This window comes from Clostridium sp. D53t1_180928_C8, from assembly GCF_015667795.1.
GTDB lineage: Bacteria > Bacillota > Clostridia > Clostridiales > Clostridiaceae > Clostridium.
Map to the genome: position 1 here is coordinate 70,638 of NZ_JADPEL010000010.1, position 55,276 is coordinate 125,913.

Below are 55,276 nucleotides of genomic sequence, written 5' to 3' on the forward strand. Positions count from 1 at the left end.
CAATGTTTTCATGACCAAGATTAATAAAATGTTCTAATCCTTGCTTTACACCTAATTTATAATTAATTTTAACACTATCATATAGTTCATCATTTGGCGCCGAATCTATAAATACTATATTTCCTGTTCTATCTGATAGCTTTTCTACTTCTTCCGAAGTAAATTTCCCTATGGCAATAATTCCCTGCAATTCAACATTTTCAAGTAACTCATAATCATTTTCTTTTTTAAAAAGTCTTACTAACTTTATATCATTTTCAAAAGCTTTCTTTTCTACTATATTTCTTAAAAGTAAATAATATGGATCCTGTAATTGTTTAACTACATCATACATTTCTACAATTCCAATAGTTACTATCTTTTTTGATAGATTTTTACTTTTTCTTTGTTTTGCTGTTTTATAATTTAACTCATCTGCTACCTTGAATATTTGCTCCTTTGTTTCATCAGCCACTAAAATTCCACTATCATTATTTAGAACTCTAGATACTGTGGCTAAAGATACCCCTACTTTATCTGCTATTTCCTTTAACGTAGCCATTATTCTCCTTCACCTCAATGTCCTTTTAACTTTACGCATTTTATTACTATTATAATATAAATTACTTTAACTTTATAGTATTATGTTAATTAAAAATGGAATACATCAAAATTCTATTTTCACAATTGAATAAATCTACTAACCACTGTTAGAATGAAATATAAAATATTACTTTTCGATATCATAGCATCTAAGCTGTAGTTAGCAATTTATTAATTATTTAAATTTATAGTTTTGATACATCCCATTTTTATAATTTATTCATTTATAATTTCCATATATACCCTTGCATTATCTGAATTAACTCTTATCTTAAACCAACTTTGAATATTATTTATATTTTTATTTAAATCAATATTATCACTATATATTATAAGTACATCTATATTATTGTCATTTTCTCCATCAACATACCCAAAATACATTTCCTTTATATCTGGATATATTGCTCTTAGCTCATTAAATATCTCATTTTTATCAATTTCACTTACTACCGTACTATTACTTTCATTATTCTGTTTATTTACAATACTATTTTGTTTATTTTTTAAACTTTCCATATATTGTTCTAGATTTGTTAAATCAATACCTTCTTGCTTTATTATTAACTTTTTATTCTTTAAGCCGTAATTGCCTATATCATTATTCAACACTTTTAATTTTTCACTTGTAATAACATCCCCAACAGTAACTAGTGTTATAGTATTATCTTTATAATCTATATTTTTACTAAGTATATATTGATTTTTTAGTTCATTAACTATAAAATCATTTAACTCCTTTTCATATATACTCTTTCTAATCATCCAAACAGCAGAAATTACACTTGGTATCATAATTATTATTGAAGCAATAATTATGATTTTTTTTATATTTTTTTGCTTTTCAAAATCTACAAAGTTTTTTGAAGGAATTTTCAATGCCTTTGTAACAATAAATGTAGATATCGCTATAAAAAAACCATTAATAAAAAACAAATAAAATGCTCCTAAGAACATATTAACTTGTCTTGTTGCAATGCCATATCCAGCAGTACATAAAGGTGGCATAAGTGCAGTAGCTATAGCAACACCTGGTATTACGTTACTTGACTTATTACGTGTTAATCCTATCATTCCTGCAATTCCACCAACAAAGGCAATTATTACATCCCATATAGTTGGACTCGTTCTTGCTAGAATTTCACTACCCGCTGTAGTTATTGGTGTTATACTAAAATATATGGTAGAAGTTACTACACTTATAAGAATAGAGATAACTAAAACTTTAAAAGATTTTTCTAAAAGCTTTAAATTATAAGTTCCAACACCATATCCAATTCCAATTATAGATCCCATTAATGGTGATATTAGCATAGCTCCTATAATAACTGCCACTGAATTCATATTTAGTCCTATTGATGCAATAATTATTGCACACATCAATATTATAAAGTTAGAACCATACATGTTCATTCCATCCACTATATTGTCATATATCTCTTCATTAGTAGCTTGATTCCTTGTAAATTGATATCTAAATGTATCCATATTAAATTTCATAATATATTTCTCCCATATTATAAATATCTTTTAATATTAATATTTACAATATAGGTTAATTATATTTAAATAAGATTTTTATATGAATTATCAAAACTCAAAACAATTACTATATTATTATTTTATCTGGAATTCCTATCGTAAACCTACTACCTTTATTTGGTTCACTTTCAAGTTTAACATACCCATCATGTAACTTTGCAATATACTTAACAAGTGTGAGACCGATTCCACTACTACTTACCTTTGTAGCACCACTACCTTCAACTTGTGAAAATCTATCAAATATAAATTCTTGATCTTCTTTTGATATTCCTATACCTGTATCTTCTATGCTAACTTCAATATAACTATCAACTTCCTTAATATATACTCTAATCTCTCCACCTTCTGGAGTAAACTTAACTGCATTACCTAATAGATTAATTATACATCTCTCTATTTCATTTTCATCGCAATAAATTATCTTTTCTTCCATATCAGGATCTACTATAAGGGATAACCCCTTTTCCTCAATAAATTTGCTCATATTAAGGGCTGCTTCCTCAACTATATATACTATATCATTATCTTTTCTAGTAATTTTATAATGTCCTGTTTCTATTTTAGAACTATCTATTATATCATTTATTATTTTTAGCAGATTATTACAACTCTTAGTTATAATATTCATATATTTAACTGCTTTATCCTTAGTCATAGAATCCTCCTTATTAAGAGAATTTATTAACTGTACTGTTGATGATATAACATTTATAGGTGTTCTAAGCTCATGAGATAAGTTTACAAAATAATTATTTTTAAATTTTTCTTTATTTATTATTTCTTCACTTAGTTTTTTATTTTCCTCTAACTGTTTATTAAGTTTCACAGTTTTTTGATTCACTAATTTTCGTAATATCTTAACATAATTTGCTATATAAATAATTAATATTAACGCGGTAGTCATATATATAATATAAGCAATTGGAGTTCGCCAAATAGGATTCTTAACTTTCAAATTCAAGGTTGTTTCTTTTGTTAAATCACCATGTCCATCTCTAGCCCTTAATTTCAATATATACTTTCCAGGTTCTAACAATTTAATATCTAGGTGGCTCATAGAGTCTAGATATATCCATTCAGTATCAATTCCTTCAATCATATATTCATAAGTTGTATTATTTAAATTTTCATAATTAGGCAAGAAAAATTCTATATATAAATCTTTATTGTTATAATCTAAAATAAGTTCTTCCCCATCATAAACTACCTTATTTTTACCTACAGAAATATCACCAATTACAACTTTATCTATATTCATTTTAGCATCAATTATATTGTCTGGATTAAAATAAGTAATTCCATTTGTACTACCAAATATCATATTTCCATCATCAAACTTTATACTTGAATTTAAACAAAATTGATACCCAATTATTCCATCCATATTTGTAAAATTAATTATATCTTGATCTTTTATATTAAACTTATTTAACCCTCTGTTTGTACTTATCCACAAATTATCATTTTCATCAATTAAGATCGAGTTTATAAAATTATTTGTTAATCCATCTTCCTTAGTATAAAAAGTAAAACTATCATTTTTTATATTCAACTTACCTAATCCTACATTAGTTCCTATCCATAAATCACCAAATGAATCAAAAACCATACAATTTATATAACTGATCATTACTGAATTTTTATAAGAATCACAATTAAAATATTTCTCAATAACACCATTTTCTTTATGATACTTTATTACTCCAGTATTTACCCCTCCTAACCAAATAACATTCGAATCATTATTATCAGCTAATATATACGTTATGGTAGTAGGATTAATATTATACTTTATTAATTTTTCATTATTAATGGTTAATTTATTTTCAGCTATATTGTATGTATAAAATCCTTCATTTGATGCTAGCCAAAGATTTTCTCCATCATTATATGAATATTTAAGTTCACAGGGATATTCATTCGCCATAAAATATTCTGCTAATTCGTGTTCCCTTATATTTATAAAAATTATGTCTCTATTAGTAATCAACCCCATATATTTATCATTTATCTTAAATAAATTTTTTATATACCTATTTTTCAAACTTAAATTATCATTTTCATATATTTTACTTATTAATTTACCACTTTTTATATCATATACATATATACCATTAAACTTAGTTGCTATCCATACTTCTTTATCATTTTGTAATATACTTATTACAGTACTATCATTTAATTCTCCATCCTCATCAATCATTCCACTAATAGAACTAAACTGTTTATTTAAATTTAAAATACTTATACCTTTTTCAGTTCCAATCCAAATAGTGCCATTAGAATCTTCATAAAAACATGTTACATAATTACTTATTAGTGAATTACTATTATTACTATCTTTCTTTATAAGTTCAACTTTATTACTATTCACAGAATATTTTACAATACCTTGATCATTAGATATCCACATATCACCATTACTATCCCCTAAAATACATTGAGCATTATTAACCTTTATACTTTCTAAATTATCAACAACGCTATATAATTCTCCGGTATATAAATTATATTTTTTTATTTTATCATCATTTATTACCTTTAAAGTTTCTTTCTCATCTTCTCTTGAGTTAAACAATACAATTTCTTCCTTAGTTAGCACCCATATATTACCATTTATATCTTTTTCAATATCATAAATATATAGCTTTTCATCCAAAAGATTAGCTGAATTATAAATTACATTTGAGTTAGAATCAATTATGTTTATTCCATCTGCTGTCCCTACACATAAAACTCCCTCACTTTCTCCCTCCTCTAAATGTGTTATATATGAGTTAGTTAATAAATTATTCTCATCTTCTGAATTATATATACTTTCAATTCTTGAATCCTTAATATTTAATTTCATTAATCCATTTTCAGTACCAACCCACATAATATTATTATCAGTACTGCTACTTAATAATGCTGTAATTCTTACCTCACCTAAATTTGTTCCATCTTTATCTATATCCTTAACTCTTATTATATTATCAGTATCTCTAATTAAAACATCTAACCCATTATCAGTCCCTATCCATATATTCCCATTAATATCCTCTTCTATTGCATTTATATATGTTGAACTTAATGACTTTTTCTCATCTCTATTACAATTATATATTTTTATTCTTTCTCCATCGAATCTATTAAGTCCATCCTTTGTTCCTATCCATATATATCCCTTACTATCTTGAAATATTGATGTAACATGTTCATTTGAAAGTCCATCATCAATAGATAACTTATCAAACATATCTCTTTCTAACATCTCTCCTGAAACTTCAATAGGCATTAAAATACTTCTTATAATGCATACTATCAATAAACCTATTACTACTCTAACTTTCATCTATTTAGTCCCCCATTCCTTAAAACCACCACTTAAAACTTTATTGTTATTGTAATATTTTCTATATTTAATGATATAAAAACATACCAGTAAAACTTTTATTATTTTTTACTATATATATATTACTAAATTTATACTAAATTTCAATATTTTTTACCAATTTTGTTTATTATTTAATATTATTTTTAAATAATAAACAAAAATACGTTGAACTAATATTAAGTTGTACAACCTATAATTCAACGTATTTTTTTATAATTATTTAATTTTTAAAATTTTATTTTTAATATTAAACTAATTCATAACCTTTTTGATTTCTAATGAATTATTATTTTTTTCACCATCTAAAATCTTTACTCTTCTTTTCATTTTATTAAATACACTTATATATCCAGGTATTAAAAAGGCATCTGCTGCTATCCAGGCAATCGGACTTGCTAAACATACTGCAGTAAATCCAAACATAGGAACTAAAACAAAACCACATATTGCTCTAGCTATCATTTCACATACACCTGCACATATTGCAAAAGTTGAATATCCCATTCCTTGAATAGTAAAACGTACAACATTTACAAAACATAGTGGAATATAAAATGCCGCTGTTATTATTAACTGTTTATTTACCATTGAAAGCAACTCTACCTGACTTCCATCTACAAAAAGTAGTGCTATAGTTTTTCCAAACAAGATAGATATTAAAAACGCAAATATAGAATATATAGATCCTATTATTATACTTTTTTTAATCCCCTCATTTACACGATCCAATTTATTTGCACCAACATTTTGTCCTGCATAAGTAGCCATTGTAGATCCTAATGCGTCAAATGGGCAACATAAGAACATAGAAATCTTTCCCCCTGCAGTAACTGCCGCAACTACAAATGATCCTAATCCATTTACAGCCGTTTGAAGTATTACGCTTCCTATTGCAGTAATAGAATATTGTAACCCCATAGGAATTCCCATATAGCATAATCTTCTTATACAATGTTTATTAATTTTTAGTTCATCTTTTTCAAACTTAAGTATACTATATCTTTTTTTCATAAAAATCAAGCAACTTATTCCTGAAATCCCTTGTGATATAACAGTTGCCCAAGCCGCACCTGATACTCCCATATGAAAAACTATTATAAATACTAAATCTAAAATAATATTAAGTATTGAAGATATAAGTAAAAATATAAGTGGCGTTTTACTATCACCAAGTGATCGTATTATACCTGCTAATAAATTATATAGATAAGTAACTGGTATACCCAAAAATATAACAAATATATAACTATATGCTCCATCAATTATATCATTCGGTGTATTCATAAAAACTAAAATATTTCTACAAAATAAACAAACTATAAGTGTCATAACTAACGAAAACACTATTGACATTACTCCACTATTAAATACATACTTACGTAAAAGTTTATAATTTCGTGCTCCAAACTTTTGTGCTACAGGTATTGCAAATCCATTGCAAACCCCCATACAAAACCCAATTATCATAAAGTTAATAGACCCTGTAGAACCAACCTCCGCTAAAGCACTAACCCCTAAATACCTTCCAACGATAATTGTATCAACCATGCTATAAAATTGTTGAAATAGCATTCCAAAAAGTAGGGGAATTGAAAATCCTAAAATAAGTTTAAATACATTTCCTTGTGTTAAATCTTTTACTTCATTTTTTCTCATAACTATTTCCTCTTTGCATATTATTTTTCTAAAATATTACATTTTTCAAACTATATATTATTATAAATTAGAAGTAAACTCCATGTATTTTCTTATATTATTACCTGCTTTTTTTATAGTAAAATAACTCTGATAAAATTAAAATTTTATCAGAGTTATTTTAATTCTTTATATAATTTATTATGCACCCATTCCTATAATCATACCTATTACATAAGGAATAAGCCATATGGCCCATACAAGTATACTAAATTTATGGAATTTAGCCTTTTGTACATCATCACCTTTAACTAATACCCAAGTTGCCCAACCTGCATGAAATAACATTAAAACTATAGCTAAAAGTCCTGTAGCACCATGAAGCATCTGACTTGTTTTACTTATTGTTTCTACCCCTGCCTTTGCAATTTGTGACATTGTTAAAGTACCAGTTGTATCACAAATTAATCCTAGCCAAAATATAATTACATGTTTTTTTCCTAGTGTTTTTGCTTTTCTTTCTCCAAATACACCAATTGTATAAAATACTAATGCTAATGTTATAGCTATTATTGCAAATATCAAAATCCCACTCATTTTATTTTCCTCCATTATTTTTATAAATTGATTAGACTCTTTTTATCTTATTTCTTAAATCAATTAAATTTTTCTTTACTTCTTCAACTTCTTCTTCAGTAAAGTTTTCAAATATCTTATCAAAACTATCATTTATAGTTTTTCTAAACTCTTTGGCAAATTCTTTTCCCTTATAAGAAAATGTAATATACGTATTTCTTTTGTCCTCATCATTCTTAATCTTCTCTATATATCCCATGCTTTCCATTCTTGAAACTATACCCGAAACAGTTCCCTTTGCTAAATGCATTTCATCGCACAATTTAGATATAGTAACTTGTCCACTATGAGCAATTAATTTAATTATCATTATCTGTTGATGAGTTAAGCCACTATCCTTTAAGCTTTCACTTACTATTCCCATAGTACTTGAATAAATTTCTTTTATTAACATAGCAATTTCAAAGGAATCATATTGCTTCATAACCTTTTCCTCCAAACTTTAAACTGTATATTTTATTTTAGTATCTTCAAACTTTATAAAATTTATTATAAATAGAATACCTGCTAAAAATAATGCGGCTCCTAAACCAACATAAAATATACCAATATAAAAAGGATTAAAAATTCCACTACTTCTAACAAGAATTCCAAAAGTCATCATACACCCCATTATTATATATCCTTTTACATCAAAGAAAGAAAATACACATTGCTTTCTTAACTTGCTATTTACTATTCTTTTTGTATGCTTAACAGACATTTTTTTAAATATAAAATTGAAAAATATATAAAATATTATAAAAGAAATAGCTGTACTTATAATTACACTTCCATTATATGATGATATATCTCCTTCTCCTAATGTAAAAACTCTAAATCCTGCCATTCCCCATACTAATCCTGCTATAAGTAGTAACGTTCTTTTACTAACTGCTAAAATTCCACTTTTAGATTCTTTCATAATTACGCCTCCTTTATAGTTCCTATGCAAACTTTTTAGTTCCTATGCGAACTATTATACTACTATTAAATAGCTTGTCAATACTATTATAACTTATATTTACAATATATTTTTTTCCTTTAATACCTCTTTAAATAAAAACAACAAAATAAGTTATATCATAACCATCTCAAAACTTTTATTTTTAATCAAGATTTTATATGAGCGTGCAAAGAACTTTAATTCAAATAGTTTCAATTACACAAAATAATACTGAATTACTTGATATTGAAAAAGGATTGAATTTATATAAATCAATAAATAAAGGCTTAGGCTATGGTAAGGTTACTATCAATGTTGATTTTCCTATAAAAATTTTATGTATGAAACTACAAGATGCAGAAAAACATTTTAACAAATGTACTTATGGGGAAGACTTCTCTATAGACAAAAAAATACCTGCAAATTTTGCAGGTATTTTAATAACTATATTAAACAGGTAATAATAATCCAGACTTCTTTAAAATTGGTCTTATAGCATTATATATAATTGCTACTAATATAACTGACACAACTGCATTTATAAATGTAGTTGCTGCACTTAGCTTAGCTAAAATCATAGCTGCATCCTGTGGTTGTCCTAAAATGTATTGTTTATAAAAAAATCCTACAATAGGATCTGCAATTACATTAAAAGCAAGTCCTCCTATTGATGCAATTAAACTCCATTTAAAAATATATTTTTTATCATTACTTTCACTTATTTTAGCAATTTTATGTGCTATTAACCCTGTTATTAAACCAATACATAATTTTAACACGAATGTTTTAGGTGCTACCAATATATATACCGGATCAAGTAAATCTGCAATTGTCATACCTATGGCACCTGCTAATCCCCCATACCATCCTCCAAGTAATAAAGCTGCTAAAACACAAAATGCATTCCCAATATGAAGTGAAGTAGCATCTCCACCTGGTACTGGAATTTTTATTTGTAAATAAGTAAAAGATACAAAGCATAATGCTGCAAGTAAAGCAGTTTGTATTAATTTTTTAAATCTTATTTGGTTATCCATTAATAATTGCCCCCTTAATTATAAAATATTAAATCCATTTTATACCACACCCTCTATTTATGGCAATTGTATCCATACAAACTCGCTAATATATTCTTAATAAATTAAATATGCTTTCTTAAATAATAAAAGGAACAGTATAAAACCTTGTATAAAATCAAAGTTATCTACTGTTCCATTTAATAAATTATATATAAATTTATTATTAACTAGAATGCTGTAAATCCACCATCTACAGGCATAAATATTCCTGTTACATTACTAGCTTCTTTTGATGCTAAGAATAAACATACATCTGCCACTTCTTCTGCCTTTGCAACTCTATTTTGTGGAGATACAGTTTTTCCTGATACTATTCCGCTCTCTTGTTTAATTCCAGCCTTAGCAGCTGCTTCTCTTTTAGATTTTAAGAATTCTAATGCTTCATGATACATTGGTGTATCTGTAGTTCCTGGATTAACTGCATTAACTCTTATTCCATTCTTAGCATAATCTAATGCCATATTCCTTGTTAATCCATTTAAAGCATGTTTAGATGTAACATATGCTGAATGTCCTGGGAATCCTGTTAATCCAGCTACTGATGAAACATTAACTACTGCTCCACCCTTATTATCTTTTAACATTTGTCCAATAAAGTTTTGAGACATATGGAATACTGTCATAACATTACAGTCAAATACTCTTCTAAACATTTCTTCTGGCATTTGATGTACTGGTGCTGGAATTCCTGTTATCCCTGCATTATTTATTAATATATCAACTCCACCAAACTTTTCTACTGCAGTATCTACAACCTTTTTACAGTTTTCAGCTACTGATAAATCTAATATTAAAAACTCTACATTTGGAGTTATTTCTCTAATTTCTGATAAAGTTTCCTTGCTCATTTCTTCTTTCATATCTGCTAAAACTAATTTAGCGCCTTCTTTGGCTGCTCTTAATGCAATAGCCTTTCCTATTCCACCAGCTGCACCTGTTACTATCATAACTAAATCTTTAAATCTGTTTTCTATAATACTCATCATTTCCTCTTAAATCCTCCTCTTTCTAGCTAAAAAAAGCTATAAGAGGCATTTTACTCCTTCTAGGAAATATATTCAATTATATATTAGTTAATATTTTCTTAACAAACTGTAAACCATTAAATATTTTATACTAAATAAACATTAACATTTATTAATTCTTATCAAACTTTACAACAAATTCAATGTAATCTTTCTCTAAATTATAATATATATTAAAATTATTTTTTTCACATAATCTCTTACAAATGTATAATCCTAGTCCTGAACTAGATATTTGTCTATCTTTATTATCACCTTTTATAAATGGTTCAAGTAAAATATCCTTTATTTCATCTTTTATCTTATCAACACCATTATAAATTTTAAAATGACCCTTTCCTTCATCTATTCCTATTTCAATATTAATATCTTTAGTTGTTGAATACTTTAAACTATTTTCTATTAGATTAGTTAATATACTTTCAACCTCTTCCTTAATTACAATAATCTTAACTTCAGCCTTTTCACTTAAAGAGATATTATAACCTCTATCTCTAATTTGATTATGGAAAGCCTCTATAATCCTTTTAGTCATTTTATTAATATTTACTTCTTCAAAATATACTTGAACTAATGCTTCTTCTCTTGAAATCATTAGTAATTTTTCTACTAACTTATTCATCTTAATACTTTCTTCTTCAATTCTCTCTACAGCTCTAAGTACAAATTCATCTTCAAAATTCTCATCCTGTAACATTTGAGAATATCCCCTTATAGCTGTTAGAGGTGTTTTTAGTTCATGAGTTGCATTATTAAAAAACTCTTTAGTATTATTTTGCATTTCTACTATATTATTTTTCATATCATTAAAACCTTCAGTAATAATGCTAATATCATCTTTTGTTTCTACAGAAAGATTACTTACAACTTCTCCCCTTCCTAAAGAATCCATGGCTATTACTAATTTCTTTAATGGCTTAGTAGACTTATTTGTTATTAAGTATATTACTATAAATAGAATAGACAGTAATATAGCTTCTGTCCCTATAACCATTTTTAAAACACTTCTGTTTGTCATAAAGATTTCAGAATAATCTTTCTGTATAATTAAATTATCTTCATGTTCACCATTAACATATAAGGGATAATATAAAGTTGCAAAAAACATATCATCATCACCACTTAATCTTAATAATGATTTATTATCACCTTCTAACCCCTTATACATTTCAATATCATCTTCATAAATAACTTGCCCAACATTCTCATCATTCCAACTAATATATATATCAAATAATGAACTTATTTTATTCAACGTAAGCCATGCATTATTAGTATTTTCTAATTGTACTAATGAAGAACAACTTTCTTTAGCATAAGTAATTATTCCTCTCATATCGTTATTTATATAATCTTCTAAATTATTATTTAAAACTATATTAATAACTATATATGAAATAGTTATTATTGATATTAATCCAGCAAATAATGCAGCTGAAATTTTTCCTTTTAAAGTTATCTTCATAATTACCTCATCACATATCCAATCCCAAATACTGTTTCTATTATAGATTGTCCTTTTTCCTCACCAAGCTTTTCTCTAAGCCTTCTTATATGAACATCTATAGTTCTATCATCTCCATAATAATCTACTCCCCAAATATTATTTAATAATTGCTCCCTAGAAAATACCATTTCTTTATTGCTATAAAGCAACCAAATAATATCAAATTCTTTTTTACTTAACTTAATCACTTCTCCATCTTTTCTTACTTCTCTTTTTTGAATATCTATAAACAATCCTTTTTCAAGGTTTTTATTATTTTCTATAACTCCAGTATCTTCTAATCTTCTAAGAGCCACTTTAACTCTCATTTTTACTTCTCTAATATCAAAGGGTTTTGTTATATAATCGTCAGCTCCAATTTCCATACCATTAAGCTTGTCTAATATATTACTTTTTGCTGTAATCATAATTACACATGCTTTCTTATAAATCGCCTTACAAATTTCCTCACCTTTGCCATCTGGTAGCATTAAATCTAATAAGACCAAATCGGGCTTAAAACCATCAAATAATATTAATGCTTCTCTAGCTGTAAATGCTGATACTACATCATATCCTTCTCTTTTTAAAGATGTTGTCAAAATATCATTTATTGATACTTCATCTTCTACTATAAGTATTTTTCTCATATTCCCCTTAATTTTTACCTTTCAATATTTAATTTAACAACATAATCTTTGTAACCATTAGGATAATAATATTCACTAAAATATTCTTCTGATCCATTTAGGCTCTCTGTAGCCTTAAACTGAATTATTAATTCTGTATCATCATCATTCATAAGCATATTATATATCCATATACAATCATCTTCTTTTACATCTAATTCAATTTTATGGTATATATCTATTCTATCATCTTTTAACTCTCCAATGTAGTATTCTTGCCCTTCTCCTTCCTGTTTACCTTTTTGGAGTAAGCATAGATTGGGTTCTCTCCAGAATTTAATAACTTCAAAATTCTTATTATCACCTTGCATTATTCTTTCAATTGTTTTTACAGATGGTTTATATATAACTAATAATTCACTACTATCTTTTGCATTTTTCATAATCTTCTCATCATATAAGGGCTTAAATGTAGTACTTCCATCTGAAATAAATGAATTCGATTTAAATTGATACATTAAAATAATTTCGCCATCCTTATTTATAGCAACTTGATCTTCATATAAAAGTGCTATTCCTGATAGATCTATTGTATCAAACTCTTTAAAATTGATTGCATTATCCTTAAAGGTTAACTCATAAATAACTCCTATCTCATTAATGGCATAAAAGCTTTCTGTTACATTATCATATAATATATCAATTATAAAGTTACATTCAGTACCTTTATCTTCATACTCATATACTTCTTTTGTAGTTAAATCTACAATTCGGATACTAACCAACTTCTCATCACCAAATGCATAATTATATAATGAATATCCAAAGTTATTATTTCCTTCAATTAATTTTTCAGTAGTTGTTTCCTTACCATCAGGTGTATAGTACATTCTCCCTAAATTTGATTCATATTTTTTTCTAAATAATGACTCAAACTCATTAGTTTCATAATTAAAGTAATTTACAGAATGTCTGTCTTCCCCAATCCATTCTGAATTTAACCCTTTAACACCTTCATCTTCGTTGTAAACAAGAATGCTTTGCTCTGTTTCTTCTACCTTAAATTCATCATTAGCTACATATAACTTTTGATCTTCTCCTCTAATTGCTAAAGGTAAATTTACCATTGCCCCTATTCTATAAGGATTAACTCTTTCATCTGATAAACTTCCATAAAGCTTTCCACCATTATAGAAACTAAAATCAAATTTATATCCTTCTGGTACGCTAAAATTAATTTCCTCTTGAGTTATTTTTATACTACTATTTGAACTATCTATAACATTTTCCTCAAATACTACTTCTTTACTCTTTAAACTTTCCTTTTGATCTGAATTTATATTATTTGTACATCCAATATTAAATATCATAGATGCCATTAATATCATTCCTATGATTTTATTTTTATTCATTATAACTCCCCCAATCTGTTAATTTATTTTTATTATAAAAGGAAGTTATTACAAAATTATTAAGAAATAATAAAAATATAATTTTATTAATATATAACAAAAGGAACATTTTAATTCATACAAATTAAAATGTTCCTTTTCATTATGCTATCTCTATCTCTTCAATTAAATCATTATTTCTATTATTAGAATATCTTCTTAATTCCCTAACTAAAACTATTCCAGTTAAAACTGATGATATAATATCAGCAGTTGGTTGTGCAAACCAAATACCATTTAAGCCAAAGAATTTTGGTAATATTAATATCATAGGTATTAATACAATAACTTGTCTTAATAAACTTAATAACATTGCCATCTTTGCCTTTCCTGTTGATTGTATATAGTTTGTCCCGACTATTGATATTCCTATTATAGGCATTGCAAGTGCATACTTTCTTAATCCATTTATAGTTATACTCATAAGTTCTGGATCTTTATTAAATGCTCCAACTAAAACTTGTGGTGCAATTTGTATAAATAAAGCTCCTGCTACAAATACAACTGATGCTGCTATTAAACTAATTTTTAAAGTCTTTTTAGCCCTATCATATTTCTTAGCTCCATAGTTAAATCCTACTATAGGCTGCATACCTTGTACAAAACCATAAGCTGGCATAACAAATAACATATTTATTGAACTTATTGTTGCCATAGCCCCTATAGATAAATCTCCACCATAATTCTTTAATGAAGAATTGAACATTAACTGAACCATACTATTAGCTAACTGCATTGCAAATGGAGCCATTCCAATAGCAAATATTGTTTTAAGAATTTTACTATCTAACTTTAAATTTTTCTTTTTGAACTTAACATTTGATTTTCCTCTTAAATAATAAGCTAATCCCCATAATGATGAAATTCCTTGTGCTATTATAGTTGCAAATGCTGCCCCTTGTATTCCCATATTAAATACAAATATAAATACTGCATCTAATATTATATTAGTACCACATCCTACAGCCATTATTGTTGCTGAAAGTTTAGGATTTCCATCTCCTCTTATTAAATTGCTAAACATCATTGACATTAAGTTAAATACTGTACCCAATAATATTACACTCATATAATCTTTAGCATAAACTATTGTATCGCTACTTGCTCCAAAGGCTGTAAGTATTTTATTTAAAAATATAGTGCCTAACACAGTTATTGTAAGACCAATTATTACTGATAAACTTATTGCATTTCCCACAATATGCTCTGCCTTCTTTCTTTTGCCTTCTCCTAGTTTTATTGATATATTTGTTGTTGCACCAACTCCAATTAAAGTACCAAAAGCAATTATAATTGACATTATAGGCATTGTTATTCCAAGTCCTGTTATTGCCAATGGCCCAACTCCTGGAATATTTCCTATAAACATTCTATCTACAACATTATAAAGTGCATTTACCATCATTCCAATAATTGCTGGAACTGAGTATTTTAATAATAATTTACCTATGGATTCTGTTCCTAATATATTCTGCGATTTATCCATATAGTTATCCTCCTATTTCTCTTTTCTTCTTTTGTTTAATTTATTTATATATCTATATTTTTGCATACTTTTTCTAAAAGTCTTTTTAACTCCTCTTCTTCTTCTTCAGTTAAGCTTTCACTTATTTTTTTATTCCATTCATAAAAAACATTAGCTACATCTGGTCTTACTTCTTTTGATTTTTCTGTTAAATAAATTCTATTAACTCTCTTATCCTCTTTATCCTTTACTCTAGTTATAAAATTTTGCTCTTCTAATTTTTTTAAAGCTCTTGTAGTTGTAGCTTTATCTATCTTTAACTCTTCTGATATTTCCTCTTGATTACTTCCATCACGTTTATATAAAGATGTTAAAAACATAAGTTGCCCTGTTCTTATATCATATTTAGCTACTTCCCTATTTATAAAAATTGTTGATTTTCTATATAATTGAGAAATATATCTTGCTACATTATCATTATTAATCTTTTCTTTACTCATAATTACCTCCATTGAATAGTTGCGCAGACAACTATATTATAATATCGCTAATTAGTTGCGCGAACAACTAATTACTTCTGGATTATTTTCAATAAATTAGTCAAATAATTTAATAATTACTTTTTACTTTTAATAAAAAAGACTTCCTCAAAAGAAGTCTTTCATACTGTAAAGTTTTACTTTATAAATTAACAAAATAACTTTGTATACCTTTCTAAACCTCTAATAGAATTAAGTTCCTCATCTTCCTTCATATACTCTTCAAAGAAGTCATTTAATTCTATAGACTTAAGAATATCATCTAAAGCTAATTCTAACTCATTAATTCCTACATAAAAACAAGCTCTATTATAATATAAAAAGCCTTCATCTTCATTATCTACTATTCCTTCATTAATTATTTCAATAGCTCTTTTATAATCATTCTTTTCTCTATACATTACAGCATAGTTTAAATGACTATATGGATAATAAGGATTTTGTTCTATAGATTTCTTATAATATTCTTCTGCTAATTCTAAATTTCCTAACTTTTTATTAAATACTCCCATATTAAAAAGTATTCTAAAATGATTTTTATCTATTTCAAGGGCTTTTTCCATATATTCTAAAGCAAGATTTATATCTCCTAATTCATCATAAATACATCCTAAATTAGCATTTGCCCATAAATCTTTTGGATTTAGCTTTAATACAGTTTTATAATTTTTTATAGCCTCATCTTTATTTCCTAATTCATCATAAGCATTAGCTAAAAAGAAATAAGCTTTTTCATATTTACTATCATTTTCAATAGCTTTTTTATAATACTCTATAGCTTCTTCATATAACCCATCATCGTCTAAAATAATTCCTAATCCATAATATGCTATTGCATTAGTATCATCTAATTCTAATACTCTTCTGTACATCTTTTCAGCTAAATCAAAATTTGCTATTTTATCATAAAGAAATGCTAAATCTAAAATTAAATCTATATCTTCTTTTCCTTCTGGACAATTATATGCCTTTTTAAAGAATTTCAAAGCTTTTAAATAATTTTTTTCCGTCATAAAATTACGCCCTATTGATATGTAATTATCAAACATATATGTTTTTCCCAAAATATCTTCTCCTTTTTAATATTATATATACTTAACTAAATAAAAACTTCATTTTATTGATATAGTATCTTTTTATTACTATTTAAACATTTCAATTATAGCATAATGTGTTGTTTTCATAATATATCTTTATTAACAAAATAATACTCTTCATATATAATAATAAAAAAAATGAGGAGTCCTAAACATCTTAGTTTACAACCCCATAATTATGCTTCCTAAATATATATTATATCCTTTATATTACAGTTGCTCCATCAACTGATAAAATAGCTCCACTTATATAACTTGCCATATCTGAAGCTAAGAATAAAAATGCATTTGCTATATCTTCAGCTTCTCCAAGTCTTCCTACAGGAACATTAGCAGCCATTGCTTTTATCATATTTTGATCAAGAGCTGCTACCATATCAGTTGCAATTATTCCTGGTGCAACTGCATTAACTCTTATTCCATCTGTGCCTAACTCTCTTGCTAATGATTTAGTTAATCCATTTACTGCAAATTTAGATGTTGGATATCCAATTCCTGATTTTTGACCATTTATACTTACTATTGAACTTGTATTTAAAATAACACCATAATTATTTTTCTTCATTTTTTCAGCTGCTATCTTACTACAATTAAATACAGCTTGCACATTTATATCAATAACATTTTCAAAGTGCTTATCATCTTGCTCATATATACTTACATTATCGCTTATACCAGCATTATTTATTAATACATCAATTGTTCCCCACTTGTTTTCTACTTCATCCATCATTTTTTTTATATCTTCTATATTTAATAAATCTGTTGAAAATCCTAAAACTTCAAAATCAGAATTTATTTCTTTTAATTCTTCTAAAGCCTTATTTACTGTTGCTTCTCTAGAACCACATAATGCAACTTTTGCTCCATTTTCAAGAAAAGACTTTACTGTTGAAAACCCAATCCCTCTAGTACCACCAGTTACTATAACTACTTTATTTTTTATACTTTTCTCTAATATCCCCATAATTTCTCTCCTTTTATTCGTTTTTTATTATCTAATAATAATTATTATATAATACTCCTAAAGAACTGTCATGCATATTTAATTAAATATAATTTATGCAATTATTTATCTACTTATCCTTGTGTTTTTATCTTACTTATAATTTTATCATATTATCTATTAATTATTAAAAATTACTTACTTAAAAAATAGGTTCTTGGTTATTCATTGAATATCCATCATTTCTAACATCTTTCATATCAACAACTGTATCTTTAACTTCTACCTTACTAAGCTTTTTAACAGCACCATAAGGTTCTTTTAAGGAAATTATATCTCCTCTTCCTGAAATAACCCATAATGTCCTATAACCTCTAGGTATAACCCCTAGTTTTTCTTCACCTTTACCATCAGTGAAATATATTAATAAATTTATATTTTTATTATTTGCATATTCAATTACTGGGGTAAATTTAGTACCTCCACCTGCTGAACATCTTTCTTTTATATCTCTTATAGATTTTACCTTATATGCACGTTTAACTTCATTATCACACTCTATAATAGTAATTTCATGATTATAGTTTTTTACAATAGCAAGAACCTCTTTAACAGCTTGTTTAAACTCTTCATCACTAATACTACCACTTATATCAATAGCTACAGCTATTTCTGCCTTATGATTTCTAAGTTCACCTCGTAAATCTAATCTATTAGGCTGTCTTCTATTTCTTCTAGTTATAGTTTTCTTTTTATTACTTTCTACAGTTCCCATTAACTTCTTAAGATATAAATTCCAAGGCAATTCACCCTTACTATTTTTTAAGGCTGAAATCATACCTTCTAAGTAAATAGGAAGTTTGCCTTTTTCAGCATTACTTACAAATTTCTCTGTAAACTCCTTAAGCATTTTTTCATCTAACTCTTCATATTCATCCCATATATCATGAGTTTTTTCTGGATTATATCCACTATCATCTTCCCAGCTATCATCCAGCTCACCTTCATCACTTTCTTCTAATACATTTAACACATTTTGTATATTCTCTGCATAGTATTCAAAAGTATTATAAGGCTCTAAATTTAGTTCATATTTTAAATTTATACCTTTTAAAGTAATAGCATATGGGGGTAAATTATTTAAATACTGATTTACAACTATATCCATTGCTAAATTAATTGCAAGTGTACTAAACTTTCCCTTTAATTCCTTTGCTCTTATTAAATGTAAGGATAATATATGATGAATTTCATGTTTAATAGTACTTTCCATTTGTTTTATATTAAGCTGTAAAAATATTATTGGATTAAAATAAATAACATACTTAGCCCCTTTAAAATTCACAGCAGTTGGACTGCTTATATCAAATCGTATTTCTCGTCCCATTTGAAATAAAAAGTATCCATAAAAGTTATCCTTTTCTTCCATAAGACTTAAGTTTACTTTATCTATTAGTTTAAAAAACTCTTCTTCAAATTCTTTTGATATATCTATATCAAACTTCTCACCATCTCTAATGGCCTTAAACATATAAGATACATTAATAAATTCTTCTGCCTTTTTATAAAGTTCTTTTTTTACTATTTCAAAATAACTCTCCATACACTATCCCCTTATTGAACTATAAGATTTAAAATATGCTTCTACAAACTCCTCATTTTCTAAAGCTTCTTTATAAATCTTAGGATAATTATTCTTCATATCCTTCATAACTCCAACCATTAAATCTATAGGATAATCCTTTAAAAATTCTATTAATCTATTTATATAATAAGTTGATTCATATGGATTATTTTCTATACTTTCTTCTAAAAATTTTAAAATATTAATAGCACTTAAATATAGCCTTGTATGACTTTCATTTTTAACTTTTTCCATAACTTCTTCACTTAAAGTATCTCCTGAAAAAACTTCATCAAAGCCTATTAATGCATTATGTTCTGACTCTACAAATGTTACAAATTCTTCTGCTATAACTTTTCCTACATTTCCCTTTATAACATTTAAAAATACTGCTCTTGGAATAGAATCCTTTTTATCCTTATAAAGCTTATAAGATTTTGAAACTCTTTCATAACTTCTTGGCGTTGCTCTTACATCATCTTCATTTACCTTGTTTAAATATTCCGGGAACGTTGAAATAAACTCTATTACCTTTTGTTCAATTCCAGCTTCTATTGCCCATTTTAACCATGCTGAATGATCACTTTCCATATTAAGCCATACAAATCTATTTTCTTGAGCTGCATCCATATCTACTACTTGATAATCAAAGTCTGATCCATATTTACTTGATGGATTCATTGCTGCTAATATTTTCACATTTTCATGTAATTTATAACCATTAATTTCTCTATTTAATATTAAGTTCATTAACTCTTGCTGTACTGTATGTTCACAACGATTTATTTCATCAATAAATAAAAGAACCTTTCTTCCCTTTGCAATTTCTTCATCAATTTCTCTAAGCTTTGTATGTACAGCATATATAGTTGTTTTCTTTTCAATATTATTTCCATTAGAATCTATTGAAAAATATGATTCTACTGTTGGCAATCCACCTATTTCTCCTTCTTTTAAAAGATTACCATCTATAACAATTAAACTTAAATTATTTTCCTTTGCTAATCTATTTGCTAAAGCAGTTTTTCCTATTCCACTTTCTCCAACTACTAAAGGTACTTCTCCTGTAGCTAATACTAATTCAGCACTTCTTAAAGTATCTATAAAATTCATTTTATCTCCCCCTATATCATCTTTAGTTTTTCATCTACAGCTATTTTTTTAGCCTTTTTACTTCCATATTTATAGATAAACATAACTTTATCCATAGAGAAAATATCACATTCTCTATCAATAACACTACAATTTAAAAAATCTCTTATATACTTTTCATCTATATCTTCTTTAGATAATGCTTCTTTTAATATCTCTTCAAATTCCATTTGTGGTATTTGAGATAATAAATTTCTAGATACATATCTAATAACTAAAATATTTTCTTTTAAAAAGCTTAATATTTTTTCTTTGTCTAAGTTTATTATAAACTTTACTGCTGCTTCATTATTTTTAATAGCAATAACCTCTGCTTTATAGCTAGGTTCATTTATATACCTTAATGCATCATAACTTATACTTACAGCTTCTATTTGAACACTTTCATAAGGTTCCTTTATATATTTTATTGAATCATAGTCTTTTTTTACTGCTAGTAATTGTAATTCTTCACTAGGATTCTTAGCATATCTAATAGCCCATCCTCTTTGCTCTATAGCTAATTTAAGAACAGATTGAGTTGGATTTTTTATATAATTTAAATTACTCCATCCATTTTCTACAGCTTTTATCATCATTTCTTCTGTTGGATCTTCTATAAACTCAATAGCTCTAGGGTTATTTTCCATAGCTATCTCTTTCATTTCTAGTGTTGGATTTTTTATATATCTCAATAAAAGCCCATTTTGCTTTATTGCTAATAACTTCATTTCATCAGTAGGATTATCTATATTTTTTATAATAATAGGATTAGTCCTTATCATTTCAATAACTTTTGATTCTTCCATAATATTTTCCTTTACTTTTATTATTAATTGTAATTTTTATTTAATAATAATTATTATCTATATTCATTATAATACTTTTTAAAAATTTTTAAAGTAGATAAATATAGTAGGATTTATTATTTTTTTAAATTATAATCATAATTAACTCTTATACTTGCTTATATATAATCTAATTATACATATACTATTAATTTATCTTATGGATGTAATACTTTAACACTACACTTGAGTCTTAGAATTCAATTTATTATTATAAAATAAAAAAGAAGGATTAATTAAAATCCTTCTTTCTTCAAATTACTATTTATTCTTTTTCTTTGAAAATAAGCATCCTGCTGCTCCTATAGCTAAACCTAGTAGTGCTACTACTCCTGATGAAGTTCCTCCTGTTTGAGGTAATTTACTATTACCCTTTCCTGAATTATTACTTCCACCATTACTACTATTTCCATTATTTGAGTTACTTCCGTTATTTCCTTGATTATTATCTTCTGGCTTAACTTCTGCTAATTCATAAAGTGCTAATTCTAAAGCTTTTTCAGCTACTTTTACATCTTCTAAATTAGCATCTTCATTTGTCATAACAGATTTAGCTAAAGATAATTTATTCTGTAAGTTAGCCCAAGATTCCTTAGTATATTTACTTGAATCTAAATTCTCAGATTTATTTATTAAATCTTGTAATTTATCCTTATTTGGTTTTAATCTTAATTCTAAGAAAGCTCTAACTAACTTATCGTACATAGTCTTAACTTCTTCTTCCATAGCATTTTTATCTGCCATTACATTATTAGCTTCATTTAATATAGGTTGTAGCTTATCCCAAGTAGCTTGTATATACTCACTTGAGTTTAAAGCTTCTATTTTAACAATTAATTTACCTAACTCTGTTTTATCACCTTTCTTAAATGAAAGCATTTGCATTACTTTACTTAACCTATCAAAAGATTTATTAACTTGTTCTTGACTAGCTTCTTCGTTATTTAATAAAGCTTTTGCTTCTTCTAATGCAGCTCTAAATTCTGTAACTACAGCTTCAACAACACCTTCTAATTCCTCTTCAGTAACCTTTTCTGCTACATCAACTGCAACTATTAAGTGATCTTTGAATATTTCAGAAGGTACTTCTTCTTTATCTGCTTCAACTAAATTATCAATTGCTTCTAATAAGTTATTAAAGGCTTCTTCAACATTTAGTCTAGTGGCAGTATCATTATTAACAACCTTTTCTGCAATTTTAATTGCTTCTAATAACTTTTCAAAACTATCTTTAGTATAATCTTTTTCATTGTAATTTTTACCTTCATTCACCAAATTAGATAAGGCAGTTTTATTTGTTGGAATTACATTATCATAACCTGATTTTAACTTCTCATAACGATAATCTACTTCTTCTTGAGTAGCATCTTCAGTTGTAATTATGTTGCTAGCTTCAATTATATCTTGTTGGAAATCTTGCCATACTTGGTTAGCAACATAATCTTCAGAACTTAATGCTTTAGCTTTCTCTAAAAGCTCAATTAAAGCTGATTTATCTGCTGAATTTACATGAACTAATTTACTCTTAGTATTTTCTAATTCATTAATACTATTATTTACTTCATTACTTGTAACCTTATCTTTCTTTAATAAAGCTTCTGCTTTTTCTATAGCATTTTGGAATGCTGTCCAATTTGAATCTTGTTTATAATCATCAGCATTTACTTTTTTCATTTCAGCAACTTTAGCTTTAAATGCATTTAACTCTTCTGTTGTTGCATACCTAACTAAAGCTTCTTTAGCTGATTTTAACCCATTATATGCATTTCTAAGCTCATCTTCAGTTACATCAGCCTTTGCTATAACATCTTCTGCTAATTTAATTTTTGCTTTTAATACAGCAAAGCTTTCAGCTGTATAGTTATTTTCATTTAACGCTTTTAATTCATTAACTAACGCTTGTAAATCTTCTTTTGATACATTTACTATTTCATCTACAAATAAGTTATCAACAATTAATGTTGAATCATTATTCTTTCTAATTTCTAAATAGTAATCATCATAATTACCAGTAGTAAATTCTAATACCGCTTGTTTTGAAGTATTGCTTATATCAACAGTTTTTATTGTTGCATTTGATGCATCATTAGCCTCTCTAGCCTTATCTGACTTAATAGATGCTGTAAATGCTTGATTTCTATATGCTATATAATCAAATCCAACTCTATAAGTAGTATTTGATTTAAATCTTACAGTTGCAGGAAGTGTTCTCATATAGTCACCATAACGAATCTTAAGTGAATATTCTCCACCTATAGTATCATCTGTATAAGGTTCGTTAGTTTGTGATAAATGTGAATTATCAGATTCTGTTGATACAAATGGACCAAATCCAAAGTCAACATTTTCAAAGTCATCATAGAAATAATGTTCTCCTTTATCTGTAATTCCATTAAGCTTCATTATTCTTACATCATCTAAGTTAGCCCATGAATTACCTGACCCACCAGCAACCTTTAAAGATATTTTTGCAGTACTTTCTCCTTCTGGAACAGTAAAGTTTACTCTTACTCTTTGATAATTTGTCTTATATTTATCTGTATGATGAACACCAAACACTACATTAGTACGATCTGTATAGTTTGAAACCTCTTCACCATTAGCATTTTCAACACTTAAAGTTACTTTTCTTCCATCACTAACTTCTACCCAAACTGAAGCTGAATAACTTTGTCCTGGTACTAAACCTGTTGCTGTTTGAGTTATTGTAGCATCATTTTCACCTTCAACTCTTAAATGGCTATTTGCCTTAGCATTATTAACTATGCTTATATGATCAGTTGAACCTGCAGTTGAGCTCTTCTTCCAGAAATCAAATGAATGACTATCAAATCCCATATCTTTTATTGGTGCTCCTGTGCTCCATTCAACTTGTTCTTGCGATTGTTGCCCTTTATAAACAACATAACCAGTATTAGCTTTAACATCTAAAGTTACTCTTCCATTATCTACCGCTACTTCTTTTTCATTAACCTTACCTAAATCAGTTAACTCATATACATAAACTGTTGATACATCATTCCAACTATTTGGCAATTCCCATGTAGTTGCTGAGTTGCTATCATTCCAATGATATATCTTTTCTTCAGTTTTAGAATCCCATGGAATAAATATCTTATTACCACGTGCTATTTCTTTTCCATCTTTAGTAATAACATTTACCCCATTATCCATTCTAGAAACAACTTCATTATTATCTCCAAAATAAATAGCATTATCTTCCCATCTACTAACTGGATAGTTCATTAAATATTTAAATGGTAATTGGCTTGTAAAGAAATTAGATAATGTTACATTTAAATTACTTTCATTTTGCCATCCATTTATACCTGGCCTAGAGTTTCCTCTAAATAAATTGCTTCCACCAAATATATCTTGTTCTGTATGATTTACGAATCTAGCAAGTTCACTAGTAGTACCATATCCACCATTATATGCATGGTGAGCCCATACGCTTGTTTTAGTTAATGATTTTGCATATTCAGACGCTACAGCTAGTCCTAAGTCATTTAACTTAGAAGTTAACTTATGAGCTGGCCATCTTCCATCCATATATACATCAATATAAACTAAATCTAATCCTGGGGCTAAAGCTGCTAAGTCTTCTAATCTCTTGCCCATTCCATTTTCTTCATCTAAAATATCATTTTCACGTATTATTTGATTTGCACTATCATACCAAGACCATCCTGGAACTGTAGAAACTAAATTTGGTCCATATTGATCAGCTTCTGGATAAGCTTCTGTATGATTTATATGAACTCCAATATTTGCATTATATTTTGCTGACTCACTTAATAATGTTTGGAATTCTTCTAATCCACCAGCTCTTTCGCTTATATTTGCAAAGTCTGGATGATTGCTATCATGACCTTCAGCTTGATATCCTTTAATGATTATAGTTTGTTCAAATCCATCTGTTATTAAATTAAACTTTTTAATATTATCTAAAATTCTTAAAAATGGATATTGAGCATTACTACCAACATTCATAGCAACTGAACTATAAGCATTATTTATAAGATCAACACCTAATCTTTTTTCTGATATATCATCTCTTAATGCAATTGCTCCATCTTGATAATCTACCTTATTATCTTTATTACGATCTGCTGTAATAGTAACTTTAGCATAAGGTTCGTTTATTACTTTTCCATCTAATCCACGATATAAATATTCATTTGTCCATAATCCTGTAGAATAATGATCTCCAACTACAAATGTTTGATAATTTATTTCTTGTTGGTTTTTAATTGAATTATTTTTTATACTTGCAGCCAAATCATCAGAACTTAATATTGCTATTGATGTATTTTTATATGCTTCATCATCAGTTTTAGTAGTTAAATCTACCTTAATATCATCATTTGCATAGTTTGCTAAGTTCATTTCAGCATTTGGAGCTGTATTTCTTATAGAAACTAAGCTATGATTTGGGAAATTAATAGTTTCAACCTTTCTATCGCCTTCATTTACATTTTCTATTTTCATTGTTAATGTATTATTTTCTACAGTAAATACTACATCTAATGAAACTTGTATTTCTTCAATGTTTAAATGATAAATAGCCTTATTTCCTTCAAACTCTGAAGTTACTTGTGGTACATAATTTTTATTATTTATACTTATTAAATGTACTGGTTTTTCTTGTCCATACATCTTTTTATTATTTTCTAAATAAGTATAATCAATAACTCTTGGGAAATTTGCATCCATTTTAACACTTAATTCTTCAGATTTTATTTCTTTTTCAACTATTTCTGCATCAGTTGAAGTTATTACATTTTCACTATTAACAGCCAAATATTGGTATGTTCCAGTATTGTTACCAGCTACTCTTAATCCAGCCTTACCTCTTCCCCTTGTTAATTCATTTACAACACCGTTGTATATTTCTGCTCCATCTAAATAAATAGTAACAGTATTTTCTACAACTTTAATTTTTACCTTATATGGCTCAACCCTATTAGCATATATTCTAGTACTGTCAGTAACTAATGTTCTACTTTGTCCATTACTATTTTTTACAAACCACCCTGTTCCATATTGGTTTCCAGAACCTTCTATTCCAATATATGTCCATCCATTTTCTGAATATCTAACTATCGCTCCAATATTACCAGCATCTGTTTTAGGATCAACCACAAACTCTACTGAACTATTAAATAATTCTGGAGAATTTTCATCTATAACAATAGAATCACCATTAGATGCAAATACTAGATGATTATTTTCATTAGATATTGTTCCATTACCTTTTACAACTGTCATTCCTTCAATACCTTTAGAAAAATCTCTTAGGTATTCATTAGCTTCATCTGGTGGTAATTGAACTTGTAACTTAAAGTTTGTTACATATCCATCTGCAAATAAAATGCTAATGTCTGTATCCCCATTATTTTTAACTTTTCCTATATATTCTTTTTTAATTGTTAAAGTATTAGCACTTATTGAATAGTCTTCATTTAATACTAATTCATTTTCTCCAACAAATAACTTTGATACTTGATTCTCGCCTTCTAAATTTACTTGTACATCATAAGTTCCTGCTTCATTATTAGGAATAAATTTTCTATCAGGACTTAAAGTAACAGGACTAAACTCTCCATTTATAAAATAATCAAAAGTAGCATTGGAGTAATTTCCTGGATATCCCCAGTTTCTTAATCCAATTTTTCCTGCTGTAGTTTTAATTCCTGGTACTATACCTTCATATACCTTTTCATCATCTATTAATACAGTGATATATTCTCCTGCATATTTTACTGATAATTTATATTCTCTTCCTTGTTCTAATACCTTAGTAAATGGAAGCTTACCATTATTGCTACCATTTAACCATACCCATGTTCCATCAACATCATAACCAATACCAGCAAAATTATTTGCATCTTCATATCTAAATAATAGTCCAACACGACCTGCATGATTATTCACTGTAATTCTTGTTTCTACAAATCCATCCTTTATTACAGGTGCATTTTTATCACTTGAAATTGTATTTGAGTTATTTCCATCTGCTTGTGCTGTTAATTTCCCATTAGCTGCATTTATTGCTCCATCTCCAGATTTTACTTCCCAACCTCTAGTATCATCATCATCAAATGACACTAAATAGTGACCATCTTCAGTTTGCTCTGGTGCCTTTTGAGAATAATATCTTATATTATCATAATTAGCATGAGAATAGTTATCTGTATATCCCCACTGTCTAAAACCAAATTTACCGCCTTCACTATCAACTAAAGTATTTCCTGAATATAATAAACTTCCATTCACATATAATTCTAATAATGTTCCTGCAAATACTACCTTCATTTTATAAGTTTGTCCATTATTAAGATTAATACCATTTTGAACCAATACTGTTTCTGATTCTTTTCCATTAGTAACAGTCTTTAAAACCCACTTCCCAGATACATCATGGCCAACCATGCTATAATTATTTTGATCTACATACCTGAAAACTAACCCAATTCTTCCTGCATGACTTTTTACCCTCATATCAAGTTCTAAAACACCATCTTTTATAGTTGGTGAATTATTATCAACAGCTAGAGTATATTGCCCTTGATCTGGCCAATTTGCAGCTTGAATTTCAAGACCTCCATCAACATGAGATATATTTCCACCACCATAAACTTTCTCTATACCGTCTATTCCATCTTCAAAGTCCTCTACATACTGCTGCTCAATTGTAGCAGCTTGTACAACACTACTTAAATCAGATACTACTCCGGTTATAGTAAACGTTGCTACCAATAACCAACTTATCTGAGCCTTAATAAATTTAGATTTCACTTAACCCCCCCATTTGTAATGCTTTTCAATTAAATTATAATTTATTTTATAAATATTTTGTTTTAATATGTTGTCTAGTTTTATAAGTAAATTGTTCTATTAACAATTTACTTATAATTGATTATTTTAAATAATCAATTATATCTACTTTTCTGCAAAAAAATTAGATATATCATTAAATATGACATATCCAATTCATCATTTTTTCTACTAACATTTACTTTCTTATAGGTAAATATATATTTCTTAATAAGGCTTCTTGATTAAATATATTAAAAAATGTATGCTCAACTATAACTACATTTTCTTCAAATTTATACTTATCTTTATTATCATTCCAAAGTCTAAAAATAATTTCAGGTAATTTTTCTAAAGGTTCTAATGTAGTAATCATTAATGATAAAGTCATATTTTTTTCAACTATATCCTCTCCTTCCTCTTCCTCACTACATAAATATCCTACACTCATTCCTGATGTATCTTCTCTATTGCTTAACCATTTCTTATCTACTATTTTTAGTTTAATTATATGTGATGATGCATCAGTAGATATAATTGATGGTGCCATTTGCTCTATATCATAATTTTTATAATCAAACTTAGCTACACGAAACCTAAAACTTATATTTTCTACAACCTTAACCTTATGTGGTACCTTTTGATAATCTTCTAAAGTTTTCTTTAAATAGCTAAGTAAATTCTTAACATTGTTCCAATAATTTATTTTTTTTATAGCTTTATTAATTTGTTCATCTAAGAAATTACTATATGAATTTATATCCTTACATTCAATAAAATTAGGAATCTCACTAATTGGTACATCCATAGAACGTAAAAATAGAACAACGTTTAATATCTCAAGATCTGCAATTGAATAATATTTATACCTATTTTTTTCATTTTCATGAGGATTTATAAGCCCACATTCCTCATAATGTCGTAATGTATCCTTAGTAACTCCTAAAAACTTTGATACTTCACCTCTAGTATATCTAGGTGTAAAAAAATATTTTTCTCTATCTAAAGTCATTTTTACTCTCCTCATAATAAATTAATAAAATCTATTTATTGACATTGGGGTTACCCCACACCTTATATTATACTATAGATTAAATAAATAGGAGGCATATATGAAAAAGGAAAACAATGATAATAAGAAAATGGATCTTATGAAAAATGGACCTGTAAAAAAAACACTACTTACTTTAGCAATTCCTTCTATGATAGCTATGGTTGTATCTGCACTTTATAATCTTGTAGATACTATATTTGTAGGTATGTTACATGATACTAATTCTATGGCTGCTGTTTCTGTTTCATTTCCATTCTTCGTTACATTAATGGCCCTTGGTTTATTAATAGGAGTAGGTGCCGCTTCTTGTGTTGGTAGACTATTAGGATCACAAAAATACGATGAGGCCAATCGTGCTAGTGGATTAGCAGTTTTATTATCTATACTTATATCAGTTGCTATTATGATTATTGGTTTTACATTTATGAACGGAATTATGAAAATAATTGGTGCTTCACCTGAAGTATTACCTTATGCCAAATCATATTCTAACTGGTTACTAATTGGAGCTATATTCACTATCTCTAACTTAGTATTAAATAACCTTCTTAGAACTGAAGGTGCTACTAAACAATCTATGAATACTATTATAGTCGGTGCTGTAGCTAATATAATACTTGACCCTATATTTATGTGGGGATTAAATTTAGGTATTACTGGTGCTGCCATTGCTACTGCTATTAGCCAAGGGATTTCAACAGTTCTTATGATTTTATTCTATACACGTAAGAAATCACAAATTAAACTTAATTTTGCAACTATATTTAAACCAACATCTAATGATAAAGAAATTGTAAAGCAAATTTTTTCAGTTGGTATTCCTATATTTGTTAGTCAATTCTTAGCAGCTATAGCATTTACTATTCTTAACTCTACTGCTTCAGTTTTTGGTGCTGCTGCACTTGCTGCTATGGGAATTGTAAATAAAATATATACTATTGTTACTCAAATGGTAGGTGGATTTAATAACACTTACTTACCTTTTGCCTCTTTTAATGTAGGTGCTAAGAGATATGATAGAGTAAAAGAATCTACTTATTTTGCTTTATTAGTTACTGGTTCATATAGCATAATTTTAACTATAATTATATGTATAGTTCCTGAATTCTTTATTAAGCTATTTAGTAATGATCCTGAAGTTATTAGTCTTGGTGTTAATGCAATAAAAATGCAACATTACTTATTAATAGGTTATTCCTTCATTTTTATTATGACATCTACATTCCAAGCTATGAAAGAAACAAAGAAAGCTGGAATTTTATCTTTTGCTCGTCAAGGAATATTGCTTATACCATTAACATTCATACTTCCAAGAGTATTTACTAATAGTGTGCCATCAATCTTAGAACTGCTTAGTTCTAACCCAATGGCTCCTGGATTATATGGTGTAATGCTTGCTCAACCATTAGCTGATTTAATTACAATGGTATTATGTGCGTTCTTTAGTATTAGTACTTTCAAAAGACTTAATAAACTATCTAAAGAACCAATTCAAGAATCTACCTTAAAAGAATCTATATCAATTTAGATTTAGATAAAAGTAAAGCTATCATCTACTATATTTAACAGATGATAGCTTTACTTTTATCTACTATTGCTTGTATTCATATCCATTCCAGTTGTACTATTTACTCCATAAGCTCTAGCCCTATTTATAGTATCATAAATTTTTATAGTTGGAGCAAGCCATACTGTTCCTGTACCACGATATACGTTGACAAGACCTTCTCCACTTACAGCTGATCCAATTAAAGACTTCGCTGATCTCTCTACTGTAAAGCTTATATTTCCACTTCTTAAGATTGCAAAATTCCCATCTACTTTTAAAGTTTCATTCTCTAAATGTATTTCATCTATCTCACATACTGGAACTCTACATTCTAATACTACTATTCCTTTTCCCTTTAATGATAATTGAAATATTCCTTCTCCTCCAGCTAAAGCTGATGATATATTTTTTTGAACTATTGGTTTAACTTGTACACTTCCTTGTGCACAATAAAACATTCCCTTATCAACTATAACTTCACCATCGATTGTTAAAACTAAGTAATGATTAAAAGAAGGCTCAAGAACTATCATTCCTGTTCCTTTATACTCTGGCTGAGCAACACCTTCACCTGTTACAGCTGATGAAAACATCTTTCCTATTAAGTTTCCTGCAGTAACACCAGAAACCATTTCTAAATTTCCTTTAAAATAGCTCATAGCACCAGGTTCAACCCTTACCTTATCATTATTTAAGTATATAGCAACTTGTCTTGCTTTTATATTTTGTTGTTCCATAAAATACATATCCATTGCAGCTGTTGTATCAGTGGAACCTTGTAGCTTATTATATTCTAATATCTCTACCTTCATTCCTGCATATTCAGTTGTATCAATAACACTAACATTTTTTCTTGTTCCTATAGCACTAATTCCCATATGTATCACTTCCTAATTAAAATTCTTAATTATTATTATATCAAAATTATATTTTCTAAAATATATTTATTTATACAAAATATCATTCACCATATTATTTATGTTGCGTATATTATACTATAAAGTAATTCAACAGAATGTGAGTTAAGTCTTCATATTCTATTAGGAGGAAAAATTTATGGGAAGATGTTATAATAACTGTAATAGAAATTGTTGCAGATATAATAATTATGGATACTATAATAACTATGGTAATTACGGCTACTATAATAATTGTGGTTTTGGTAACTGCGGTTTTGGAAATTGTGGCTGGGGATGTAACTGGTTAATATTACCATTACTATTCTTATGCTTCTAATTACACTAAGCTAATATTAAATTACAAAATGACATTTTTATAAATATTATATCGTTGGTACAAAACTTTTAATAATAATTTACAAAACAAAAGTTAGGATGTTATCTCCCATCCTAACTTTTATTTTTATATTTCTCTAGTTTCTATCTTTAATAAATCTTTTTCATCATTATTTAAATAAGGGCTTAATTTTTCATAAACCTTTTTATGGTAATTATTTAACCATTCTTTCTCATCATTATTTAATAGTGCTACATCTACTCCATTTAAATCTATAGGACAATATGATATTGTTTCAAATCTATAAAACTCTCCACAATCATTACTTTCCTCTCTAACAACTACCATAATATTTTCAATTCTTATTCCAAACTTACCTTCTTTATAAATACCTGGTTCATTAGTTAATATCATTCCTGGTTCTAAAGGAACTGTATTTCCATTTGGTCTTATTCCTTGTGGCCCTTCATGAACATTTAAGAAAAACCCAACTCCATGTCCTGTTCCACATTTATAATCTAATCCTTTTTCCCATAATGGTCCTCTAGCTAAAATATCTAAATTACACCCAGTAGCACCTTTTAAGAATTTAGCTTTTGATAGATTAATATGACCTTTTAATACTAAAGTAAAATCTCTCTTTTCTTCTTCTGTAATATTACCTAATACAAAAGTTCTTGTTATATCAGTAGTTCCATCTAAGTATTGTCCACCTGAATCTACTAAGAATAAGCCCTCTTCTTTTAATTCATAATCACTTTCAGGAGTTACACTATAATGCATCATTGCTGCATGTTCTTTATATCCAGCTATAGTTCCAAAGCTATCACCCTTTGCTAATTCTCCTTGACTTCTTAATTCTGATAACTTTTCACTTGCAGTTATTTCTGTAACCTTTTCTTTTCCTACAGTTTCCTTTAAGTATTTTATAAACTTAACCATAGCAACGCCATCTTTAATATGAGCATTTTCAAAGTTAGCTATTTCAACTTCATTTTTTATTGCTTTTAAAGTAGTAGTTATATTTAACTTTTCTTTTATTTCACAAGTTAATAAAGAATATAACTTAGCATTAACCTTTGCTGGGTCTATTAATACTGTGCCTGAAAGCTCTTTTACATCCTCTTCTATTTCATTATAATCATATATTGATACTAATTGACTCTCTAATTTTTCTTTTACTTCATTATCAACTTTCTCTTTATTTATATAAAGATTAGCTGTTTCTTCTGTAACTATTGCATAACATAATGCTACTGGATTAAATAAAATATCATTTCCTCTAATATTAAAAAGCCATGCTATATCATCTAAAGAAGTTAATAAATAATTTTGAACATTATTTTCCTTCATAGCTTTTCTAACTTCACTTATTTTTTCACTAGCACTTTTTCCTGCATATATTTCATCATGAATAAAAATTTTATCTTCTGGCAAGCTTGGTCTATCGTTCCAAACCTCTTCTAATAAATCCTTATCCATATTTATATTAAATTTATTTTTCTTACTTATTTTTAGTAAGTCTTTATATTGATTAGTACTATAACAACTTCCATCAAAGCCTAAGACTTCTGACTCTTTAACATTTTTTTCTATCCATTCATTAATAGTGTCATATCCTGGAGTAGCTATTTTCATTAAATCAATTCCTGAACCTTTTAATTGCTCAGCTGCTTGTATGAAATATCTTCCATCAGCCCATAATTTAGCTTCATTTTCTCCAACTAATAATGTACCTGCAGAACCAGTAAAACCTGAAACTTCAGCTCTTCCTCTATAATATTCTGCTACATATTCACTTTGATGTGGATCTGAACTTGGAATTATATAATAATTAATATTATATTTTTTCATAACTTCTCTTAATTTATTAAGTTTACTCATGTATGTTCCCCCCTTATTACTTATAAAAAAAGTAAAGACTATTATATTACACAATCTTTACTTACAATAACAATTTTACAATATCTTTCTTTCTTTAGGAAATATATTTTTTATCTTTTATGTTTATCCATTGTTTTCTTTTTCTAATTTATCGCATCGAACCTTAATTTTCTTTATAATTTCATTATTACTTTTTAACATATATGTTCCAATAAAGATACTTATAGGTATTATAAATAAACATCCTATATTAGAAATAGCTAAACTAAATAAATTTTGAAAAAACTCCTTTGAGTTAATAACACTTGAAAAAGTATAATTATTTTTCATAAATAAAATACTAATCATCATAGTTTCTCCTATGGTAGCAAAGAAAAGTGTATTAACTGTTGTTCCTAATATATCTCTTCCAACATTGAATCCCATTTTTATTAATGTATTAGGAGTAATTTCACTATTTATCTCATTAAATTCAAATAATGATGATGTTATTGCCATTGCTGTATCCATAATTGCTCCTAATAAGCTAACTATAATCATACATATCATTAATTGATTCATATTAATATTTACATTTGGAGATAAATAAACACTTATATCTGAACTTAAATCCAACTCACTATATCCACCAAAATTAGATTTATTACCAACAAAGTAAATTATAAAACTTAATAGTAAAATAACACAAATAACCGAAATAACAGCTGCATAAGTTTTTATATTATACCCATTTTGATATATTAAAGTTATTTGACAAAACACCATTGTTCCTACAATAGTTACTAATATAGGATTTACTCCTGATATTATAAGATAAATTCCTGATATTAAAGCTACGATATTACATACTAATGCAATAAATGATTTTGCTCCTCTATCCCCTCCTATGAGAATCATCAATATTAATAATACTACTGCTAATATCAGTATCATCTTTACTCAATCCTTTCCTAAAAAATAACACTGCAACTAAAGCAGATATTGGTACAGCCGCGACTATTCCTATAGATCCTATTAAAAATCTAACTATTTCAAAAGAAATATCAAATTGAATTAAACTTGCTAGCTTATAACCATTAATTATCTTTAATATTACAATTGATAAACTTCCTCCTATATAAGAAAACATTAAAACATTTATCATAGTTCCCATAATATCATGTCCGATTTCTCTTATTGATTTAATTAATTGTTTTATACTTATTGATTTTGATGAGTTAACTAATTCATTAACCGCTGAATTTATTGTTATACTTACATCCATAACAGCACCTAAGCACCCTATTATTACGCCTGATAAAAATATATTTTCAATATCATTAGGACCTGCAATATAATCCATTAACTCATAATGCAAATCTCCCCCATAAATAATAGCTAATTTATATAATCCAAATATTAAAAATGTAGTTATAATAGTTGAGATTATAGATCCTATATTCTTTTTTGAAAATCCTCCAAGCAGTAATAAAGTTACCACACTGAAGAAAATTATCATAATTAAGTTTATCAACATAAAATCTTTTCCATTAATATATAACTTTATAAAGTATATAAATGCAGCTATATTTGCAACTAATGTAACTAAGGTGTAAACTCCAAATTTTCCTGAAACTAAAATAATAGTGATAACAAAAATTCCTACAAGAAATACTATATACTTATCTCTTTTAAGTCCGTTAATAGTCCCCTGTAACTCTTCATTACCTTTTTTTATACTTACAAATAAATCATCACCCTTTTTGTATTTTTCATTTTTAAGCATAGATGCTGAATATGTATTTTTTAAAGTAATAATCTCACCTTTATACTCTCCATTTTTTATTTTTGCTGTAATAGTTTGATTAAAATACTTCTCCTTTCTTCCATCTAATCCATCTTCAACCCTTAAGTATTCATCAGTAATCCTTATAACTTTTGCAATCTCTGATTTATACAAATTATAATTATTATTACTCCATATAAGTATGGCAATAAATATTGTTACTAATATTAAGATTCCAATAAATTTGATTTTATTATTTTCTATGTATTTTTTTACTTTATCCATAATACTCCTTTCGCAACTTTATCTCCCTTTTTTCCTCTCCCTCTAAATTGTATAATCTTTAAAAATATAAATCAAATTAAAGCAAAAAGTTGAGAATATTTCTATCCTCAACCTTCTTATATTATTTGTTTTATCCTAATATTTGCTTTACCATAGGATTAATTTTAGCTCTATCAAACTTACCATTTACCATTGGCATAATTTCTTTCATTATTTTCCCCATATCTTTGGCAGTATAATTACCATTAGTAATAATTTCTTTTAACATAGCATTAACTTCTTCTTCAGTTAATTGCTTTGGTAAGTATGGTGTTAATACTTCAAGTGCAAAGTTTCCTTCAGCTATTTTATCTGCATCATTAGCTTTAACAGCGTATTCTAAAGCTTCTTTAGTTTGCTTTATGCTTTTTTCTATAATTTTAATAACATTTTCATCTGGAATGTCTTCTCTGTTATTAACTTCATATGCTTTAATTTCTGAATTAACTAATCTTAAAACACTTACTCTTGCCTTATCCCTTGCTTTCATTGCAGCTATTTCGTCTTTTTTTAATGTTTCTTTTAACATATTTATATAGTTAGTTATTATAACTAACCTACCCTCGCTTTCATCTTTATATTTCTAAGTAAATTATACCAGTTTTATAATCAAAATCAAATTTATTCCAAATTGGCTATTATTAATTTTAAATATCACTTTATAGTTTTCGTATTATGAGATAAAATATATCCCTTTAATAATATTCTTTTTTCTTACTTAAACCTTAACAATATTTTTAAAGCTCCTAATAGATATAATTGCACTAACTATAAATATACAAGTTGATACTACTACACTTACAAGAAAGGTTCCATTTAAGTTTTCTGATATGAATTTTCCTAAAACCTGTATTGCAAAAAAACTATGAATTAGTCCTATAGATAATGGAAGTATATAAAATAATGATACTTCTTTTCTTATTGCTTTTCCTAAATCTTTTTTTGATGCTCCTATATTTTTTAAAATTTTATATTTATCCTTGTCCTCTGTAGCATCACTATATACCTTTATATAAATAATACTAGCTTCTGCAAGAACAAATACTAAAAATAAAAATGCTCCGATTGCATAAACAAGCTTTAACCATTCTACATTTTTAGTTTTATAAATACCAACTTGTAAATCCACATTATTTTCTATATATGGTTGCAATCCTTTAGATAATTTATCAATAACTTCTTCATTTAAAAATTCTTTATCATCGCTTATCTTAATTCCATAAAAATTAACAATTTGTCCTTTACTTTTAAGGCTTTCGTATTCATCATTATTAACAACAACTGTTGGATAATTAATTAATGAACCTAAAACCTTAAATCTTATATCACCTTCACTAATTATAAATGTTTTATCACCAATAGTTGCTTCATTTTCCTTAATCAGACTTGCTAATGTTCCTGGTCTTTGAATATAAATAGCATTATTTCCTTCAACCATTTCTTTATTAACCTTTTCTAAATCTTTTTTATATCCATTAGCTTTTAAAATATCAGTAAACTTATCATAATTTATCACTATATAATCTTGCTTTTTATATTCTTCAACATTTTTCAATGTATTTTTAACTATTAATACATCAGTATTTAAGTCAAATTTCTTTTTCCCTACTACTTTAGTAATTTCTTCGCATATTTTTTCATTATTTATTTCATTGTTAGAAGAAAAAGACATTGAAAATAATTGATCATTTTGCTCGCTCATTGAATAAAGCTTTCTCATTGATACTGATGTACCTAAAACAGTAACTGTACATGCTGTTAAAATTCCAATTGTGGCATAAGTAGTATAATTTTTCTTTATTCTATAAGCTAAACTATTAATAGTTATTATATTCTCGCCTTTATATAATGTCTTTTTATTATTAATTAAAAATCTAAGAATTACTGGAATAGCTGCATAAAACAACCCATAAGTACCTATACAAACTAAAATTAAAGTTTGAAAAGCATTAGTTTTAGAACTAAATACTAAGTAATATCCATATACAATACAACATGTAGATAATATTGCAATAATATAAGTAAATACAGTTATTTTAGGCATTTTTTCTGTTTTTCTACTATCATTTAAAAGCTCAATTACCTTACTTCTTGCAATACTAATAAAACCTTTAATACTCATTAATAAAAATATAGCCATAAATATTAAAAATGTACTTACTATTGAGTTAGCTGTAATAGCAAATTTTACATCAACATTAAATCCCGCAACTGCAAAAACTATCATTTGAAAAAACTTAGAAAATAATACCCCAATCCCAATTCCAATTACACTAGCAGATATACCAATAAACATCATTTCTGAAAAATATATTTTACCTATAGTTTTTAAAGCAACTCCCATAAAGGTAAAAAGACCTATTTCCTTTTTTCTATTTTTTAAGAATACATTCGATGTATACCATATAAAAAAAAGCATAAATACACCTAAAATTACGCTTATTATTTGTAATATCATTTTTGTATAATGTGAATTTGCTTCTCCTAAAATTTTAAGAGCTTCTCCATCCATAAGTATTAAAAAATTACTTAAAATAATTACTGAAAATATCATTGACATAAAAAACATTGTATATGTCTTTATATTATTTTTAAAATTATTAAAAGCCATGGAAAATACATTCATTACTTAGCACCTCCTAAAGTTGCTAACAAATCAATTATTTTACCATAAAACACTTTTCTATCATGTCCTCTATTTAATTGACATCTTATTTCACCATCACTAAGCATATAAACCTTTTTAGAATAGCTTGCACTAAATGCATCATGAGTAACCATTATTATAGTGGCTTTATTTTTATCATTTACCATTTTTAAACATTCCAATAAATCTATAGAAGACTTAGAATCTAAAGCTCCTGTTGGTTCATCTGCAAATATAACCTTTGGTTCTGTAATTAATGCCCTTGCAGCAGCACCTCTTTGCTTTTGTCCTCCTGATAATTCATAGGGATATTTTTTTAGGTGTTCATTAAGTCCAAAAATATTTGACGTTTTAATAACTTTTTCTTCTATTTCCTTACTTCTTTTTCTACCTAAAGCTAATGGAAGTGCTATGTTATCCATTAATGTCATATTATCTAAAAGACTATAATCTTGAAATATAAAACCTATTTTTTCTTTTCTAATATTAGATAATTCTTTATTTTTCACCTTAGCAAGGTCTATTCCATCTAAAATTATTTCACCTTTAGTTGGGTTATCTAGAGTTGAGAGTAAATTTAAAAGAGTAGTTTTACCAGCTCCTGATGGTCCCATTATTGATAGAAATTCTCCTTCGTCAACTGATAAAGATATATTATTTAAAACTCTAGTCTTAAAGCCTTTAATTCCATAATCCTTTGATACATTATTTAATTTTAATATTTCATTCATTAATCGGTTCCTCCAAAATATAATTTCTAATTTACTGAACTGTTAATCAGCTTACAAATTAATTTTAGCGGTTTATAAAAAATTAATCCTTCACTTAACATTACAATTAAAGTTTTAATGTTACATTTTTGTAATAGTAGTGAAATCAGATATTTTATTAAACTTAATTTTAAACAAAGTATATTGATTTTTTACTGATTCCACCTCAAATGAACTTCCTAGTTTATCTAAAATCTTTTTAGAAAAATAAAGTCCCATTCCTGTAGATTTATATATAGTGTTTCTTCCATTACTACCTGTAAATCCTTTGTTAAATACTCTTTCTATATCTTCCTGTACTATTCCAATGCCGTTATCCCATATATTTAAACAAATATACTTATCACTTTCTTCACCATAAAATTTAATTTTTCCATTTTCTTTAGAATACTTTATTGCATTATTAATAATCTGGTCTAAAACATATAAGATCCACTTTTTATCAGTAAAAATATAATGATTAAGATTCTCTAAGTTTATTTCCATATTATTTCTTATTAATATAAATGCATTGTTTTTTATAGCTTGCTTTATTAAATCTTGTAGTTTTATTTCTGAAATAAATATATCCTCAGCAGCTGCTGTTGCCCTACTTCCATACATAACTGAATTAACTAAAAAATTAATTTTTTCAGTTTGATTCTTAATATCAGCACTAATTCCTTCATCATCAATACGTTCTAAAATCATAAATATAGCACTAATAGGCAACTTTATTTCATGAACCCATTTTGAAATGTACTCTTCCATATCTTTAATTTGTGTATTTTTCATATCTAATACTTCTGAATATTTATTTTCTTTTTTATTAATTATATAAGTCATTATTTCTTCTTCTAACGACTCACCATCAATATCATTTATATTAATATCATTATCCTTTTCAATAACTTCATATACTTTACTAAATCTTTCTTTCCAAAGTCTATACTTAATAAAAAAAGCCACAATATAAAGAATAATTAGAATTATATCCAAGTAATATATTTCTCCCATACTGCCCTTTAGTAAATTTAATACTAAAAAATATATATTAATAAAAAGTAAAATACTACAATTAAATAAAATACTTTTTATATTTTCTTTAATAAATCTTTTTAAATTCATTGTATTAAATACCCTATTCCCTTTTTAGTTTTAATAATATCATCTAACCCTAATTCTTTTATTCTTCCTCTAAGCCTTGTAATATTAACAGTTAAAGTATTATCATTAACAAACTCATCATCGTTCCATAAGCTCATCATAAGTTTTTCTCTAGATACTGCCTTTCCTTTATTTTTTATTAGTAATGATAATATTTTAATTTCATTTTTAGTAAGATCTATTTCCTGATCCTTATATCTAAAAATACATTTTTCAATATCTAAAACTGCATCATTATAATAAATTATCGAATCTGAGCTATTATAATCATAGCTTCTACGTAATAAAGCATTAATTTTTGATATTAATACTTCTACAGAAAAAGGCTTTGTAATATAATCATCTCCACCGTTATTCATCCCCATAATGATATCCATATTAGAATCCCTTGAAGATAAAAATATTATAGGCACCCTTGAAATCTCTCTTATCTTTTCACACCAATAAAACCCATCATAAAACGGTAAATTAACATCCATCAATACAAGACTTGGCTTTTTATCTATAAATTCCTTTACTATATTATTAAACTCATCTATTAACTCTACTTCAAACCCCCATTTTCCCAATGATAAAGCTAACTCTCCTGCAACATCTAAATCATCTTCAATTAACAATATTTTTTTCAAACTTTTCACCTCTTATCATTATCTTAATTCTCTTATTAAAATACTATCATAATTCTATCATTAAAAACATTTTAAAAAGCTTTACTCACTAAAGATACAATTATTATATACTTTTTAACTACACTCAAATACCTTATTAATATCACCAATAGTCCATATTTTTTTATAAAATTAATTATAAACAAATAAAACTGAAGTAAAATTACTTCAGTTTTATTTGTTTATATTCTTATAAATTTACTAAACTTATACTAATTATAAAATAGTGACATTACTGCAATTCCATTTGCCCCAGCTTCAATTACTTTCATATAGTTATCTGAATTTATTCCACCTAAAGCAATTATATCACACTTAACACATTTTCTAAGTTCACTAATAAACTCCACACCTTTAGGCTCTAAGCCTTCTTTACACCTAGTTTCAAAAATATGTGAAGCAAGAAGGTATTTAGCTCCCTTACTATAGGCTAACCTTCCCTCTTCAATAGTATGAACAGATACCCCTACATTATAATCAACCCTTCCTAAAGACATAAAATCATTAAATGAAAGTTGAATTGTCTTTTCATTAACTTCATTAAAAATCTTAAGCTTTGAATTAATTATTATTTCTGTATTAGGTGCTAACTCCTTAACCTTATAATAAAGCTTTTTATATTCCTCATCATTTAAATCTTTTTCTCTAAGTATAATTTTTATATTATTATAATCTGCAACACTTTTTATTACCTCAAAGTACTTTTCTTCACTTGCTAAAGCTCTATTAGTTATAAAATAAATAGGAATGCTAATCATTGATTACTAACTCTTCGCCATTTAATATTTTCTTCATAGTTCTCATTGAACACATCTTTCCACACATTGAGCAACTTTCTTCATCATGTGGCTTAGATTCTGCTCTATATCTTCTTGCCTTTTCTGGATCTATAGCTAAATCAAACATCTTTTCCCAATTAATATCAGCTCTAGCTTGACTCATTTCATTATCCCAATTTCTAGCTCCCTTAACTCCCTTTGCAATGTCTGCAGCATGGGCGGCTATTTTAGATGCTATAATCCCTTCCCTCATATCTTGTAAATTAGGTAACCTTAAATGCTCTGCTGGAGTTACATAGCATAAAAAGTCAGCTCCATAAGTTGCAGCAATAGCTCCACCAATTGCAGAAGTAATATGATCATATCCTGGTGCTACATCTGTAACTAATGGTCCTAAAACATAGAAAGGTGCTCCATGACATAATCTCTTTTGCATAACCATATTAGCTTCAATTTCATTAAGTGCCATATGCCCGGGCCCCTCAATAATAACTTGTACATTCTTTTCCCAAGCTCTTTTTGTAAGTTCACCTAAAGTTATAAGTTCCTTAATTTGAGAGGCATCTGAAGCATCATTTATTGAACCTGGTCTTAATGCATCTCCTAAAGATAAGGTAATATCATATTTTACACAAATATCTAATAAATCATCATAATATTCAAAGAATGGATTTTCAGCATTATTCAACTCCATCCAAGCAAATAAAAGTGAGCCACCTCTTGATACTACATTAGTTAATCTTTTATTTCTTTTTACTGTTTCAACAGCTTCTCTATTTAAACCAGCATGAATAGTTACAAAGTCAACTCCATCTTGCCCATGTTTTTCAACTACATCAAGAAATTCTTTTGCAGTTAGATCCTTTAAATCTTTATCATAATATCCTAAAGCATCATATATTGGAACTGTTCCAAGCATTGCAGTAGACATTTCTACTATAGTTTTTCTCATTTCTGCAGTTTTACCATAATTAGATAAATCCATTATAGCTTCTGCTTTCATTTCTAAAGCAGTTCTAACCTTATCTAATTCCTTTTCACAATCACAACAATCCTTTGATATACCTAAATTAACATTTATTTTAGTTCTTAGACCTTGTCCAACTCCTTCTGGACTTAAAGTCTTATGGTTTTTATTAGCTGGAATTGCTACTTTTCCTTCTCCTACTAATGCTCTTATTTCCTCTACCGACTTACCTTCCTTAATAGCTACTATTTTCATAGCTTCTGTTATAATTCCCTTTTTAGCTGCATCCATTTGTGTTGTATAATTCATTTTTTATTCCTCCTAAATTCTTTCCCAATCTTTTAATATCGGCTGATACCCAACTTCTTTTATCATAGTAATAATTTCTTGTACTGAACTTTCATCATTTATATCAAACTGTGCTGTACCCGCATCTTTAAGTGTATGTCCACCTACCTCAGTAGAAACTCCAGCACTCATTTTTGTAACACCAAAAGGTATTATATGTCTTCTCATATCTTCATTTTCTCTTGTAGAAATATTCATCCCACACTGTGGTGCAAATAATCTATAGGCTAAAAGAATTTGAACCATTTGTTTATCATTAACACCTTTTATTTCTAATAACCCACCTTTACAAGGCCTTATTCTTGGTGGTGAATAAGTTATATCACACTGTGGATATTTTCTTCTTAAATAGTCTCCATGTAATGCTGTGAAAAATGCATCTTTTCTAAAATCAGCTAGTCCTAAAAGAGCTCCTATGCTTATACTCTTCATTCCAGCTATTGCTCCTCTTTCTGGACCATCTAATCTATATTTGTAATTTTTCTTTGGTCCTGCTAAATGAACTTCATCATATACCTTCTCATCATAAGTTTCTTGATATATAGTAAGCCCTTCTGCACCAGCATTAACTACTTCTTTATACTGCTCTACAGTCATAGGCCATACCTCTATAGTTATTGATGGAAAATATTTTTTTATTACATTAATTGCATCAACAATATAATCTAATGGTGAATGATCCTGACTTTCACCTGTTAATAGAATTAAGTGTCTACACCCTTCCTCTGCTATAGCTTCTGCCTCTTTTTTTATCTCTTCTATATTTAATTTTCTTCTATTAATAGAGTTTTCAATATTATATCCGCAGTATTTGCACTTATTCACACAGTAATTTGAAATGTACATTGGAGTATATAGTAAAACAGTTCTACCAAAATACTGTAAACTTAATTGAACAGCCTTTGATGCCATTTCTTCTAAATGACTTGCTGCCTTAGGTGATAATAAATTTAATAAATCCTCATGACTTAAACTTCTCTCATTAATACTCCTTCTAATATCATCATCTGTTACCTGTTCAAAGTAACTATCAAAATCAAAATCCCTATATCTTTCTATAACACTATAAAAACTCAAAACTTAGTCATCTCCTTAATCTAAAAATCCTGTTAAAGGTGATGATGCATTTGCTTCTTTAGATACAGATCCAAACTTAGATAAATAAGCAAGTCTTCCTGCTTCAACCGCCATTGAAAATGCCTTTGCCATATTAGCTGGATTTTTAGATGATGCTATAGCTGTATTAACAAGACATGCTGCAGCTCCCATTTCCATAGCCTCCATAGCTTGTGACGGCTTTCCTATTCCAGCATCAACTATTATAGGAATATCTAATTCATCAATCATAATTTGAATAAGTTCTTTTGTTCTAATACCTCTATTACTTCCAATCGGTGCTCCAAGCGGCATAACAGCTGCAGCTCCAGCTTCTATAAGTCTTCTTCCTGCATAAAGGTCTGGACACATATAAGGTAATACAATAAAACCTTCATCTGCTAATGTTTTAGTTGCCTTTATTGTTTCTTCATTATCAGGAAGTAAATATTTTGAATCACTAATAACTTCGATTTTTATCCAATTTCCACAACCTAGAGCCCTTGCTATTCTTGCTATTCTTACGGCTTCTTCTGCATTTCTAGCTCCTGATGTATTTGGAAGTAGAATTACATCCTTTGGTATATTAGAAAGAATATCTTCTTCCTTATGATCTAAATCAACCCTTCTTACCGCCAAAGTAATAACCTGTGATCCACTATTTTCTAATACATCTTTAATTAAAGCATTAGAAGGATATTTTCCTGTTCCAACAAATAGTCTATTATTTAGTTCAACTCCACCTATAACTAATTTATCACTCATTTTCTACTTCCCCTCTTCTCCTAAAATAATTCGTAGTGCACAATTTGCCATATGATTTGCACAAATAGCTACCCTTGGTGCCATAAGCCCACTTCCTTCTTTGGCCTCATTTACACCATCTCCACATATATAAAATTTATTATTTATTTTTCTTGTTATTATGTCATTTGAAGGATAATAACTTGCCATTCCTGATGATGCTATTAAAACCTTATCTCTCATCTCAGTAAGTACAATATTACTTAATTCTGCTTTACATTCTGGATTATCAAAAGCTTCAAATATTATATCTACATCATTGAAAGTTTCTTTTATATTTTCTTTACTTAATTTTTTTATAATTGGAATAACATCAATAAAAGGATTAACTTCTTCTAAAGTTCTTTTAAGTGCAGTGACCTTATAATCCCCAATATCTTTAATATAATATTGTTGCCTATTTAAGTTTGACGGCTCAACTATATCAAAATCTACAACTTTAATATTGATTACTCCAAGCCTAGCTAAAGATAATGCAATATTAGAACCTAATCCACCTGCCCCTGCTATTCCTATAGAAATATTTTTAACACTTTCATAAACCTTTGGTGTATGCCTAGCTACTAATAATGCTTCTAGCTCTTCCTTTTTAGGTATCTCTCCTCTTTTAATAAATGAAATACTATCTCCATCCTTAAGTAATTTATCTTCTTTTATTGGAAACCCATTTAAAATTATTATGTCTGCTTCTGGCTTAATTCCTTCTCTAAGCTTAAAACAAGAAATTCCTTCAAAAACTTCACTATACTGTTCATTAACCTTAATTCTCACATTCTACCTCCTAACTCCTAACTGATTTTATCCGCCTCCAACAAAAGAAATAACCTCTATAGTATCATCTTCATTTAAATTTACATTACTGAAATCTTCCTTAGAAACTATCACTCCATTAAGCTCAATTACTACTCTATCTTTATTTACCTTTAATTTATCTAATAACTCTATTATGTTATTGATATTTTTAAAGTTTATTTCACTACCATTTACTTTCACTACCTTCACCTCCATCCATCTTCACCCCAGGGGCACGCTATATTTGTCGAACAAAAAAAAGCTGCACCAATAGCGGTACAGCTTTTAAACTCAAATATAAAATTTCTAAATACACTTTATTTTGCAATAAAAATATATTTAATCTTACTTTATTTTAACGCTTCCCTCCGCTGGTATTAACCATATCAGGTTCATAGGGTTAGGATTTCTCCCTCTCAGCCATAAGGCACCCCTAGCATTTTTATTCTCTTTTAACTTTATTTTACTATTTAAGATATACTTTTTCAACATTTTTCCAAAATATTTTTGGATAAGCTTTAATTCCTTACTTAAGGTTGCCAATGATAAAATCCATAAGACATTATTCCTATACTCAATAGTAATCCTATATTTCCTATCATTATTATTGAAGATACATCGGATACACATGCCATAAAAGAACTTATTCCCATAATAATTATACCAATAAACGCACTAATCTTATACTTCCTCATAAGATGCTCCCCCTTTTATCTTCTTATTTCCAAATACAATACTTAGTATTGGGAAAATTATTATTGATGATATTAAGCTTGTTAGAGCTGGTAATCCAAATGGTATTACAAATGATAATACCAAAGAAATTGCCCAAGTTAAAAAGGCATTTATATTCCATTTTTTAAATTTTACAGTTTCTAAAGATTCATATCTGCCTTTATTAAGTATAAAATAATCTGCTATTATAATTCCTGCAAGAGGGGGTATTACATTACCTAAAGTCTCTAAGAATGTAAAGAAAAAGCCTATTTCATAAGGTCTAGTTAAAGTTGCTAGTGCTGCTATTATTAAAAGAATTATGATCATTTTCTTACGATCCATGTTAAATGAGTTAGAAAGGTTTAACGAATTTGAATAAAGATTTGCTGCATTTGTGGTAAATATATTGGTAGTCATTAATATTATTGATGGAATTAACAATCCCATTGATAATAAAACTGCTGGTAAATCACTATTATTTACTGCTATTGCTGCTAAAGCACCACATATTATCATTAATGAGTTTCCTAGTAACAATCCTGTAAGAGCACTTAAAATTGCTTCTTTAGTACTTCTAGCATATCTCATTATGTCAGCTATACATGTTGCTGATGATAAAATCCAAGTTCCTATAATTGCTGTAACACCTGTACTTATAGCCATTACAGTGGATGGTGTATATGAAAATATACTTTCTAATCCTCCACTCATATTTATAGCCCTAGTAGATGTTGCTATTGATAAAAATACTATTGCTGGTATTGATACATATCCAAGAACAGAAATAGCCTTTATTCCTGCAAATGCAAATACACCCATTAATATTGCACTTAATATCATACAAATTCCTTCTCCAAAAGGTCCGAAATCAAAAATAAGAGCAATGAAATGACCATATGTTGCTGCTTGAATTATATACCAACCTAAATTTACAAATGGAACAAAAAAAGAAGCTATTCTTGATCCATTTACCCCAAAACTATATTTTGTAAGAAGTGCGAAGCTCAGTCCATTTTTACTTGAAATAATACTAACAAGAGTTGCTATAATACCTAAAAATATATTTCCTAAAATACAAACTAATAAAATATCACTAAATTTTAGCCCTGCAGCAAGTCCTCCACCTGCCATCATGCTAGTGATAACGAATACATAGCCTGTCCAAACAATTGTTAGACTTGCATAACTCTTTCTTTTGTCTTCTGGTACAGCACAAAATTCATAATCATTAGTTGTTGTATTAGTTTCTTTTTTTGAATCCACTTAATCAACCTCCTACATAATTAGTTCATATTATTTATTCCAGAAATCTTTATGGACTTCTGCCACAGCTTCTTCAATTTCTTTAAAAGGTCCTATAACTTCAATATCCTTTTGACCCCTTTTAAGAACTTCTCTACAAGGCAAATCAAATGTTGGATTTTTCGGATCACTTCCTGTTATATTTAATAAATCCTTTTCTGACATTCCATAAACTACTCTTCCAACATTTCCCCAGTATATTGCACCTGTACACATAGCACAAGGTTCTGCTGTTGAATATAAAGTACACTTCCATAAAAAATCTTTTGAATACTTCATAGAAGCTTTTTCCATTAATTGTGTTTCAGCATGACCTGTACATTTATAATCAGTACCTTCAATATTCATTTGTTCCATTAATACCTCTCCATCATCGCCCACCAAAATACATCCAAATGGCATATTTCCTGATTCACGTGAACGTCTAGAAACTTCTACACATATTTTTAAATAGTGTAAATGACTTTTGTAACTCATTTTAACACCTCCTAAATAGGTAATACGTATTACCTTTACCATATTATACCATAGTATATATTTAAATTTAATTCGTTTTATGCTATAATTTGGAAATATTCTTATTTTTGTTGATTGGAGTTATATATATGGAACCTATAAAGAACAAAAGTCTTACTATGCAAGTTAAAGACTCAATATTAAACTATATAAAAACTATTAATTTAAATGAAACCACTAAATTGCCTAGTGAAGAAAATTTAGCTCAATTGCTTGGAGTTAGTAGAATAACAATTAGATCTGCATTAAATGTTCTTGCTTCTGATGGTGTTCTATTTAGGCGTCACGGCAAAGGCACATTTATAAACAAAGAAGCACTAAAAGTAAAAACTTCATTAAGCCCAACTAGCGAAATCACTGACATAATAAAAGCTAATGGATTTGTACCAAGAGTAAAATTATTATCTTGCACTAAATTGTTTCCACAACAAAAAATATATGAATCATTAAATATTTCCGCAAAATCTGATGTTATTGAAATAAAAAAAATATTTTTTGCTAATGAAACGCCTTGTGTTTATTCAATAGACTATATAGCCTTTGACTTTCTACATAGCTTAAATGACTTTGAGGAATTAAAAAAATATGAATCATCAATATATAAATTTATTTATGAAAAATATAATGAAATAATAGAATGGGATAATGTTCATATTACTACAACAACAAATGTAGAAGATAATACTTTAAATAGTGTTTTCAACTGTAATAAATCCATAAAATCTTTTCTAGTAGTAGAAGGAATAAACTATAACTCAAAAGATAAAGCTATTCTATTCTCAACTGAATATATAGACACAAAATTTATTTCATTTAATCAAATAAGAAAGAAGATAACATATTAATATATAAAGTTAAGAGCCATAATGATTTTTCACTATGGCCCTTAACTTTACATATTATATACTTTTGTAAATTTCTCACTCTAAGAATCCTATTATTAATTCTTTTTCTTCTTTTTATCTATTTTTCTTTTTACACCCTTTAAGTAATTATATGTCCTATAAAGTGTTGGATTTTTTCTTTCTTCTTCATTTTTATGAACAAAACTCATTAATTCCATAATAGGTTCTATTTTATTTATAGTGTCATTATATCCTTCTATTATTCTTACACGCTTTGCATCTGCATCTAAATTTAGAGTTCCTGTTATAGCATTTTCAACCAAATTCTCAGGAGCAATTATTATAAGTCTTGAATTTGGATAAAGTGATCTATCAATTTGACCATCTTTCGATAATAAAACTACAATTATGATATCACATTTTTCTCCATATACAGGTTGAATTGGAACATTATCAGCAATTCCTCCATCTATATATTTTTCACCTAAAACTTCAGTACTATCATATATCAAAGGCAATGAAGCTGATGCTAATACTATTTTTTTAGCAGTTTCTTCATCATAATCATTTATTTTAAAATATTTAGCATTAAAATTAGGTAACTTTGTACATGCTGCATAACATATTTTATTTTTGTCTTTAACTTTATTAAAATCTAAATATTTTTCTACCATCTCCACTGCGCCATCATTACTAATGGCTCCATGCTCTAGTTTATCAGTTAAAAACTTTTTTGCCAGTTGTAAATTTTTACCACCAAGATATAATCCAATTCCTCTTTTAATTAACTCTGTTTTGCTAATAGGTACTAACTTATCCATTGTTACTTCTTCCCAAAGCTTATCCGCATTTTCCATTTCATCCATAGCAAATAATATTGAATTAAATGCACCTATAGATGTTCCAGAAAAAACTGATATGTATTTAGTTAGATTTAATTGTTTTAATGCTTTCCAGACACCAAGCTCATATGCCCCTTTTCCCCCACCACCTGCTAATACTAATCCTATTTTCATACTATCTTTTCTCCATTTTAATTTTCCACTTTTTTCTTAAATAAATTATACTATAAATTTTATACTTGTAAAATATTCATAATTTTTCTGTATTGATATTTATCTAAAATTAAAAATCAGTTTATATAAATAGTTCTAAAATTTTTATTTTTATATAATAACTATTATTATGTATGATATACTATTTATATTATTTAACTTAGGAGCTGATTATTTTGAATAATAAAAATTTTAATATAATTATTTCACCTGCAAAAAAAATGAATATAAATAATGATGATATTATAAGTGAGTCTACACCATGTTTCATGGAGAAGACTAAATATCTATTTGATAATTTAAAAAACTATACTTACGATGACCTAAAAAAACTTCTAGTTTGTAATGATGAAATTGCAGAACTTAATTATTCTAGATATAAAAATATGAACTTATATAAAAATCTATCACCTGCAATTCTTTCTTACGAAGGCATTCAATATAAATATATGTCACCTGATTCATTTAGTAATTCAGAGTTTCAATACATATCAAATCACTTAAGAATTTTGTCTGGATTTTATGGTGTTTTAAAACCATTTGATGGTATAGTACCTTATAGATTAGAAATGCAAGCAAAGTTATCCGTAGGAAATTCAAAAAACTTATATTCTTTCTGGGGTGACTTATTATATAAAGAACTTACAAAGGATACTAACACTATATTAAATCTTGCCTCAAAAGAATATAGTAAGACTATAGAAAAATATTTATCTAAAGATGATACCTTCATAACCTGTATCTTCGGAACTCTTGTTAATTCAAAAATTAAAGTTAAAGCAACTGAAGCTAAAATGGCTCGTGGACTTATGATACGTTATTTAGCTGAAAATAATATTAATGATATAGAAAAAGTTAAAGATTTTAGTGAACTTGGGTTTTCATACTCAAATGAATATTCTACTAATAACGAATTTGTTTTTTTAAAGTAATTCTAAAAAAGCGCTTGTGGATAACACAAACGCTTTTTTCGCTAATTTATTTTAAATAATTTTATTAACTATTTAACTACTTTAATTAATTCTTCATTTTCTTTAACTTCTCTATCTATAAAAGTTAAAACATCTTTATAGTTATCAGGGTTTGTAACTAATACTGGTGTAATTGTTTCATATCCCTCTTCTTTTATTGCCTTTATATCAAACTCTACTAATAAATCTCCAACCTTTACCTTATCCCCGCTTTTAACATGAGCAGTAAAATACTTTCCCCCTAACTTTACTGTATCTAATCCTATATGAATTAATATCTCCGCTCCATTATCAGCTGTTAACCCAATAGCATGTTTAGTTTCAAACAATGCTGAAACTACTCCATCAACCGGAGATACTGCTCTTCCTTCAGTTGGAATTATAGCTGCACCTTTTCCCATTATCTCTTCTGAAAAAGTAATATCATTAACTTGCTTTAAAGAAACCACTTTTCCTTCTATTGGAGATAAAACTACTGCATCACTCTTAATATCTATAGAGTCAATAGCAATCTCTTCCACTTCTATTTTATCCTCTTCATTTTCAGGGTCCTCAAACCCAAATATCCATGTTAATACAAAAGCCACTACCATAGTTATTCCTGCAACTATTAATGCATTTATAAAGTTATATCCACCTTCTGAATTTATAAATTGAACTATTGATAAAATTGCTGGTGTCGCAAATACATAACATTTTAATCCAACAAATCCTGCATATAATCCTGAAATTCCCCCTGCAATCATACACGCATATAATGGCTTTTTATATTTTAAAGTAACACCATACATAGCTGGTTCAGTAACCCCTGCTAAGAAAGCAGATATACTTGAAGCTCCAGCAACTTGTTTTAAATCCTTATTCTTAGATTTAAAGAATACAGCTAAACAAGATGCCCCTTGCGCTAAGTTAGAACATAACATACCAACTAATAATAAAGCGTCAAATCCAACGTTAGGATTATTTATATTCATTATTGATAATGGAACAAAAGCCCAATGCATACCAGTCATAACTAATAAAGGCATTAATGCACCCATTACCATGATAGCAAGCCACCCTGCTTTATCATAAATAAATACCATTGCACTTGATAATGTTTCACCTGCATAGAATCCTATAGGACCTATTACTATTAAAGCTATTGGAAGCGCAATTAAAAGTGTTAACATAGGTTTTAAAAAATTCTTTGTAACTGCTGGAGTAATCTTATCTGTAAACTTTTCAATATATGACATCACCCATGACATCATAATTACTGGGATTACAGAATACGCATAACTTGCTGAAGCAACTGGCAATCCAAATAATGAAATTTTTTCACCAGCATCAACTAATCCAATAAAATTAGGATATACCATAACTCCAATTATGGCTGCTAAAGTATAAGGATTTATCTTAAATTTCTTAGATGCTGAAATACAAAGTATTAGTGGTAAAAAATAAAATGTTGCATCTCCTAATGCATTTAATATTACATAAGTTTGACTTGTCTCTGAAAGTATACCTAACATTGTCAATACAACAAGTAAAACTTTAATCATACCAGCACCAATTATTGCTGGCATTGTAGCAGACATGCATCCCGAAACAATGTCTAATATACTAGTTAATATTCCCTTCTTTTCTTTAATTTCATTTGAATTTCCTTCATTAAAATTTCCAAGCTTTAAAACTTCTTTATAGCATCTTCCTACACTATTTCCAATAATAACTTGATACTGTCCACCTTGCTTTGTAACACCCATAACTCCTTTTATTTTCTTTATAGCTTCATCATCAGCTCTTCTTTCATCTTTTAATACAAATCTAAGTCTTGTCATACAATGTTGTACACAACTTACATTACTTTCTCCACCAATATTCTCTAATATCTTTTTGGCAACTACTACATAATCCATTTTTCATTCCTCCATTTAAAATTTATAAATTTTAATGAAGTAAAGCCCATAATACAGTGTAATCTGTTTACGGTAACTACCTTTCATAACTAATATTTTTTATAAAAAACCTAAGAAATATAGATGAGCGCTCTAATCTATATTTCTTAGGTATAGCCTACATTACTAGTAACAATCCTAATAAATAAAATTAATCTTCTTTTATTATCCTTTTTATATGTACAGTTAAATACATCATTTCTTCATCTGAAAGCTCATGCTTAAATTCTTTTAATATATATTTTTTAATTTTTTCTGTACAAGCATAAGCATCCTTATACTGATGCTTTATCATTTCACAAAAATTAGTATCATCACTTTTTATAACTTTTCCACTAATCATTCTTTGTGCAAAAAACTTTAAGTGAGTTATAAATCTTTCATAATGTAATGAATACTCGTCTAACTCAATATTGAAATGGAATTTAACAATATTTAATATATTTTGAATCATTTTTGTTATATCTAAAGTATCATTCATATCTTTTGAATTTAATTGTGCATTAACTATATGTAATGCTATTGATGCTGCTTCATCTTCAGGCAATTCTACATTTAAACGCTTTTTTATAATTGATAATGCTTCTTTACCAATTAAAAACTCATGATTATAGAATCTCTTTATTTCCCATAGCAAAGCATTCTTGAAATTTAAACCTTGTTTATATCTTTCAATTGCAAAACTAATGTGATCAGTTAATGATATATAAATATTATCATTTAACTTTTTACCTAAAGAGTACTTGGCATAAGAAATAATTTCATTAGAAACTTGTACATATTCTAAAGGGATTTCTGATAGTAAAGTCATTAATTTATTAGAATCTTTCTTATTCTCAATAGCATATATCTTCTCTATCTTGCTTTGATCTACAGTTTCTCCTACTTTCCTTTGAAAGCCTAATCCACATCCCATTACAAGAATTTCTTTACCACTATTATCAAATGTTCTAATCAAATTATTGTTTATTATTTTATCTATCTTCATTGTTATCCCCCCTTTTCACTTATTTTTAAGTATAAAAAAAGACCATACTCAAATAAAATGATATAAAAATATCATTAATAATTTGGTAAAGCCTGCATAACCAGTAACAACCCATGATCTTTATTAACTTTATGATAATGATATCATAAAGGAATTTTAGTGTCAACTTCTACTTAATTCATACATCTTTATGCTCTCCTTACATAATACTTATTTTTTATTTTTAAATTATTATAGTATACTTACAATAATTACTACTATATAATTAATAATAAT

At 27.4% G+C, this 55,276-nt stretch carries 47 protein-coding genes and 1 riboswitch (1 of these 48 running past the window's edge); of the genes, 5 read left to right on the forward strand and 42 right to left on the reverse strand.

The features are described from left to right. The 7 genes from I4V51_RS09030 to I4V51_RS09060 form a co-directional block, all read right to left on the reverse strand. On the reverse strand, window positions 1–541 hold the 5' portion of the coding sequence (locus I4V51_RS09030; RefSeq protein WP_195988108.1) for a LacI family DNA-binding transcriptional regulator. It extends 473 nt beyond the left edge of the window; 541 of the gene's 1,014 nt are visible here — the first part of the coding sequence; its start codon is at window positions 539–541; its stop codon lies beyond the left edge, outside the window. Window positions 542–798: 257 nt separating this feature from the next. After that, entirely contained in the window at window positions 799–2,082 is a 1,284-nt protein-coding gene (locus I4V51_RS09035) for a TIGR00341 family protein (protein WP_195988109.1), read from the reverse strand. 109 nt (window positions 2,083–2,191) lie between these two features. Then, window positions 2,192–5,461: a sensor histidine kinase gene (locus tag I4V51_RS09040; RefSeq protein WP_195988110.1), complete on the reverse strand. Its 3,270-nt coding sequence runs from the start codon at window positions 5,459–5,461 to the stop codon at window positions 2,192–2,194. Between the two features lie 294 nt (window positions 5,462–5,755). Next, window positions 5,756–7,159, reverse strand: coding sequence for an MATE family efflux transporter (locus I4V51_RS09045; protein ID WP_195988111.1), 1,404 nt, complete (start codon window positions 7,157–7,159; stop codon window positions 5,756–5,758). Between the two features lie 180 nt (window positions 7,160–7,339). Continuing rightward, window positions 7,340–7,735, reverse strand: coding sequence for an HsmA family protein (locus I4V51_RS09050; protein WP_195988112.1), 396 nt, complete (start codon window positions 7,733–7,735; stop codon window positions 7,340–7,342). A 31-nt stretch (window positions 7,736–7,766) separates the two neighbouring features. Next, a complete protein-coding gene (locus I4V51_RS09055; RefSeq protein WP_195988113.1) occupies window positions 7,767–8,198 on the reverse strand; it encodes a MarR family transcriptional regulator in 432 nt (143 codons plus the stop codon). Between the two features lie 18 nt (window positions 8,199–8,216). Next, window positions 8,217–8,678 carry a hypothetical protein gene (locus I4V51_RS09060; protein ID WP_195988114.1) on the reverse strand — a complete coding sequence of 154 codons (462 nt, stop codon included), beginning with the start codon at window positions 8,676–8,678 and terminating at the stop codon, window positions 8,217–8,219. A gap of 200 nt (window positions 8,679–8,878) precedes the next feature. Here I4V51_RS09060 and I4V51_RS09065 point away from each other — a divergent pair, with 200 nt between their 5' ends. Then, entirely contained in the window at window positions 8,879–9,160 is a 282-nt protein-coding gene (locus I4V51_RS09065) for a hypothetical protein (RefSeq protein ID WP_195988115.1), read from the forward strand. On the opposite strand, the gene I4V51_RS09070 is transcribed toward I4V51_RS09065, so the two are convergent. From I4V51_RS09070 to I4V51_RS09135, 14 genes are all read right to left on the reverse strand, one after another. Beyond that, entirely contained in the window at window positions 9,149–9,736 is a 588-nt protein-coding gene (locus tag I4V51_RS09070) for an ECF transporter S component (protein ID WP_195988116.1), read from the reverse strand. The genes I4V51_RS09065 and I4V51_RS09070 overlap by 12 nt on opposite strands. A 209-nt stretch (window positions 9,737–9,945) precedes the next feature. After that, window positions 9,946–10,764 carry an SDR family oxidoreductase gene (locus tag I4V51_RS09075; protein WP_195988117.1) on the reverse strand — a complete coding sequence of 273 codons (819 nt, stop codon included), beginning with the start codon at window positions 10,762–10,764 and terminating at the stop codon, window positions 9,946–9,948. Between the two features lie 151 nt (window positions 10,765–10,915). Beyond that, window positions 10,916–12,268 carry a HAMP domain-containing sensor histidine kinase gene (locus I4V51_RS09080; protein ID WP_195988118.1) on the reverse strand — a complete coding sequence of 451 codons (1,353 nt, stop codon included), beginning with the start codon at window positions 12,266–12,268 and terminating at the stop codon, window positions 10,916–10,918. Between the two features lie 2 nt (window positions 12,269–12,270). Continuing rightward, window positions 12,271–12,939, reverse strand: coding sequence for a response regulator transcription factor (locus I4V51_RS09085; RefSeq protein WP_195988119.1), 669 nt, complete (start codon window positions 12,937–12,939; stop codon window positions 12,271–12,273). 14 nt (window positions 12,940–12,953) lie between these two features. After that, on the reverse strand, window positions 12,954–14,330 hold the full coding sequence (locus tag I4V51_RS09090) for a hypothetical protein (RefSeq protein WP_195988120.1): 1,377 nt from the start codon (window positions 14,328–14,330) through the stop codon (window positions 12,954–12,956). Window positions 14,331–14,472: 142 nt separating this feature from the next. Further along, the gene (locus I4V51_RS09095) at window positions 14,473–15,855 is read right to left on the reverse strand and encodes an MATE family efflux transporter (protein ID WP_195988121.1); all 1,383 of its coding nucleotides are present in this window, start codon (window positions 15,853–15,855) and stop codon (window positions 14,473–14,475) included. A 44-nt stretch (window positions 15,856–15,899) separates the two neighbouring features. Next, on the reverse strand, window positions 15,900–16,334 hold the full coding sequence (locus tag I4V51_RS09100; RefSeq protein WP_195988122.1) for a MarR family transcriptional regulator: 435 nt from the start codon (window positions 16,332–16,334) through the stop codon (window positions 15,900–15,902). 188 nt (window positions 16,335–16,522) lie between these two features. Continuing rightward, a complete protein-coding gene (locus tag I4V51_RS09105) occupies window positions 16,523–17,440 on the reverse strand; it encodes a tetratricopeptide repeat protein (protein WP_195988153.1) in 918 nt (305 codons plus the stop codon). 235 nt (window positions 17,441–17,675) lie between these two features. Next, window positions 17,676–18,437, reverse strand: a complete 762-nt coding sequence (gene fabG / locus I4V51_RS09110) for a 3-oxoacyl-ACP reductase FabG (protein WP_195988123.1) — start codon at window positions 18,435–18,437, stop codon at window positions 17,676–17,678. Between the two features lie 181 nt (window positions 18,438–18,618). Then, a complete protein-coding gene (locus tag I4V51_RS09115; RefSeq protein ID WP_195988124.1) occupies window positions 18,619–20,019 on the reverse strand; it encodes a VWA-like domain-containing protein in 1,401 nt (466 codons plus the stop codon). Window positions 20,020–20,022: 3 nt separating this feature from the next. Next, window positions 20,023–21,153, reverse strand: a complete 1,131-nt coding sequence (locus I4V51_RS09120) for an ATP-binding protein (RefSeq protein ID WP_195988125.1) — start codon at window positions 21,151–21,153, stop codon at window positions 20,023–20,025. Between the two features lie 11 nt (window positions 21,154–21,164). Then, window positions 21,165–21,980 (reverse strand): hypothetical protein, encoded by an 816-nt coding sequence (locus tag I4V51_RS09125; protein WP_195988126.1) that lies wholly within the window; start codon window positions 21,978–21,980, stop codon window positions 21,165–21,167. Window positions 21,981–22,280: 300 nt separating this feature from the next. Next, a complete protein-coding gene (locus I4V51_RS09130; RefSeq protein ID WP_195988127.1) occupies window positions 22,281–28,820 on the reverse strand; it encodes an endo-alpha-N-acetylgalactosaminidase family protein in 6,540 nt (2,179 codons plus the stop codon). A gap of 217 nt (window positions 28,821–29,037) precedes the next feature. Continuing rightward, a complete protein-coding gene (locus I4V51_RS09135) occupies window positions 29,038–29,850 on the reverse strand; it encodes a MerR family transcriptional regulator (protein ID WP_195988128.1) in 813 nt (270 codons plus the stop codon). A 100-nt stretch (window positions 29,851–29,950) separates the two neighbouring features. Between I4V51_RS09135 and I4V51_RS09140 the strand changes: the two genes are divergently transcribed. Beyond that, window positions 29,951–31,420 (forward strand): MATE family efflux transporter, encoded by a 1,470-nt coding sequence (locus tag I4V51_RS09140; protein WP_195988129.1) that lies wholly within the window; start codon window positions 29,951–29,953, stop codon window positions 31,418–31,420. Window positions 31,421–31,476: 56 nt separating this feature from the next. Here the strand turns inward: I4V51_RS09140 and I4V51_RS09145 are convergent, their stop codons facing one another. Further along, window positions 31,477–32,319: an AIM24 family protein gene (locus I4V51_RS09145; protein WP_243281463.1), complete on the reverse strand. Its 843-nt coding sequence runs from the start codon at window positions 32,317–32,319 to the stop codon at window positions 31,477–31,479. Between the two features lie 178 nt (window positions 32,320–32,497). Between I4V51_RS09145 and I4V51_RS09150 the strand changes: the two genes are divergently transcribed. Then, entirely contained in the window at window positions 32,498–32,677 is a 180-nt protein-coding gene (locus I4V51_RS09150) for a hypothetical protein (RefSeq protein WP_195988130.1), read from the forward strand. A 126-nt stretch (window positions 32,678–32,803) separates the two neighbouring features. On the opposite strand, the gene I4V51_RS09155 is transcribed toward I4V51_RS09150, so the two are convergent. The 17 genes from I4V51_RS09155 to I4V51_RS09235 form a co-directional block, all read right to left on the reverse strand. Next, window positions 32,804–34,561 carry an aminopeptidase P family protein gene (locus I4V51_RS09155; RefSeq protein ID WP_195988131.1) on the reverse strand — a complete coding sequence of 586 codons (1,758 nt, stop codon included), beginning with the start codon at window positions 34,559–34,561 and terminating at the stop codon, window positions 32,804–32,806. A 123-nt stretch (window positions 34,562–34,684) separates the two neighbouring features. After that, window positions 34,685–35,494 (reverse strand): YibE/F family protein, encoded by an 810-nt coding sequence (locus I4V51_RS09160; RefSeq protein ID WP_195988132.1) that lies wholly within the window; start codon window positions 35,492–35,494, stop codon window positions 34,685–34,687. Beyond that, complete coding sequence (locus I4V51_RS09165; protein ID WP_195988133.1) at window positions 35,436–36,611, reverse strand: YibE/F family protein; 1,176 nt, start codon at window positions 36,609–36,611, stop codon at window positions 35,436–35,438. The genes I4V51_RS09160 and I4V51_RS09165 overlap by 59 nt, the downstream gene beginning before the upstream one ends. 130 nt (window positions 36,612–36,741) lie before the next feature. After that, window positions 36,742–37,179, reverse strand: coding sequence for a GatB/YqeY domain-containing protein (locus I4V51_RS09170; RefSeq protein ID WP_195988134.1), 438 nt, complete (start codon window positions 37,177–37,179; stop codon window positions 36,742–36,744). A gap of 189 nt (window positions 37,180–37,368) precedes the next feature. Then, entirely contained in the window at window positions 37,369–39,276 is a 1,908-nt protein-coding gene (locus tag I4V51_RS09175; RefSeq protein WP_195988135.1) for an ABC transporter permease, read from the reverse strand. Then, complete coding sequence (locus I4V51_RS09180) at window positions 39,276–40,028, reverse strand: ABC transporter ATP-binding protein (protein ID WP_195988136.1); 753 nt, start codon at window positions 40,026–40,028, stop codon at window positions 39,276–39,278. The genes I4V51_RS09175 and I4V51_RS09180 overlap by 1 nt, the downstream gene beginning before the upstream one ends. Window positions 40,029–40,148: 120 nt before the next feature. Beyond that, window positions 40,149–41,045, reverse strand: a complete 897-nt coding sequence (locus I4V51_RS09185; protein ID WP_243281465.1) for a sensor histidine kinase — start codon at window positions 41,043–41,045, stop codon at window positions 40,149–40,151. Window positions 41,046–41,170: 125 nt separating this feature from the next. Continuing rightward, window positions 41,171–41,842, reverse strand: coding sequence for a response regulator transcription factor (locus tag I4V51_RS09190; RefSeq protein WP_195988138.1), 672 nt, complete (start codon window positions 41,840–41,842; stop codon window positions 41,171–41,173). A gap of 251 nt (window positions 41,843–42,093) precedes the next feature. Beyond that, window positions 42,094–42,639 (reverse strand): thiamine phosphate synthase, encoded by a 546-nt coding sequence (locus I4V51_RS09195; protein ID WP_207745933.1) that lies wholly within the window; start codon window positions 42,637–42,639, stop codon window positions 42,094–42,096. Next, window positions 42,632–43,936, reverse strand: a complete 1,305-nt coding sequence (gene thiC / locus I4V51_RS09200) for a phosphomethylpyrimidine synthase ThiC (protein ID WP_195988139.1) — start codon at window positions 43,934–43,936, stop codon at window positions 42,632–42,634. The genes I4V51_RS09195 and thiC overlap by 8 nt, the downstream gene beginning before the upstream one ends. A 12-nt stretch (window positions 43,937–43,948) precedes the next feature. Continuing rightward, window positions 43,949–45,052, reverse strand: a complete 1,104-nt coding sequence (gene thiH, locus I4V51_RS09205; RefSeq protein WP_195988140.1) for a 2-iminoacetate synthase ThiH — start codon at window positions 45,050–45,052, stop codon at window positions 43,949–43,951. 15 nt (window positions 45,053–45,067) lie between these two features. Next, a complete protein-coding gene (locus tag I4V51_RS09210) occupies window positions 45,068–45,835 on the reverse strand; it encodes a thiazole synthase (RefSeq protein ID WP_195988141.1) in 768 nt (255 codons plus the stop codon). Window positions 45,836–45,838: 3 nt separating this feature from the next. Then, window positions 45,839–46,645 (reverse strand): sulfur carrier protein ThiS adenylyltransferase ThiF, encoded by an 807-nt coding sequence (gene thiF, locus I4V51_RS09215; protein ID WP_195988142.1) that lies wholly within the window; start codon window positions 46,643–46,645, stop codon window positions 45,839–45,841. A gap of 27 nt (window positions 46,646–46,672) precedes the next feature. Next, window positions 46,673–46,882 (reverse strand): sulfur carrier protein ThiS, encoded by a 210-nt coding sequence (gene thiS / locus I4V51_RS09220; RefSeq protein ID WP_195988143.1) that lies wholly within the window; start codon window positions 46,880–46,882, stop codon window positions 46,673–46,675. A 130-nt stretch (window positions 46,883–47,012) separates the two neighbouring features. Beyond that, window positions 47,013–47,111, reverse strand: a riboswitch (TPP riboswitch). Window positions 47,112–47,196: 85 nt separating this feature from the next. Beyond that, entirely contained in the window at window positions 47,197–47,361 is a 165-nt protein-coding gene (locus I4V51_RS09225) for a hypothetical protein (RefSeq protein WP_195988144.1), read from the reverse strand. Further along, complete coding sequence (locus I4V51_RS09230) at window positions 47,348–48,646, reverse strand: cytosine permease (protein ID WP_195988145.1); 1,299 nt, start codon at window positions 48,644–48,646, stop codon at window positions 47,348–47,350. Before I4V51_RS09230 ends, I4V51_RS09225 begins: the two co-directional genes overlap by 14 nt. Before the next feature lie 30 nt (window positions 48,647–48,676). Continuing rightward, window positions 48,677–49,162, reverse strand: a complete 486-nt coding sequence (locus tag I4V51_RS09235) for a nucleoside deaminase (protein ID WP_195988146.1) — start codon at window positions 49,160–49,162, stop codon at window positions 48,677–48,679. A 128-nt stretch (window positions 49,163–49,290) separates the two neighbouring features. Between I4V51_RS09235 and I4V51_RS09240 the strand changes: the two genes are divergently transcribed. Continuing rightward, entirely contained in the window at window positions 49,291–50,046 is a 756-nt protein-coding gene (locus I4V51_RS09240) for a GntR family transcriptional regulator (RefSeq protein ID WP_195988147.1), read from the forward strand. A gap of 95 nt (window positions 50,047–50,141) precedes the next feature. Here I4V51_RS09240 and I4V51_RS09245 read toward each other — a convergent pair whose 3' ends face one another. Beyond that, window positions 50,142–51,062, reverse strand: coding sequence for a patatin-like phospholipase family protein (locus I4V51_RS09245; RefSeq protein WP_195988148.1), 921 nt, complete (start codon window positions 51,060–51,062; stop codon window positions 50,142–50,144). A 215-nt stretch (window positions 51,063–51,277) separates the two neighbouring features. On the opposite strand from I4V51_RS09245, the gene yaaA reads away from it, so the two are divergent. After that, window positions 51,278–52,033 (forward strand): peroxide stress protein YaaA, encoded by a 756-nt coding sequence (yaaA, locus tag I4V51_RS09250; RefSeq protein WP_195988149.1) that lies wholly within the window; start codon window positions 51,278–51,280, stop codon window positions 52,031–52,033. 68 nt (window positions 52,034–52,101) lie between these two features. Here the strand turns inward: yaaA and I4V51_RS09255 are convergent, their stop codons facing one another. Together I4V51_RS09255 and I4V51_RS09260 are read right to left on the reverse strand one after the other, a co-directional pair. Next, on the reverse strand, window positions 52,102–53,973 hold the full coding sequence (locus I4V51_RS09255) for a beta-glucoside-specific PTS transporter subunit IIABC (RefSeq protein WP_195988150.1): 1,872 nt from the start codon (window positions 53,971–53,973) through the stop codon (window positions 52,102–52,104). 190 nt (window positions 53,974–54,163) lie between these two features. Continuing rightward, complete coding sequence (locus tag I4V51_RS09260) at window positions 54,164–55,000, reverse strand: PRD domain-containing protein (RefSeq protein ID WP_195988151.1); 837 nt, start codon at window positions 54,998–55,000, stop codon at window positions 54,164–54,166. Window positions 55,001–55,276: the final 276 nt, after the last annotated feature.

What these genes read in the sequence shown, in the direction of transcription:
- I4V51_RS09055 (WP_195988113.1), bottom strand. Translation starts at nt 8,198, where the DNA reads ATGAAGCAATATGATTCCTTTGAAATTGCTATGTTAATAAAAGAAATT.
- I4V51_RS09260 (WP_195988151.1), bottom strand. Translation starts at nt 55,000, where the DNA reads ATGAAGATAGATAAAATAATAAACAATAATTTGATTAGAACATTTGAT.
- I4V51_RS09080 (WP_195988118.1), bottom strand. Translation starts at nt 12,268, where the DNA reads ATGAAGATAACTTTAAAAGGAAAAATTTCAGCTGCATTATTTGCTGGA.
- I4V51_RS09155 (WP_195988131.1), bottom strand. Translation starts at nt 34,561, where the DNA reads ATGAGTAAACTTAATAAATTAAGAGAAGTTATGAAAAAATATAATATT.
- I4V51_RS09160 (WP_195988132.1), bottom strand. Translation starts at nt 35,494, where the DNA reads ATGATACTGATATTAGCAGTAGTATTATTAATATTGATGATTCTCATA.
- I4V51_RS09115 (WP_195988124.1), bottom strand. Translation starts at nt 20,019, where the DNA reads ATGGAGAGTTATTTTGAAATAGTAAAAAAAGAACTTTATAAAAAGGCA.
- I4V51_RS09065 (WP_195988115.1), top strand. Translation starts at nt 8,879, where the DNA reads ATGAGCGTGCAAAGAACTTTAATTCAAATAGTTTCAATTACACAAAAT.
- I4V51_RS09150 (WP_195988130.1), top strand. Translation starts at nt 32,498, where the DNA reads ATGGGAAGATGTTATAATAACTGTAATAGAAATTGTTGCAGATATAAT.
- I4V51_RS09060 (WP_195988114.1), bottom strand. Translation starts at nt 8,678, where the DNA reads ATGAAAGAATCTAAAAGTGGAATTTTAGCAGTTAGTAAAAGAACGTTA.
- I4V51_RS09040 (WP_195988110.1), bottom strand. Translation starts at nt 5,461, where the DNA reads ATGAAAGTTAGAGTAGTAATAGGTTTATTGATAGTATGCATTATAAGA.
- I4V51_RS09180 (WP_195988136.1), bottom strand. Translation starts at nt 40,028, where the DNA reads ATGAATGAAATATTAAAATTAAATAATGTATCAAAGGATTATGGAATT.
- I4V51_RS09090 (WP_195988120.1), bottom strand. Translation starts at nt 14,330, where the DNA reads ATGAATAAAAATAAAATCATAGGAATGATATTAATGGCATCTATGATA.
- I4V51_RS09135 (WP_195988128.1), bottom strand. Translation starts at nt 29,850, where the DNA reads ATGACTTTAGATAGAGAAAAATATTTTTTTACACCTAGATATACTAGA.
- I4V51_RS09070 (WP_195988116.1), bottom strand. Translation starts at nt 9,736, where the DNA reads ATGGATAACCAAATAAGATTTAAAAAATTAATACAAACTGCTTTACTT.
- I4V51_RS09225 (WP_195988144.1), bottom strand. Translation starts at nt 47,361, where the DNA reads ATGAGGAAGTATAAGATTAGTGCGTTTATTGGTATAATTATTATGGGA.
- I4V51_RS09075 (WP_195988117.1), bottom strand. Translation starts at nt 10,764, where the DNA reads ATGATGAGTATTATAGAAAACAGATTTAAAGATTTAGTTATGATAGTA.
- thiC (WP_195988139.1), bottom strand. Translation starts at nt 43,936, where the DNA reads ATGAATTATACAACACAAATGGATGCAGCTAAAAAGGGAATTATAACA.
- I4V51_RS09195 (WP_207745933.1), bottom strand. Translation starts at nt 42,639, where the DNA reads ATGATTAGCATTCCTATTTATTTTATAACTAATAGAGCTTTAGCAAGT.
- I4V51_RS09145 (WP_243281463.1), bottom strand. Translation starts at nt 32,319, where the DNA reads ATGGGAATTAGTGCTATAGGAACAAGAAAAAATGTTAGTGTTATTGAT.
- I4V51_RS09245 (WP_195988148.1), bottom strand. Translation starts at nt 51,062, where the DNA reads ATGAAAATAGGATTAGTATTAGCAGGTGGTGGGGGAAAAGGGGCATAT.
- I4V51_RS09170 (WP_195988134.1), bottom strand. Translation starts at nt 37,179, where the DNA reads ATGTTAAAAGAAACATTAAAAAAAGACGAAATAGCTGCAATGAAAGCA.
- I4V51_RS09210 (WP_195988141.1), bottom strand. Translation starts at nt 45,835, where the DNA reads ATGAGTGATAAATTAGTTATAGGTGGAGTTGAACTAAATAATAGACTA.
- I4V51_RS09100 (WP_195988122.1), bottom strand. Translation starts at nt 16,334, where the DNA reads ATGAGTAAAGAAAAGATTAATAATGATAATGTAGCAAGATATATTTCT.
- I4V51_RS09085 (WP_195988119.1), bottom strand. Translation starts at nt 12,939, where the DNA reads ATGAGAAAAATACTTATAGTAGAAGATGAAGTATCAATAAATGATATT.
- fabG (WP_195988123.1), bottom strand. Translation starts at nt 18,437, where the DNA reads ATGGGGATATTAGAGAAAAGTATAAAAAATAAAGTAGTTATAGTAACT.
- I4V51_RS09050 (WP_195988112.1), bottom strand. Translation starts at nt 7,735, where the DNA reads ATGAGTGGGATTTTGATATTTGCAATAATAGCTATAACATTAGCATTA.
- I4V51_RS09095 (WP_195988121.1), bottom strand. Translation starts at nt 15,855, where the DNA reads ATGGATAAATCGCAGAATATATTAGGAACAGAATCCATAGGTAAATTA.
- I4V51_RS09035 (WP_195988109.1), bottom strand. Translation starts at nt 2,082, where the DNA reads ATGAAATTTAATATGGATACATTTAGATATCAATTTACAAGGAATCAA.
- I4V51_RS09240 (WP_195988147.1), top strand. Translation starts at nt 49,291, where the DNA reads ATGGAACCTATAAAGAACAAAAGTCTTACTATGCAAGTTAAAGACTCA.
- I4V51_RS09140 (WP_195988129.1), top strand. Translation starts at nt 29,951, where the DNA reads ATGAAAAAGGAAAACAATGATAATAAGAAAATGGATCTTATGAAAAAT.
- I4V51_RS09235 (WP_195988146.1), bottom strand. Translation starts at nt 49,162, where the DNA reads ATGAGTTACAAAAGTCATTTACACTATTTAAAAATATGTGTAGAAGTT.
- thiS (WP_195988143.1), bottom strand. Translation starts at nt 46,882, where the DNA reads ATGGAGGTGAAGGTAGTGAAAGTAAATGGTAGTGAAATAAACTTTAAA.
- I4V51_RS09125 (WP_195988126.1), bottom strand. Translation starts at nt 21,980, where the DNA reads ATGGAAGAATCAAAAGTTATTGAAATGATAAGGACTAATCCTATTATT.
- I4V51_RS09120 (WP_195988125.1), bottom strand. Translation starts at nt 21,153, where the DNA reads ATGAATTTTATAGATACTTTAAGAAGTGCTGAATTAGTATTAGCTACA.
- I4V51_RS09175 (WP_195988135.1), bottom strand. Translation starts at nt 39,276, where the DNA reads ATGAATGTATTTTCCATGGCTTTTAATAATTTTAAAAATAATATAAAG.
- I4V51_RS09165 (WP_195988133.1), bottom strand. Translation starts at nt 36,611, where the DNA reads ATGGATAAAGTAAAAAAATACATAGAAAATAATAAAATCAAATTTATT.
- I4V51_RS09255 (WP_195988150.1), bottom strand. Translation starts at nt 53,973, where the DNA reads ATGGATTATGTAGTAGTTGCCAAAAAGATATTAGAGAATATTGGTGGA.
- I4V51_RS09045 (WP_195988111.1), bottom strand. Translation starts at nt 7,159, where the DNA reads ATGAGAAAAAATGAAGTAAAAGATTTAACACAAGGAAATGTATTTAAA.